The sequence below is a fragment of the uncultured Kushneria sp. genome (assembly GCF_947497025.1).
In the GTDB taxonomy this organism is placed as follows: domain Bacteria; phylum Pseudomonadota; class Gammaproteobacteria; order Pseudomonadales; family Halomonadaceae; genus Kushneria.
Genome location: NZ_CANMFC010000006.1, coordinates 56,825 through 112,863, shown reverse-complemented (window position 1 = coordinate 112,863; position 56,039 = coordinate 56,825). Strand labels below are relative to the sequence as shown.

General features: G+C 61.5%; 52 protein-coding genes (2 of these 52 running past the window's edge). 27 read left to right on the top strand and 25 right to left on the bottom strand.

The genetic code is table 11. From position 1 onward, the window contains the following. Both Q0931_RS12255 and Q0931_RS12250 read right to left on the bottom strand, forming a co-directional pair. Nucleotides 1-2,553: the 5' portion of a TRAP transporter permease gene (locus tag Q0931_RS12255; RefSeq protein WP_299260678.1), read on the bottom strand. It extends 54 nt beyond the left edge of the window; 2,553 of the gene's 2,607 nt are visible here — the first part of the coding sequence; it begins with the start codon at nucleotides 2,551-2,553; its stop codon lies beyond the left edge, outside the window. Between the two features lie 136 nt (nucleotides 2,554-2,689). Beyond that, nucleotides 2,690-3,676 (bottom strand): TAXI family TRAP transporter solute-binding subunit, encoded by a 987-nt coding sequence (locus Q0931_RS12250; RefSeq protein WP_299260676.1) that lies wholly within the window; start codon nucleotides 3,674-3,676, stop codon nucleotides 2,690-2,692. 253 nt (nucleotides 3,677-3,929) lie between these two features. On the opposite strand from Q0931_RS12250, the gene Q0931_RS12245 reads away from it, so the two are divergent. From Q0931_RS12245 to Q0931_RS12225, 5 genes are all read left to right on the top strand, one after another. Beyond that, on the top strand, nucleotides 3,930-5,219 hold the full coding sequence (locus Q0931_RS12245) for an alanine--glyoxylate aminotransferase family protein (RefSeq protein ID WP_299260674.1): 1,290 nt from the start codon (nucleotides 3,930-3,932) through the stop codon (nucleotides 5,217-5,219). Beyond that, on the top strand, nucleotides 5,212-6,441 hold the full coding sequence (locus tag Q0931_RS12240) for an allantoate amidohydrolase (protein ID WP_299260672.1): 1,230 nt from the start codon (nucleotides 5,212-5,214) through the stop codon (nucleotides 6,439-6,441). Before Q0931_RS12245 ends, Q0931_RS12240 begins: the two co-directional genes overlap by 8 nt. Nucleotides 6,442-6,550: 109 nt before the next feature. Next, the gene (locus Q0931_RS12235; RefSeq protein WP_299260670.1) at nucleotides 6,551-7,390 is read left to right on the top strand and encodes a MurR/RpiR family transcriptional regulator; all 840 of its coding nucleotides are present in this window, start codon (nucleotides 6,551-6,553) and stop codon (nucleotides 7,388-7,390) included. 230 nt (nucleotides 7,391-7,620) lie between these two features. After that, nucleotides 7,621-8,805, top strand: a complete 1,185-nt coding sequence (locus tag Q0931_RS12230) for an amidase (RefSeq protein ID WP_299260668.1) — start codon at nucleotides 7,621-7,623, stop codon at nucleotides 8,803-8,805. Nucleotides 8,806-8,895: 90 nt separating this feature from the next. Beyond that, nucleotides 8,896-9,798 carry an AEC family transporter gene (locus tag Q0931_RS12225; RefSeq protein WP_299260666.1) on the top strand — a complete coding sequence of 301 codons (903 nt, stop codon included), beginning with the start codon at nucleotides 8,896-8,898 and terminating at the stop codon, nucleotides 9,796-9,798. A 34-nt stretch (nucleotides 9,799-9,832) separates the two neighbouring features. Here the strand turns inward: Q0931_RS12225 and puuE are convergent, their stop codons facing one another. The 3 genes from puuE to Q0931_RS12210 are packed head-to-tail and all read right to left on the bottom strand — an operon-like array spanning nucleotide 9,833 to nucleotide 12,245. Next, nucleotides 9,833-10,774: an allantoinase PuuE gene (gene puuE / locus Q0931_RS12220; RefSeq protein ID WP_299260664.1), complete on the bottom strand. Its 942-nt coding sequence runs from the start codon at nucleotides 10,772-10,774 to the stop codon at nucleotides 9,833-9,835. Then, a complete protein-coding gene (locus Q0931_RS12215; protein ID WP_299260662.1) occupies nucleotides 10,771-11,526 on the bottom strand; it encodes an aspartate/glutamate racemase family protein in 756 nt (251 codons plus the stop codon). Before Q0931_RS12215 ends, puuE begins: the two co-directional genes overlap by 4 nt. Further along, nucleotides 11,523-12,245, bottom strand: a complete 723-nt coding sequence (locus tag Q0931_RS12210; protein ID WP_299260660.1) for a GntR family transcriptional regulator — start codon at nucleotides 12,243-12,245, stop codon at nucleotides 11,523-11,525. Before Q0931_RS12210 ends, Q0931_RS12215 begins: the two co-directional genes overlap by 4 nt. A gap of 444 nt (nucleotides 12,246-12,689) precedes the next feature. Between Q0931_RS12210 and Q0931_RS12205 the strand changes: the two genes are divergently transcribed. Further along, nucleotides 12,690-14,150, top strand: a complete 1,461-nt coding sequence (locus Q0931_RS12205; protein ID WP_299260658.1) for an NCS1 family nucleobase:cation symporter-1 — start codon at nucleotides 12,690-12,692, stop codon at nucleotides 14,148-14,150. Between the two features lie 136 nt (nucleotides 14,151-14,286). Here Q0931_RS12205 and Q0931_RS12200 read toward each other — a convergent pair whose 3' ends face one another. The 6 genes from Q0931_RS12200 to Q0931_RS12175 all read right to left on the bottom strand — a co-directional run bounded on the left by Q0931_RS12200 (nucleotide 14,287) and on the right by Q0931_RS12175 (nucleotide 20,480). Further along, a complete protein-coding gene (locus Q0931_RS12200; protein WP_299260656.1) occupies nucleotides 14,287-15,594 on the bottom strand; it encodes a TRAP transporter large permease in 1,308 nt (435 codons plus the stop codon). Then, complete coding sequence (locus tag Q0931_RS12195; protein ID WP_299260654.1) at nucleotides 15,591-16,184, bottom strand: TRAP transporter small permease; 594 nt, start codon at nucleotides 16,182-16,184, stop codon at nucleotides 15,591-15,593. The genes Q0931_RS12200 and Q0931_RS12195 overlap by 4 nt, the downstream gene beginning before the upstream one ends. 27 nt (nucleotides 16,185-16,211) lie before the next feature. Continuing rightward, nucleotides 16,212-17,213: a TRAP transporter substrate-binding protein gene (locus Q0931_RS12190; protein WP_299260652.1), complete on the bottom strand. Its 1,002-nt coding sequence runs from the start codon at nucleotides 17,211-17,213 to the stop codon at nucleotides 16,212-16,214. After that, on the bottom strand, nucleotides 17,210-18,253 hold the full coding sequence (locus Q0931_RS12185; RefSeq protein ID WP_299260650.1) for a LacI family DNA-binding transcriptional regulator: 1,044 nt from the start codon (nucleotides 18,251-18,253) through the stop codon (nucleotides 17,210-17,212). The genes Q0931_RS12190 and Q0931_RS12185 overlap by 4 nt, the downstream gene beginning before the upstream one ends. A 98-nt stretch (nucleotides 18,254-18,351) precedes the next feature. Next, nucleotides 18,352-19,791 (bottom strand): sensor histidine kinase, encoded by a 1,440-nt coding sequence (locus tag Q0931_RS12180; protein WP_299260648.1) that lies wholly within the window; start codon nucleotides 19,789-19,791, stop codon nucleotides 18,352-18,354. Further along, a complete protein-coding gene (locus Q0931_RS12175; protein ID WP_299260646.1) occupies nucleotides 19,788-20,480 on the bottom strand; it encodes a response regulator in 693 nt (230 codons plus the stop codon). Before Q0931_RS12175 ends, Q0931_RS12180 begins: the two co-directional genes overlap by 4 nt. Nucleotides 20,481-20,711: 231 nt before the next feature. Between Q0931_RS12175 and Q0931_RS12170 the strand changes: the two genes are divergently transcribed. The 3 genes from Q0931_RS12170 (at nucleotide 20,712) to Q0931_RS12160 (ending at nucleotide 23,765) form a co-directional block, all read left to right on the top strand. Then, nucleotides 20,712-21,722 (top strand): tripartite tricarboxylate transporter substrate binding protein, encoded by a 1,011-nt coding sequence (locus Q0931_RS12170; RefSeq protein WP_299260644.1) that lies wholly within the window; start codon nucleotides 20,712-20,714, stop codon nucleotides 21,720-21,722. Nucleotides 21,723-21,794: 72 nt separating this feature from the next. Further along, nucleotides 21,795-22,253 carry a tripartite tricarboxylate transporter TctB family protein gene (locus tag Q0931_RS12165; protein ID WP_299260642.1) on the top strand — a complete coding sequence of 153 codons (459 nt, stop codon included), beginning with the start codon at nucleotides 21,795-21,797 and terminating at the stop codon, nucleotides 22,251-22,253. 3 nt (nucleotides 22,254-22,256) lie between these two features. Then, nucleotides 22,257-23,765, top strand: a complete 1,509-nt coding sequence (locus Q0931_RS12160; RefSeq protein WP_299260640.1) for a tripartite tricarboxylate transporter permease — start codon at nucleotides 22,257-22,259, stop codon at nucleotides 23,763-23,765. Nucleotides 23,766-23,870: 105 nt separating this feature from the next. On the opposite strand, the gene Q0931_RS12155 is transcribed toward Q0931_RS12160, so the two are convergent. Then, on the bottom strand, nucleotides 23,871-25,157 hold the full coding sequence (locus Q0931_RS12155; protein WP_299260638.1) for an exopolysaccharide biosynthesis polyprenyl glycosylphosphotransferase: 1,287 nt from the start codon (nucleotides 25,155-25,157) through the stop codon (nucleotides 23,871-23,873). Nucleotides 25,158-25,803: 646 nt separating this feature from the next. Here Q0931_RS12155 and Q0931_RS12150 point away from each other — a divergent pair. After that, the gene (locus Q0931_RS12150) at nucleotides 25,804-25,944 is read left to right on the top strand and encodes a hypothetical protein (protein ID WP_299260636.1); all 141 of its coding nucleotides are present in this window, start codon (nucleotides 25,804-25,806) and stop codon (nucleotides 25,942-25,944) included. A gap of 67 nt (nucleotides 25,945-26,011) precedes the next feature. Here Q0931_RS12150 and Q0931_RS12145 read toward each other — a convergent pair whose 3' ends face one another. Further along, nucleotides 26,012-26,773 carry an alpha/beta hydrolase family protein gene (locus Q0931_RS12145; RefSeq protein ID WP_299260634.1) on the bottom strand — a complete coding sequence of 254 codons (762 nt, stop codon included), beginning with the start codon at nucleotides 26,771-26,773 and terminating at the stop codon, nucleotides 26,012-26,014. A 163-nt stretch (nucleotides 26,774-26,936) separates the two neighbouring features. Between Q0931_RS12145 and Q0931_RS12140 the strand changes: the two genes are divergently transcribed. Together Q0931_RS12140 and lldD are read left to right on the top strand one after the other, a co-directional pair. Then, the gene (locus tag Q0931_RS12140; protein ID WP_299260632.1) at nucleotides 26,937-27,959 is read left to right on the top strand and encodes a LacI family DNA-binding transcriptional regulator; all 1,023 of its coding nucleotides are present in this window, start codon (nucleotides 26,937-26,939) and stop codon (nucleotides 27,957-27,959) included. A 122-nt stretch (nucleotides 27,960-28,081) separates the two neighbouring features. Further along, a complete protein-coding gene (gene lldD, locus Q0931_RS12135) occupies nucleotides 28,082-29,233 on the top strand; it encodes an FMN-dependent L-lactate dehydrogenase LldD (protein WP_299260630.1) in 1,152 nt (383 codons plus the stop codon). Between the two features lie 18 nt (nucleotides 29,234-29,251). Here the strand turns inward: lldD and Q0931_RS12130 are convergent, their stop codons facing one another. Next, complete coding sequence (locus Q0931_RS12130; RefSeq protein WP_299260628.1) at nucleotides 29,252-30,562, bottom strand: hypothetical protein; 1,311 nt, start codon at nucleotides 30,560-30,562, stop codon at nucleotides 29,252-29,254. Between the two features lie 430 nt (nucleotides 30,563-30,992). Between Q0931_RS12130 and hemB the strand changes: the two genes are divergently transcribed. The 8 genes from hemB to Q0931_RS12095 all read left to right on the top strand — a co-directional run bounded on the left by hemB (nucleotide 30,993) and on the right by Q0931_RS12095 (nucleotide 38,170). Continuing rightward, entirely contained in the window at nucleotides 30,993-31,967 is a 975-nt protein-coding gene (gene hemB / locus Q0931_RS12125; protein ID WP_299260626.1) for a porphobilinogen synthase, read from the top strand. A 320-nt stretch (nucleotides 31,968-32,287) separates the two neighbouring features. Further along, a complete protein-coding gene (locus Q0931_RS12120) occupies nucleotides 32,288-32,731 on the top strand; it encodes an antitoxin Xre/MbcA/ParS toxin-binding domain-containing protein (RefSeq protein ID WP_299260624.1) in 444 nt (147 codons plus the stop codon). Then, entirely contained in the window at nucleotides 32,728-33,189 is a 462-nt protein-coding gene (locus Q0931_RS12115; RefSeq protein WP_299260623.1) for an RES family NAD+ phosphorylase, read from the top strand. The genes Q0931_RS12120 and Q0931_RS12115 overlap by 4 nt, the downstream gene beginning before the upstream one ends. 49 nt (nucleotides 33,190-33,238) lie before the next feature. Continuing rightward, on the top strand, nucleotides 33,239-33,550 hold the full coding sequence (locus Q0931_RS16765) for a DUF2835 family protein (protein ID WP_366941613.1): 312 nt from the start codon (nucleotides 33,239-33,241) through the stop codon (nucleotides 33,548-33,550). Next, nucleotides 33,550-33,825 (top strand): hypothetical protein, encoded by a 276-nt coding sequence (locus Q0931_RS12110; RefSeq protein ID WP_299260622.1) that lies wholly within the window; start codon nucleotides 33,550-33,552, stop codon nucleotides 33,823-33,825. Before Q0931_RS16765 ends, Q0931_RS12110 begins: the two co-directional genes overlap by 1 nt. A gap of 131 nt (nucleotides 33,826-33,956) precedes the next feature. Continuing rightward, nucleotides 33,957-36,155 (top strand): OsmC domain/YcaO domain-containing protein, encoded by a 2,199-nt coding sequence (locus Q0931_RS12105; protein ID WP_299260621.1) that lies wholly within the window; start codon nucleotides 33,957-33,959, stop codon nucleotides 36,153-36,155. A 252-nt stretch (nucleotides 36,156-36,407) separates the two neighbouring features. Next, nucleotides 36,408-36,569 carry a hypothetical protein gene (locus Q0931_RS12100; protein ID WP_299260620.1) on the top strand — a complete coding sequence of 54 codons (162 nt, stop codon included), beginning with the start codon at nucleotides 36,408-36,410 and terminating at the stop codon, nucleotides 36,567-36,569. 14 nt (nucleotides 36,570-36,583) lie between these two features. Further along, nucleotides 36,584-38,170: a hypothetical protein gene (locus tag Q0931_RS12095; protein ID WP_299260619.1), complete on the top strand. Its 1,587-nt coding sequence runs from the start codon at nucleotides 36,584-36,586 to the stop codon at nucleotides 38,168-38,170. 374 nt (nucleotides 38,171-38,544) lie between these two features. Here the strand turns inward: Q0931_RS12095 and Q0931_RS12090 are convergent, their stop codons facing one another. Further along, complete coding sequence (locus tag Q0931_RS12090; RefSeq protein WP_299260618.1) at nucleotides 38,545-38,652, bottom strand: hypothetical protein; 108 nt, start codon at nucleotides 38,650-38,652, stop codon at nucleotides 38,545-38,547. 100 nt (nucleotides 38,653-38,752) lie between these two features. On the opposite strand from Q0931_RS12090, the gene Q0931_RS12085 reads away from it, so the two are divergent. Further along, nucleotides 38,753-38,995 (top strand): type II toxin-antitoxin system Phd/YefM family antitoxin, encoded by a 243-nt coding sequence (locus Q0931_RS12085; RefSeq protein WP_299260617.1) that lies wholly within the window; start codon nucleotides 38,753-38,755, stop codon nucleotides 38,993-38,995. A gap of 104 nt (nucleotides 38,996-39,099) precedes the next feature. On the opposite strand, the gene Q0931_RS12080 is transcribed toward Q0931_RS12085, so the two are convergent. From Q0931_RS12080 to Q0931_RS12060, 5 genes are all read right to left on the bottom strand, one after another. After that, on the bottom strand, nucleotides 39,100-39,840 hold the full coding sequence (locus Q0931_RS12080) for an SDR family oxidoreductase (protein WP_299260616.1): 741 nt from the start codon (nucleotides 39,838-39,840) through the stop codon (nucleotides 39,100-39,102). 23 nt (nucleotides 39,841-39,863) lie between these two features. Further along, nucleotides 39,864-40,955, bottom strand: a complete 1,092-nt coding sequence (locus tag Q0931_RS12075) for an alcohol dehydrogenase catalytic domain-containing protein (RefSeq protein ID WP_299260615.1) — start codon at nucleotides 40,953-40,955, stop codon at nucleotides 39,864-39,866. A gap of 45 nt (nucleotides 40,956-41,000) precedes the next feature. Continuing rightward, on the bottom strand, nucleotides 41,001-41,990 hold the full coding sequence (locus Q0931_RS12070; protein ID WP_299260614.1) for a ribose ABC transporter permease: 990 nt from the start codon (nucleotides 41,988-41,990) through the stop codon (nucleotides 41,001-41,003). After that, on the bottom strand, nucleotides 41,987-43,537 hold the full coding sequence (locus tag Q0931_RS12065) for a sugar ABC transporter ATP-binding protein (RefSeq protein ID WP_299260613.1): 1,551 nt from the start codon (nucleotides 43,535-43,537) through the stop codon (nucleotides 41,987-41,989). Before Q0931_RS12065 ends, Q0931_RS12070 begins: the two co-directional genes overlap by 4 nt. A gap of 135 nt (nucleotides 43,538-43,672) precedes the next feature. After that, entirely contained in the window at nucleotides 43,673-44,632 is a 960-nt protein-coding gene (locus tag Q0931_RS12060) for an ABC transporter substrate-binding protein (RefSeq protein WP_299260612.1), read from the bottom strand. 240 nt (nucleotides 44,633-44,872) lie between these two features. Between Q0931_RS12060 and Q0931_RS12055 the strand changes: the two genes are divergently transcribed. Then, nucleotides 44,873-46,498: an FGGY-family carbohydrate kinase gene (locus Q0931_RS12055; RefSeq protein WP_299260611.1), complete on the top strand. Its 1,626-nt coding sequence runs from the start codon at nucleotides 44,873-44,875 to the stop codon at nucleotides 46,496-46,498. Between the two features lie 31 nt (nucleotides 46,499-46,529). On the opposite strand, the gene Q0931_RS12050 is transcribed toward Q0931_RS12055, so the two are convergent. The 5 genes from Q0931_RS12050 to Q0931_RS12030 all read right to left on the bottom strand — a co-directional run bounded on the left by Q0931_RS12050 (nucleotide 46,530) and on the right by Q0931_RS12030 (nucleotide 50,776). Next, nucleotides 46,530-47,285, bottom strand: a complete 756-nt coding sequence (locus tag Q0931_RS12050; RefSeq protein WP_086621567.1) for an amino acid ABC transporter ATP-binding protein — start codon at nucleotides 47,283-47,285, stop codon at nucleotides 46,530-46,532. Then, complete coding sequence (locus tag Q0931_RS12045) at nucleotides 47,282-47,956, bottom strand: amino acid ABC transporter permease (protein WP_299260610.1); 675 nt, start codon at nucleotides 47,954-47,956, stop codon at nucleotides 47,282-47,284. Before Q0931_RS12045 ends, Q0931_RS12050 begins: the two co-directional genes overlap by 4 nt. 110 nt (nucleotides 47,957-48,066) lie before the next feature. Next, nucleotides 48,067-48,879 carry an amino acid ABC transporter substrate-binding protein gene (locus Q0931_RS12040; protein ID WP_299260609.1) on the bottom strand — a complete coding sequence of 271 codons (813 nt, stop codon included), beginning with the start codon at nucleotides 48,877-48,879 and terminating at the stop codon, nucleotides 48,067-48,069. Nucleotides 48,880-49,122: 243 nt separating this feature from the next. Further along, a complete protein-coding gene (locus Q0931_RS12035; RefSeq protein WP_299260608.1) occupies nucleotides 49,123-49,650 on the bottom strand; it encodes a hypothetical protein in 528 nt (175 codons plus the stop codon). Between the two features lie 340 nt (nucleotides 49,651-49,990). Next, nucleotides 49,991-50,776 carry a FadR/GntR family transcriptional regulator gene (locus Q0931_RS12030; protein ID WP_299260607.1) on the bottom strand — a complete coding sequence of 262 codons (786 nt, stop codon included), beginning with the start codon at nucleotides 50,774-50,776 and terminating at the stop codon, nucleotides 49,991-49,993. A 161-nt stretch (nucleotides 50,777-50,937) separates the two neighbouring features. On the opposite strand from Q0931_RS12030, the gene Q0931_RS12025 reads away from it, so the two are divergent. From Q0931_RS12025 to Q0931_RS12005, 5 genes are all read left to right on the top strand, one after another. Further along, on the top strand, nucleotides 50,938-51,705 hold the full coding sequence (locus tag Q0931_RS12025) for an SDR family oxidoreductase (protein WP_299260606.1): 768 nt from the start codon (nucleotides 50,938-50,940) through the stop codon (nucleotides 51,703-51,705). A 40-nt stretch (nucleotides 51,706-51,745) separates the two neighbouring features. After that, the gene (locus Q0931_RS12020) at nucleotides 51,746-52,588 is read left to right on the top strand and encodes a fumarylacetoacetate hydrolase family protein (protein WP_299260605.1); all 843 of its coding nucleotides are present in this window, start codon (nucleotides 51,746-51,748) and stop codon (nucleotides 52,586-52,588) included. Between the two features lie 252 nt (nucleotides 52,589-52,840). Beyond that, entirely contained in the window at nucleotides 52,841-53,902 is a 1,062-nt protein-coding gene (locus tag Q0931_RS12015; protein WP_299260604.1) for a zinc-binding alcohol dehydrogenase family protein, read from the top strand. After that, nucleotides 53,895-55,553, top strand: coding sequence for a UxaA family hydrolase (locus Q0931_RS12010; protein WP_299260602.1), 1,659 nt, complete (start codon nucleotides 53,895-53,897; stop codon nucleotides 55,551-55,553). The genes Q0931_RS12015 and Q0931_RS12010 overlap by 8 nt, the downstream gene beginning before the upstream one ends. After that, a protein-coding gene (locus tag Q0931_RS12005; protein WP_299260600.1) for a mannitol dehydrogenase crosses the window boundary here: on the top strand, nucleotides 55,550-56,039 show its start. Its footprint extends 647 nt past the window's final position; only the first 490 of its 1,137 coding nucleotides appear in the window; it begins with the start codon at nucleotides 55,550-55,552; the stop codon falls past the right edge of the window. Before Q0931_RS12010 ends, Q0931_RS12005 begins: the two co-directional genes overlap by 4 nt.

Below are 56,039 nucleotides of genomic sequence, written 5' to 3'. Positions count from 1 at the left end.
CTGAAAGTAGACAATCAATGCCAGTATTAAAAGGGCCGGAATCCACAGCCACTCCTTGGCAAAACGCTCGCGAGGCAGCTCGACGCTGACAATGGTCTGATCCATGTCCAGCCCCAGCTCACTGGCCTGACTGCCCCAGCCGACCATGTCCACCAGCGTGGTATCACCGTCCTGACGAAGCGACAAGCCCAGATTGTCCAGCCGCGCCTGGCCGCTGTCGCCCTCGACAACCGGCACCTCGATCACAAGACGCATGGGGGCACCGTAGTCGTCGAGCCCCTCGACCGCCACTCGCAGCGTCTGACCGGTTTCCAGTTCGCCGTAAGCCTTTGCAAACTGCGCCGGCGGCATCTCCTCAAAGGGCGGCACGATCATGTCCTGCCAGAAGCCGGGACGGAAAAGGGTAAAGGCGACCAGCAGTAGCAAAATGGTCTCATGCCAGCGGTTGCGCACGATAAACCAGCCCTGGGTGGCGGCGGCAAAGACCAGCATCGCCACGGTCGCCACCACGAAGATCACGATGCCGTGCCAGAGATCAACATTGATGAGCAAAAGATCGGTATTGAAGATAAACAGAAACGGCAGGGCGGCCGTGCGCAGACTGTACCAGAAGGCCTGAAATCCGGTGCGTATCGGATCGGCGCCCGAAATGGCCGCTGCCGCAAAGGAGGCCAGCCCCACCGGCGGGGTGACATCGGCCATGATGCCGAAATAGAACACGAACAGGTGCACCGCGATCAGCGGCACGATCAGCCCCTGTTGCTGACCGAGCTGCACGATGACGGGTGCCAGCAGCGCCGAGACCACGATGTAGTTGGCCGTGGTCGGCAGCCCCATGCCCAGAATCAGACTCAATACGGCGGTGAGCAGGAGCATCAAGAAGAGGCTGCCCATGGAGAGATGCTCGACCAGATCGGCCAGCACCAGGCCCACGCCGGTCTGTGAGACGGCGCCGACAATGATGCCGGCCGTGGCGGTGGCAATACCGATGCCGACCATGTTGCGCGCGCCGTCGATCAGACCGTTCCAGAGATCATGAACGCCCTCGCGCAGGTTCTCGCCCAGGATAAGTCGGCCGCGAAAGAGCGCGCTCAGCGGGCGCTGCGTCACCATGATGACCATCATCAACACGGTCGCCCAGAAGGCCGAAAGTCCCGGTGAAAGCCGCTCGACCATCAGGCACCAGACCAGCACCACTACCGGCAGCAGATAGTGCAGCCCGACCATGACGGTGGGGCGGGTCTGAGGCAGGGTCGTAATGTCGGTATCAGGGGTATCATGCTCAAGCTCCGGATAGCGCGCGCCCAGCTTCAAAAGCCCGACGTAGATCACCACCAGTGCGATCGAGACCACCCAGGGGGTGGACTCGCCCAGCACCGGCTTGAGCCAGCCCAGCCCGTAATAGACCGCGGCACTGAGCGCCATCAGACCGACCAGGCCGGTCGCAAAGCCCAGCAGCTTGAACAGCCACGGCTTGGGTGGATTGGCACTCTTGAGCCCCTGCATGCCGGCCTTCATGGCTTCGAGATGCACGATATAGAACAGCGCGATATAGGAAATCATCGCCGGCAGGAAGGCGTGCTTGATGACCTCGACATAGGGAATGCCGACATATTCGACCATCAAAAAGGCGGCTGCCCCCATGACCGGCGGCATGATCTGACCGTTGACCGAGGAGGCGACTTCCACGGCGCCGGCCTTGGTCGGGGAAAACCCGACCCGCTTCATCATCGGGATGGTGAAGGTGCCGGTGGTGACCGTATTGGCAATCGAGGAGCCCGAGATCAGGCCGGTCAGCCCCGAGGCCACGACGGCCGCCTTGGCCGGCCCGCCCCGATAGTGGCCCAGCATCGAGAAGGCTACCTTGATGAAATAATTACCGGCACCGGCCTTGTCGAGCAGGGCGCCAAAGAGCACGAACAAAAAGACGAAGCTGGTGGAGACGCCCAGTGCGATACCGAATACGCCCTGGGTGGTCAGCCACTGATGGTTGATCAGCGCCTCAAAGCTGACGCCGCGATGGGCCAGCATGCCCGGCATGTACGGCCCGGCCAGCGAATAACCCAGAAAGACCAGCGCCACGATCATCAGCGGCGGCCCCAGCGCCCGGCGGGTACCTTCCAGCAGCAGGATCAGCCCCATGACCCCCACAATGACATCCTGGGTAATCGGATTGCCGGGGCGGTTGGAAAGCTGGGCATAGAACAGATAGATATAGAGCGCGCAGAAGGCGGCTACCGCCGCCATGATCCAGTCCGTGGCCGGTACGCGATCTTTCGGCGAGCGCTTGAGCGCCGGCCAGGAAAGGAAGGCGATAAAGAGGGCAAAGCCCAGGTGAATCGAGCGTGCCTCGGTGGCACTGAAAACACCAAAGCCCAGCGAATAGGGCAACGGTGAGGTAATCCAGAGCTGAAACAGTGACCAGGCAAAGGCCACAATCAGCAGCAGGCGTCCGGTGGCACCCTGCAACTTGCGCCCACCGGTGTCTGCCACGGCGGCCAGTTCCCTGGCATCCACTTCCGGGCGCTCGGTTGAAGAGGGGGTCGTGTTCATGTCCGCATCCTTTGGCGGCAGGACCTTTCCGGGACGGATGCCCGGATCGGAAATGACACAACGCCCCCGGCTGGAGGCGTTGCGTCGTCAAAGATGACGTCCGGGCCGTGATCATGCTGGCCCGGATCAGGCAGGCTTACTCGCTGAGCCAGCCCTTTTCCTGATAGTAGCGTTTGGCGCCTTCATGCAGCGGCGCTGACAGGCCCTGATTGACCATGGTTTTCGGGTCAAGCGTGGCAAAGGCGGGGTGAAGTTTCTTGAAGCGATCGAAGTTGTCGAACACGGACTTGACCGCGGCATAGACCAGATCGTCGTCGACCTTCTCAGAGCTGACAATCGTGGCACCAACACCGAAGGTCTTCACGTTATCCGGGTTGCCCTTGTACATGCCGCCGGGAATTTCATAGAAGCTGTAGTAGGGGTGCTCTTCCACCAGCTTCTGGATCACTTCGCCGTCGAGCGGAATAATGCGAGCGTCCACGGTCGTGGTCGCTTCCTGGATGGAACCGTTGGGATGGCCGGCGACAAAGACCATGGCATCGATGTTGTTGTCGGCCAGTGCCGAGGCCTGTTCGGCGCTATCCAGTTCCGAGACCAGCGAGAAATCCTTTGTGGTCCAGCCCTTGGCCGCCATGACGACTTCCATGGTGGCGCGGTTGCCCGAGCCGGGGTTGCCGATATTGACCCGCTTGCCCTTGAGATCATCCAGCGTTTTGATGCCGGAGTCGGCACGTGCCACCAGGGTGAGCGGCTCACCATGCATGGCAAAGACCGAACGCAGGTCCTCATGGGCCTTGCCTTCGAACTGGCCTTCACCGTGATAGGCGTTGTACTGCACATCGGACTGGGCCACACCCATGTCCAGATCGCCGTTCTCGATGCCGTTGACGTTGGCCACCGAGGCACCGGTCGAGGGGGCGTTGCAGCGATAGCCGCTGTCACCCTGATTGACGAAGCGACAGACGGACTGGCCGACCACGTAGTAGACACCGGTCTGACCGCCGGTGCCGATGGTCATGAACTTCTGTTCACCGGCCTGAACGCTGGTTGCGGACAGTGCAAGTGCCCCCAGGGTCATGACGGTCGCCGACAGCATCGCAGTAAGGGTCTGGCGTTTGATCATTTAAGGTTTCCTTTTTATGACTTGTTATGCCTCGTGACCGGTGTTGCCGGTCAGGTGACGCTACGTTACTGCTGCATCGGCTGGACTGCAAAACGACCATCTTACTAGCTTAAGTTTCGTTAAAGGATGGATGGCGGCTTTTCGGGAGTTCGGTTCTTGCTGTCATGATAAAAATCAACGCTCCAGAGGGTCGCTTTGCAATCATGGTTTCCTATAGCATGAAAGTGAAACGATTGTAACGAGGTTGCCCGCCATGTCCTTCGAGTCCTTCAATCCTCCGACGCGCCTTTTGATGGGGCCGGGGCCGATCAATGCCGACCCGCGCGTGCTACGCGCCATGTCCGCGCCGCTGATCGGCCAGTATGACCCGGCCATGACCGCCTGCATGAATGACACCCAGGCGCTCTATCGCGAGGTCTTTCGCACTAAAAATGACGCCACATTGCTGGTGGATGGCACCTCGCGTGCCGGTATCGAGGCCGTACTGGTGTCGCTGATCGAGCCGGGTGACCGGGTACTGGTGCCGGTGTTCGGCCGCTTTGGCCATCTGCTGCGCGAAATCGCCGAGCGTGCCGGTGGCGAGGTGCACATCATCGAGGTCGAGTGGGGCGAGGTCTTCACGCCCGAGCAGGTCGAGGCGGCCCTTCGCGACGTACGCCCGAAGGTGCTCGCCATGGTGCAGGGCGATACCTCCACCACCATGTGCCAGCCGCTCGAAGAGATCGGCAGCCTCTGCCGCGCCCACGACGTGCTCTTTTATACCGACGCCACTGCCTCACTGGCCGGCAACGTGCTGGAGACCGACGCCTGGCAGCTCGATGCCGTCACCGCCGGGCTGCAGAAGTGCCTGGCCGGCCCCTCCGGCAGCGCGCCGACCACGCTGTCGCCGCGCGCCGTCGAGTGCATCCGCGGTCGCGCCCACATTGAGGCCGGTCTGGTCGGCGACGGTCATGACGCCGGGCGCGGCGTGCGTATTCGCTCGAACTATTTTGACCTGTCGATGATTCTCGATTACTGGGGGGAATCGCGCCTCAACCACCACACCGAAGCCACCAGCATGCTCTACGGCGCGCGTGAATGTGCCCGTCTGCTGGTCAATGAGGGCATGGACCAGGCCGTGGCCCGTCACGCCCTGCACGGCGGTGCGTTAACCAGCGGACTGTCGGCAATGGGACTTGAGCTCTTTGGCGATCAGCGCCACCGCATGAACAACGTGGTCGGTATCTACATCCCCGACGGCGTCGAGGGTGAAGTCCTGCGTCGCACGCTGCTGGAAGACTACGCCATCGAGATCGGCACCTCCTTCGGGCCGCTGCACGGGCGTATCTGGCGTATCGGCACCATGGGCTACAACGCCCGCCGCGATACCGTCATGACCACTCTGGCGGCGCTCGAGGAGGTGCTGCGTCAGGCCGGGGTCAGCATCACGGCCGGCAGCGGTGCCGGCGCGGCGCGCGAGTACTATCAGGAACATCCACAACAAAACCCACCACAAGGCCCGCAGCAGCACTCACGGTTCGGCCCGGGGAGTGCCCATGTATAACGGTGAATCAATCGTTGCGGCCTGCGACCGGCTGGCGGCCATTTCGGCCGATGACGGGCAGCTCACGCGCTGCTACCTGACGCCGGAACATGCTCGCGCCCACGCGCAGCTGGCGCAGTGGATGCAGGACGCCGGCATGCAGACCTGGCAGGACGCCGCCGGCAATCAGTGGGGTCGTCTGGAAGGCAGTGATCCGTCGCTGCCGGCGCTGGTGCTGGGCTCTCACTCCGACAGCGTGATCAACGCCGGACGCTTTGACGGCCCGATGGGGGTGCTGCTGGCGATTGGCGTGGTGGCGCGTTTGAATGCCGCCGCCCAGCGTCCGACCCGGTCGGTCGAGGTCGTGGCCTTTGCCGATGAAGAGGGCATCCGTTTTGGTACGGCGCTGTTGGGCAGCCGCGCCGTGGCGGGCAGCTGGGACCCGGCCTGGTGGGACATCACCGGGCGTGATGGCGTGACGCTTCGTCAGGCGTTTGTCGATTTCGGCCTCGACCCGGCGCGGGTCGGTGAGGCCGCAAGAGCACCCGAGTCCGTGGCCGGCTATCTGGAAGCGCATATCGAGCAGGGGCCGGTGCTGGAGGCCGAGCGCCGCTCGCTGGGCGTGGTCACGGCCATTGCCGGCGCCCGACGCTTTGCCATCACGATCAGGGGCGAGGCCGGCCACGCCGGCACCACGCCGCTGGTGCTGCGTCGCGATGCGCTGAGCGGTGCCGCCGAGGCGATCGTGGCCATCGAGACCCTGGCACGCGCGGCAGGTATCGTCGCCACGGTCGGCTCGCTGGAGACCTATCCCGGAGCGGTCAATGTGATCCCCGGTGAGGTGCGCATGACGCTCGACATTCGCGCCGAGCGCGATGAGGATCGTGACCGCACGCTGGAGGCCATTCGCGAGACCTGCGAACGCGTGGGCGAGGCGCGCGGGCTTGCCTGGTACTGGCAGGAGACCCATTCGGCGCCGGCCGTGGCCTGCTCGCCGCGACTCATCGAGGCGCTGACGGAGGCCATCGGCACCACCATTGGCACCGACAACGGCCCGGTCCTGCGGCTGGCCAGCGGTGCCGGGCACGACGGCATGGCGATGGCCGACATCTGCGACATCGGCATGCTGTTCGTGCGCTGTGACCGCGGCATCAGCCACCACCCGGACGAGTCGGTGCAATCGCGCGATGTGGATGACGCCCTCAACGCCATGAATGCCGCTGTATCAGCGCTGGTGGCCTGACAATTTTTTCATCACTGACAGGTTCCTCATCGACAGCGACCCGGGCGGTGTGCTGCCCGGGTCGTGACTTCGAAATACTCCCTTCGGGAATACCCTTTTCGAGAACGCCATGGATCAGCATCTGGGGCAGCGACTGCGACAGCAGTTTGATCAGCTCACGCCCAACGAGCAGAAGGTGGCGGGGTTTATCCTCGATCACTTCGAGGATATCGCCGTCTACAGCGGTGCCGAGCTGGCCAGACTCTCCGGGGTCTCCAAGGCCACGGTCAGCCGGCTCTTTCGACGTCTCGGGTTTGCAAGCTTCAGCGAAGTGCGCCAGCACGCCCGCGAGCTGCGCTATCACGGCGTGCCGCTGGTCACCGATTCGAAAGCGCTGGGCAGCGGGCTGGAGCGCTTTCAGCGCCATTTCGAGCGCGAGCGTGACAATCTCCATCAGATGCTGGCTGCCATCGACGCCGAGACCTTCGATACGCTGATCGAGGCGCTCGACAGTGCGCCGGAAGTGCTGGTAATCGGCTATCGCAACGGCTATCCGCCGGCCCTGCACCTGCGCCAGCAGCTGATGCAGGTGCGCCCTGGCGTTCGGCTGGCGCCGCTGCCCGGCCAGTCGCTGGGCGAGGAGCTGGTCGGCGTGCAGCCGGGCACGCTGGCGATTGTCATGGGCTTTCGGCGCCGGGCGCACGGCTTCTCAAGCCTGCTCGAGCAGCTCAAGGGCAGCGGTCTGGACACGCTTTTGATCGGTGACCCGACCCTGGCGGCGACCGGGGTCTCGCCCACCTGGCAGCTGGAGTGCCCGCTGGACAGCGTCTCCGCCTTTGACAGCTACACCTCGGTGATGAGCCTGATCAACCTGCTGGCCAACGCGCTGCTGCACAAGCGGCTGGGTGAGGGGCGCTCACGCATCGATGCCATCAGTGACGCCTATGCCGGGCTGGATGAACTGGCCTGATTGGATGTTTGAGCTCGACCAGAGGCGGCCCACGGGCCACCTTTTTGCGTTCAACGAGTGCGCCCAGCTCGCCAGGCGCACCCGAGGAGTGCAGTTTGCCAGCGTGCAGAGCGAGCCGAGGGCCGCCATGAGGCGCTGACGGGCGTGGCAGGCGGGTCCGTGCCGATCTGGCACGAAGGTTGCAACGTCGTCCTCATGAATAACTCAACCGGCCGGGCGAAGGAGTGCACATGAGTGACGTCATCGAGCGTGTGGATCGCAGTGTCTGGGTCAGGGGCCGCCCCGAGCAAGGCACCACCGGCATGACACATGGCCCGTTGGCCGGCCAGCGTCTGGCAGTGAAGGACCTTTTTGATATCCAGGGCGAGATCACCGGGGCGGGCAATCCCGACTGGGCTGCCGCTCAGCGTCCGGCTCGCCATACCGCGCCGAGCGTTCAGGCACTGCTGGACGCTGGCGCCCCGCTTGCCGGCAAGACCCAGACCGACGAATTTGCCTACAGTCTCAACGGCGCCAACGTGCACTACGGCACGCCGGTTAATCCAAGGGCACCCGATCGGCTGCCGGGCGGCTCAAGCTCCGGCTCGGCGATCGCCGTGGCGCGCGGCGAGGCCGAGATCGGACTGGGCACCGACACCGGCGGATCGATTCGCATTCCGGCCAGCTATAACGGCCTGTGGGGACTGCGTCCCACGCACGGGATGATCAGCAGCGACGGACTCGTCCCGCTGGCCCCCTGCTTTGATACGGTGGGCTGGCTGTGTCGCGACCATGACACGCTGTCCAGTGTGGCCGAGGTGCTGCTGCCAACGGCCCGGGTTGATGCTCCCGGCAGCGTGATGACGCTGCTGGTGCCCGAGGCGCTGGCCGGCGAGGCGTCACGCTTTCGCCAGGCGCTCGGCGCGCGGCAGGACCTGCTGATCCAGTCGCTGTCCGATCAGTGGCTGGCGCATCTGGGCCGTACCTTTCGCGTGCTGCAGGGGCGCGATATCTGGCGAGTCCATGGAGAATGGATCACACGTGAACAGCCCCGTTTGGCCCCGGATATCGAGGCTCGCTTTCAGTGGTGCGCCACCCTGACCGAGCTGGATGAGCAGACTGCCCGCCGGGCGCGGGAAGAGATCATCAATGCGCTGCGCACCTTCAGCGATGACGGCGCGCAGCTGCTGGCAATGCCCACGGCGCCGGGGGCCTCGCCGCTTTTGAGCCTGACCGGCCGTCGTCTTGAAACCTACCGCGAACACCTGATGGGCATGACGGCACTGGCCGGGCTCTGGGGCGCCCCGCAGCTCTCCATGCCGCTGCTGCATGATGACCGCGACGGCGGTGGCCATGCGCCCTGGGGGCTGTCACTGCTGGGCGCGCCCGGTCAGGACCGGCACCTGGTGACGCGGGCCCGAGCGTATCGCGCATAGGCACGATGCCGCCCGGCCGTTATGATGCGCTTCTGCCCGGGCGCATGGAGCCACCACGACGCCATGGGAACATGATCACCAGGAGCACCCATGGCTGCCATACTCGCGATTCTGCCCATCTTCACGCTGATTGTGGTCGGCTATGTGCTGGGCTGGCGGCAGTGGCTGACGCCGTCCAGCGCCGGTGGGCTCTCCTGGGTCACCTTCAAGCTCTTTCTGCCCTGTCTCCTGTTGACCGGCATCGCCCGTGCCCCGCTGGGAGACGCCCTCTCACCGCTGCTGCTGGTGGTCTATTTCATCCCGGCGCTGCTGCTGTTTACCGTCTTCAATCTCTATATTCGCCGACGCACGGGGCAGGCCTCTGCCATCGGGCTGGCCGCCAGCTACTCCAATAATGTCCTGATCGGCATTCCGCTGGTGACGGCGCTGTTCGGTCACGAGGGGCTGGTCTATCTCCTTGCGCTACTGGCGGTGCACAGCCTGATTCTCTTTTCGACCCAGTCGCTGTATGCCGCTCTCGGGCAGGGGCGCGAACAGCGACCCAACGTGCTGAGCCTTCTGAAAACGCTGGCCAATCCGCTGGTGGTGGGGCTGTTATTGGGGGTAGTGATCAATGTCTCCGGTATTCCGCTGGCAACGCCGCTGTGGCAGATGCTGGACTGGCTGGCGCGTGCAGGCCTGCCGTGTGCGCTGATCGTGGTGGGTGTCGGCCTGACCCGCTACCGGCTTCGCACCTCGCCGACCATCTGGGCAATCTGTGTCGGCAAGCTGGCGCTCTTTCCGCTGATGGTGCTGGCCCTGGGCAGTGCCATGCCGGGGCTCTCGCCGCTGGCGCTGCATGTGCTGGTGCTGGCGGCCGCCGGCCCGATCGGGGTGAACGTACTGGCCTTTGCCAAACCGGGTGAGGAACAGCACACCGTCGGCGCGAGCATCTTCCTCTCGACGCTTTTGGCCGCGGGCACGCTGCCGCTGTGGATGCTGGCGATGGGCTAGCCCGCCGCAGGTACGGCGGGCCGAAGGGCAGGGTTCAGCGCCCGGTCGGCGCGTGATGCTCGTGCCAGTGGCGGGCGATGTCCACCCGGCGGGTGACCCACACCCGGTCATGGGCCTCGAGGTGATCGAGAAAGCGCTGCAGGGCGCGAAAGCGACCCGGCCGGCCGATCAGGCGGCAGTGCAGGCCGATCGAGAGCATCTTCGGCGCCTCGGCGCCCTCCTCATAGAGCACGTCAAAGGCGTCGCGCAGGTAGTTGAAAAACGGATCACCGTAGTTGAACCCGCCCGGTGAGGCGAAGCGCATGTCGTTGGTGTCCAGCGTGTAGGGCACGATGAGATGGTCACGCGGCTCGCCCTCGGTATTATCGATCTGCGTCCAGAAGGGCAGGTCATCCCCATAGTAATCCGAGTCGTACAGGAAGTGCTCGTGTTCGCCGACCAGCGTGCGGGTATTGGGGCTGTCACGCCCGGTATACCAGCCCAGCGGCAGCTCGCCGGTCAGTTCGCGATGCAGGTCAATCGCCTGCGCCATCATGGTGCGCTCCTGCTCAAGACTCATGTCCTGATAGTGAATCCAGCGCAGACCGTGGCAGGCGATCTCGTGGCCGGCCTCCCTGAAGGCGCTGACCACCTCCGGGTGGCGCGCCATCGCCATGGTGACGCCAAAGACGGTCAGCGGCAGGCCGCGACGTTCGAATTCGCGCAGCACGCGCCAGACGCCGGCCCGTGAGCCGTACTCATAGAGCGACTCCAGACTCATGTGGCGGTCGGGGTAGGGCGCCGCGCCGATGATGTCGGAGAGAAACGTCTCGCTGTGGGCATCGCCGTGCAGCACGCTGTTCTCGCCACCCTCTTCGTAGTTGAGCACGAACTGCACCGCCACGCGGGCGCGCCCCGGCCATTGCGGGTCCGGGGGCGTGGCGCCGTAGCCGCGCAGGTCGCGTGGGTAGTGGTTCAGGTAAAGGTCGTGACTCATGACGTGCTCCGGCTCAGGTGTTCAAAGGCGCCTCGAATGGGCCTGGCGATCGGGAAGGCGCGGTCGTTGTGCTTCGAGACCGGGTAGCCGGTGGCGCTGACCGCCTCCAGCAGCGCCACGCCTGCGGTCACCCCGTCAATGACCGGTACACCCAGCGTTTTGCCCAGTCGCTCGGCCAGTTCGCTCATGCCGGCGCAGCCCAGCAGGATGGCGTCGCTGTCATCATTCTCAAGCGCTTCACGGCAGGCGGCGAGCAGGGCCTCATAGACGCTGTCATCCTCGGACTCGAACGCCGCGACCGGCAGCTCGCAGGCGTGCAGGCCGGCGCACTGCTCGCGCTTGCCGTACTCGTGCAGCAGCCGCTCGGCAATCGGCAGGGTGCGTGCCAGCGTGGTGACCACCGAGAAGCGGCGCGCCACCATGGCGGCCATCTGCATGCCGGCCTCGGCCACGCCCATCACCGGCACCGAGGCCACTTCGCGGGCTGCCGCCAGCCCCGGGTCACCGAAGCAGGCGATCAGATAGCCATCGACGCGGATGTCACCGTTTTCAGTCTCGATGAGGCGCTCCAGAAGGCCGGGCACGGCCATGGCCTCGTCAAAGTGGCCCTCGAGACTGGTCGGGCCGTGGCGCGAAGTGTGCATGAGAATCTCACCACGCGAGACGCGGCGCGCGCTGGTGGCGATGCCCTCGCTCATGGCGGTACTGGTGTTGGGATTGATGACGCAGATGGTCGGGGGGTGAGAAGTCATGACGCGTTTTGCTCGCGGTGGTGGCCAAAAAGGTGTTCGAAATCGGGCAGGGCATCGCCGCTGGCGGTGAAATCAAGGCTCGCCTCGATCCCCGTCAGGTGCTGGTGCATCCATGTCTGGAGGGCGTCGAGATCCCGGCGCTCCAGCAGGGGGATCAGGGCCGGATGCTCACAGGGGCAGCCGGCCCGGCCGCGCCCATAAACGGCAATGATCAGCGATGTGCGCGAGATCAGCTGCGAGAGGGCCTCCGACAGCGAGGCGTTGCCGGCCATCGCCATCAGGTGCGTGTGAAAGCGCGCCGACAGACGAATGGCCTGATCGCGCGGTGCGTGGCGCTCCTGATCGGCAATCCGTGTCAGTGCCTGCAGATCTTCCGGTGTGACGTGCGCCACGACCTCGGTCAGCAGGGCACCTTCGAGAAGCCGCCGTGCCCGGAAGACATCGCGCGCCTCGGCAGGCGTCGGGCTGGTGATCTGGGCGCCACGATGGGTGCGAAGCGTGACCAGCTGTTCCAGTGCCAGGCGCTGCAGCACGCGGCGGATCATGGTGCGACTCACCCCGAAGGCGCCGGCCAGCGCATCTTCCGGCAGTCGGGCACCCGGGGAAAGTCGATGCTCCACGATGGCTTCCCACAGCGCCTGATAGATCGCGTCATCGCTGCGCGCGTCGTGACCGGTGGCAAGGCCGGCCAGCAGATGAAACTGACGAGTATCGTTCATGAAGCTCCTGTCATGCGGTTCCGGTCGGATAGCGGCCCTGAGATTGTATACAAGCATTTTTCATGCCACGGCACATAAAGGTCTTTGACAAGGCGGTTTTCGTACGTTGAGACATGAACAGCGATCGGCATAAAACGCCCTGCGTATACAAAAATTCCCTGTTTGGGTGCGAAAGGAACATGTCGCAGCACGTCTGTGGTGCATACGAGTGGCCGTTCGTGGTGAGTGTCCACTGTCGTAACACCCCTGCTGATCGACAGGCAAAACGGTCGCGGTTAAAAACCGACGCCATAACAGCGGCTTGTGACCCCAAGGCGATTTTTTATTGTCGCTGGTCTCAATCTGGCACAGAGATTGTATACAAATGAAGTGACAGACGATGTCGGCCATTCGCCCATCGCAGGGCTGCCAGCGGCAGCGCAATGATCCTTCATGGAGTCGCTCATGAACAGCACCAGGACCCGGGGGCCGCAGCCCGCCACGCCCGATTCGCACCTTTATAATGAAGACCTGGCGCCGGCCCGGCAGAACTGGCGTGCCTACAACATTTTCGCCTTCTGGATGGCCGACATTCACAGCGTGGGGGGCTACGTGCTGGCCGCCAGTCTGTTCGGTCTCGGGCTGATGGGGTGGCAGGTACTGATTTCGCTGCTGGTGGGCATTCTCATCGTGCAGTGTTTTGCCAATGCCATGGCGCGACCCAGCCAGCGTACGGGCGTGCCCTTTCCGGTCATCTGTCGCATGGCGTTTGGCACAAGGGGTGCCAACGTGCCGGCGGTTATTCGGGGGCTGATCGCGGTGGTGTGGTACGGCATCCAGACCTGGCTTGCCTCCAACGCGCTGCTGCTGGTGCTGTTGCGCTGGTTCCCGGGTGTTGAGTCCTGGACGCAGGTGAGCTTCGTGGGCCTTTCAGCGCTGGGCTGGCTGTGCTTTGCGCTGATGTGGGTGCTCCAGGCGCTGGTCTTCTGGCGCGGCATGGATACCATTCGGCGCTTCAACGACTGGGCCGGGCCGCTGGTCTATGCCGTCATGTTTGCCCTGGCCGGCTGGATTGTCTGGCAGGCCGGCCCCGACAACATCAGCCTGTCACTGTCGAGCCAGACCCTGACCGGCGGTGAAGCGCTGTGGCAGATGGTGGTCGCTGCCGTACTGGTCGCCGGGTATTTTGCCGGCCCCACGCTCAATTTTGGTGACTTCTCGCGCTACTGCTCCACCGAGAAGGCCGTGCGTCGCGGCAACTTCTGGGGGCTGCCGGTCAACTTCCTGGTGTTTTCCATCATCACCGTGGTGGTGGTCTCCGGCACGCCGCAGATCTTTGGTGAAATGCTGACCGACCCGATCGAGACCGTGGCCCGCATCGACAGCGCCACGGCGGCCGTGCTGGGCGTGTTTGCGTTTGTGGCCGCCACCATCGGCATCAACATCGTGGCCAACTTCGTGGCGCCGGCCTTTGACTTCTCCCACGTGGCGCCCGAGAAGATCAGCTGGCGTATGGGCGGCATGATCGCCGCGGTGGGGTCGATCTTTCTCACGCCGTGGAATCTGTTCAACAACCCCGAGCTGATTCATTACACGGTGGGCGTGCTGGCAGGCCTGATCGGGCCGCTCTATGGCATTATCCTGATGGATTTCTACAGGGTGCGCCGCCAGAAGATCGATCTCGACGCGCTGTTCTCTTCCGCGCCGGGCAGCACCTACCACTATCATCGCGGCGTCAATCCGGTGGCCCTGCGCTCGTTGATCATGGGCGGGCTGGTCAGCGTGCCGATCAGTCTAGCGCCGCTGGGTGATATCAGCAGCTTTGCCGTGTTCTTCGGCGGGGGCGTGGCCGCACTCGCCCACGGCTGGCAGTCCGGACTGTGGCGTCGCAGCGTGGCCGGCAGGGCGGTCACGTCACGCTCCTGAGCCTGGTCTGATCGATCGGGGGCATCGGGTGTCGCCAGACACTCGATGCCCCTTTTTTTATGGGCCGCGTTCAGGCGCGGACGGCGTGATGGTGCCGTTCGCCGCCCGGTTGCAATGGCCTTGTCCGGTAATGACCTCAGCCGCTGTCCGGCCCGAAGGTCTGCGGCAGATAGAGGATCAGGTCGGGGAAGAAGATCAGCAGCACAATCACGCCCAGCATGACCAGCAGATAGAGCATGGTGGTGCCGAGGGCCTGCAGCAGCGGAATGCCGCCGATGCGTGCCGAGATCATCAGGCACAGGCCGTAGGGCGGCGTGATCAGGCCAAGGCCCAGCGCCATGACGCTGATCACCCCGAACTGCAGCGGATCGATTCCGGCCTGGGCAGCCAGCGGCTGAAAGATGGGTGCCAGAATGGCCATCGCCGGCAGCGAGTCCATGAAGGTGCCGACCAGCAGCATCACCAGCGTGATCACGATCAAAAGCACCGTCGGGTCGGTGATCTCTACACCCGCCATCAGCTGCGGGGGAATGCGGTAGAAGCTGATCAGATAACCAAAGATGGCGGCCCCCACCAGACTGAACAGCGACAGCGAGCAGAGCCTGACGGTATCGGTCGAGGCATCCAGCACGCTTTTGAAGGTCAGCTCGCGATAGACCAGAAAGCCCAGTACCAGCGCATAAAGCACCGCCATGACCGCCGCCTCGGTGGGCGTGACGATCCCGAGCGTGATGCCGCCGATGATCAGCACCGGAATGCCGGCGGCCAGCAGGCCATCCTTGCCGGAATGCAGGATCTCCTTGAGCGTGGCGCGCTGGCGGGTGGGGACGTCATAGCGGCGCACGTAGCCCATGTTCATCAGAAGCTGCGTGATGGCGATCATGATTCCCGGGATAATGCCGCCCAGAAAGAGCCCGGCAATCGAGGTGCTGGTCAGCGCGCCCCAGACGATCATGTTGATCGACGGCGGAATGATGATGCCCATCACCGAAGAGGCCGCGGTGACCGCGACGCTGAAGTGCGCCGGGTAGCCTTCCTTTTTCATCGCCGGGATCAGCACGGTGCCGATGCCGGCGCTGTCGGCAGTCGATGAACCCGACACGCCGGCAAACAGCATGCTCACCAGCACGTTGACGTGCGCCAGCGCCCCTTTCACATGACCGACCAGGTTGAGGCACAGCGTGATCAGGCGGTCGGTAATGCGTGCGGCGTTCATCAGATTGCCGGCCAGCAGAAACAGCGGTACGGCCAGCAGCACAAACGAGTCCATGCCGTAGTACATGCGCTGAAACATGACCCAGGGCGCCAGGCGCGGGTCGAGCGCGATGATGCCAAACGAGGTCAGCACCAGTGCCATCGCGATGGGTACGCCCAGGATGATCAGCACGCCCAGCAGGGCAAACAGGAGCCACGGCAGCAGAAAAAGCCAGTCGGCCGTCATCATGAGCGGGTCTCCTGTTGGGGCGGGGTCGTGGCGAGGGTGTCGATTTCGGTGGTGGGCGGCGCCGTCTCCTCGATCCCGGAGGGGGTGTCGAGCTTACGTTCCATGGCATCAAACCCCTGGGTGGCGCCCAGCAGCAGGCGCTGCAGGCTGAACAGCACGATCAACACACCACAGACCAGAAACGCCGAGTAGGTCACCACCATTGGGAGCTGCGAGGCGCTGGCGATGCGGTTGAAGCCGGACAGGGCAAAGGCCTGGCCGAAAACAATGAACACGATGCCAACGATCAGACAGGCCAGATCCCGCAGTACCCGGGTGATCCGCCCCATGGCGCTCCTGCGGGCAAAGGCCTCGAGCACGAAGTGATCGGCGTGCAGCACGCCCAGCGCCGTGCCCAGCATGATCATCCACTGAAAGGCAAAGCGGCTGAGTTCCTCGGTGGCGTAGGCCGCCGGCAGCATGGGCAGGTTACGGCTGGCGATCTGATAGATGATCAGCAGAATAAAGGCGGCCAGCAGCATCAGCAGCACGGCATTGAGCACTCGTTCCAGAGCGCGGTTGAATCGGCCCAGGGCCGTAATGATTCCCATGGCGCGGCTCCTCAGTCGGTATTAATGTCAGTCGGTGTTGACGATCAGGTCATAAAGATCGCGCAGGCCCATCTCGTCGATCACCCGGCCCAGCGGTTCGGCGACCATGGCCTGCATGCGCTCGCGATCCATCGGGTAGAAGGTCGCGCCTTCTTCCTTGAGCTTTTCCCGTGACTCCCGGTCCAGACGAATCTGCAGATCGCGGGCGAACTGCTCGCTTTCATCGGCAGCGGCCTGCACTTCGTGCTGCTCCTCTGGTGACAGCGAGTGCCAGGTCCGGGACGAGACGGTCAAAAGCCGCACGGTGATGTCATGCTCGGAAAGGCCGATATGGGGCGCCACCTCGTGAAAGCGCATGCGGTAAATCCACTCCGCCTCGTTGAGCAGCCCGTCAATGGCGCCAAGCTGCAGCCCGGTATAGATCTCCCGGTAGGCCATGACCGTGGGCCGGGTACCCAGCGCCGACCACGCCGTGATCACCGGTTTGGTCGGATTGGTGCGAAGCTTCATGCCCTTTAAATCCTCCAGGCTTTCCAGCGGCCGGGTGCTGACGATCTGGCGGGTACTGCCGCCGTAATAGGCCAGCACCTTGACCCCGGTTTCGTCTTCGATGCGGCTTGCGATCTCGCGGCCGGCCCTGCCGTCGAGCACGTGTTTCCAGTGGTCGATATCGCGATAGAGAAACGGGATCGAGAAGATGCTGGCAGTATGGGAAAACTCCGAAATCAGCCCCGGGTTGACGATCGAAAAGTCCAGCGCGCCGGCGGTCTGCTGTTCGAACATCTCGGTTTCATGGCCCAGCACCGAGTTGCTGTAGAGGCTGACGGTGAGCGCGCCGTGGCTCTTTTCCTTCAACAGTTCGCCAAATCGCTCGGCACTGGCGTGATAGGCCGTCTCCTCGGTAGCGCCGTGACCAAAGATCAGCTCACGGGCGCTGACCCTGGAGGGGGAGAGCACCGACAGGCCCAGAAGCGCGAGCGCCAGCAGCAAGGGGAGGCTGCGGCGCAGGACAGGTAGACAAGACGTCATGACGACTCCCGTGAACGGTGAAGGGTGTGGTCGGCGCTGGCGCGAATTCTGAGCGACGTTTCCAGCACGATGCGCCGTGGATCGTTGTCGGGGGCAGCCAGACACGCCAGTGCCAGCCCGGCTGCGGCACGGCCGATGGCGTGAGGATGCGTGGCGATACTGCACAGCGCCGGCTCGCTCAGCGCCGCTTCATCGCTGTCATCGATGCCGATGACCGCGCATTCAGCGCCCGGCGTGATGTTCAGCCGGGCCAGCGCCAGCAGGGCACCCAGGGCCATCAGGTCGTTGTGACAGATCAGGGCCGTGGGTGGTGTGGGTTCATTCATGATCTCGAGCGTGCGCTCAAGCCCGGCGCGGCGGGTCAGTTCATTGCGCCCGGTCCGGATGTCGGGAGCAAGACCGGCCTCGTGCATGGCCTGTTGGTAGCCCATCATGCGCTCGCGGTCGGCCGAGCTGTAGCCGGTTCCGGTCAGCAGCGCAATGCGGCGATGGCCGTGATGGATCAAATGCGCCACGGCGCGGGCAAGACCGGTGCGAATGTCGGCGCCGACGTAGTGGCCACGGGGTGTCTCGCCAATGTGGCGCATCACTTCGATGCAGGGCAGGCCCCAGTCAGCCATGGTGTCAGTCAGCGTGTCCGGCGTGTTTTCGGCCGGGCAGAGCAGCAGGGCATCGATGCGCTGCTCGCGCAGACGGGTCACCAGGCGCTCCTGACGCGCCGGGCTGTCCCCGGTGCTGGCCAGCAGGGAGACGTAGTCGGCGTTTTGGAGGGTTTCATCAATCCCCGCCACCATGGCGCCGAAAAAGGGGTTGGCAATATCGTGTACCACCACGCCGATGGTCGCGGTGCGAGCGCTGCGCAGGGTGGCCGCGCCGCGGTTGTAGACGTAGCCCAGTGCCCTGGCAGCGGCCATGACGCGCTCGCGGGTGTGCCTGGCGACCAGTGGGCTCTCCTGAAGCACCAGCGAGACGGTCGAGCGCGAGACGCCGGCATGGGCGGCCAGATCCTTGAGGGTGACGTGTTTTCCTGACTGAGGCATGCCGATGACCTGTCATTTGAGCGTTTTGGATCGATCCAAATACGTTCGACAGGCTAGCGCTGCATCAGCATCGCGCCTATTGCGCTTTAGTGCTACGGCTAACGTCCAGGACCTGGCGGCACGGCGCCGGCTGTAAACGCTACGCGCGCCAGCGTGCCACCGCCTGAGGCTTCATGCAGTGAGATGTCGGCGCCCAGTGCCGTACAGATCTGGCGGGCGATCGCCAGACCCAGACCGGTGCCGCTGATGGCGCGCCCGGCATCCTCGGTCTGGTGTGACGCCTGCTGTGCCCGGTAGAAGCGCTCAAAAACCCGCTCGCGCTCGCTTTCGGCAATACCCGGACCGTCGTCCTCGACTTCGATGACAGCATCTGGCAGAACGCGCACCGTGATGTGGCCGCCGGGCGGGGTATAGGCCTGGGCGTTGCCAATCAGGATCGCCAGCAGTTCGTTGATCAGCGCGCTATCAGCATGCACCCGGACCGGATGGTCTGCCTCGAGTGCCAGCGTCAGCCCGCGCTGCCAGGCCAGCGATACCATGCTCATGCAGAAATCCCGCGCCGTTGCGGTCAGGTCCAGCAGACTGAAGTCGCGTCGACGAATATCGTTTTCCACCCGGGCCAGCGACAGCAGCCGATTGGCCAGCAGCGTCAACGCTTCAAGGTCGCGCTGGGCGCTTTCCAGCGTTGTTCTCAGCGCCCCGGTCTCCTGGGCCTGCATGCCCAGCTCCAGACGGGCGCGCAGGGCAAACAGTGGGGTGCGAAGCTCGTGGGCGGCGTCGGCCACGAAGGCACGCTGGGCGCGCAGGGTGTCGTCAAGGCGTGCGGTCAGGTGGTTGATGGCCTCGATCAGGCCACGCACCTCACGCTGCACGTTTTCGGTCGGCAGCGGCTCGAGATTGTCCGGTGAGCGGCTGGCGACCATGTCGGTGATGCGTCTGAGCGGTCGCAGCGCCGCATCGATGGCCAGCAGAAAGAGAATAAAGGCGCCGATGGCAAACAGCGTCAGACGCAGCAGTGAATCTCCCAGCAGGTCATGCATCAGCTGGGCGTGAATGTCGCGATGTTCGGCGACCCGAATCTCGACCATGCCCTGATAGCCCGGCTGGCTGACCGGCACCAGAAGCGACACCACGCGCACGTCGCGTCCGCCGTAGGTGGCATCATAAAAACGTGCCAGAGACGGGTAGCGAGTGGTCATGGCAATTGACGGCGGCGGGCCGGGCAGGTCCTCAAAGCCTGAGATCGAGCCCTGCTCGGCGGTGATGACCTGATAAAAGGCGCTGCCGCCGCTGTCGAGTGAAAATGGATCAAGCACGGCGCGCGAGATCTGCACCTGTACCCGGCCCTCCTGAACGGTGAGCGAATCGCCCAGTACGCGGGCGGCGATCAACAGCGGGCGATCGTAGGCACTACTGGCGACTCGCCACGCATCCAGCCAGGCACCCAGCACGCCGACGCCGATCAGCAAAAGCAGCGCGGCGCCGATGCGCCGTGTCAGTCGCCCGCGCAGGCTGCGCGGCGAAAGGCTGGCCTTCATGACAGGTGGGCGGGGGCGTCCCCCGGAGCGGACTCAAGCTGATAGCCCAGCCCGCGAAAGGTCACGATGCGCACGTCACTGCCTTCCAGCTTGCGGCGCAGCCGCGAAATATAGACCTCGATGGCTTCAAACGAGCTGTCCTCTTCCATGGAGAACATCTGGGCGGCCAGATGCTCCTTGCTGACCGTACGCCCGACGCGGGCCATCAGTGCTTCCAGCAGGGCCAGCTCGCGCGGCGGCAGCGTGAGCGGCTGTTCCAGCAACGTGAAGCTGCGCGCGCTGATATCGAAGGCCAGCGCGCCGCAGCGATGAATCTGCTGACCGTCGTGGCGAGTGCGGCGGATCAGGGCGTTGATGCGCGCCTGCAGCTCAAACAGCGAGAAGGGCTTGATCAGGTAGTCATCCGCGCCCAGGTTGAGCCCCCGGACGCGGTCATTGATGCTGCCGCGGGCGGTGAGAAGCATCACCGGCAGGCGCGTGTCGCGCTTTCGAAGCCAGCTCAGAAGGGTAAAACCGTCCATCTCCGGCAGGCCGATATCCAAAAGCAGCAGGGCGTAGCTTTCGGTTTCAAGGGCTGTACGCGCCGAGACGCCATCATGCATGACGTCCACGCGCCAGCCGGCCTCTTCCAGCGAGCAGCGGATACTGTCGGCCAGCGAAGGGTGGTCTTCGACCAATAGCGTACGCATTGCCGCTCCCGTGAAAGGTTGTTGAAAGCCTGCCGGGCTATCGTGCCTGCAAGCGAAGCCCGAGCCCATTGACACCCTCAAGGGACGTCATGTCTGTCAGTGATGACAGTATGCACGCCCACCGGTCGGCGACCAATGCGCCGGTGGTCCCACGCCCTGGTCTGGCAGCTTCGCATACGACATAACAACAGCTCCGGGCAGGTTTCCGGACAGATGTGAGGAACAGGCAGCATGACAATGACGCGACGTACTTTCGGCAAGGGACGCATGGCGGCGCTGGCCCTGATGGGCGCCCTGAGCCTGGGCACCAGCCTTCAGGCCATGGCCGCAGAAGAGCCCAATCGACCCGAGTGTATCGCCCCGGCGGCGCCGGGCGGCGGCTTCGACCTGACCTGCAAGCTGGCCCAGAGTGCGCTGGTACAGGAAAAGATTCTCTCCACGCCAATGCGTGTGACCTATATGCCCGGCGGTGTCGGGGCCGTGGCCTACAACACGGTGGTGGCTCAGCGTCCCGATGATCCCAATGCCATTGTGGCCTGGTCGAGCGGTTCGCTTCTGAACCTGGCCCAGGGCAAGTTCGGCCGCTTTGATGAAAGCGCCGTGCGCTGGCTGGCCGGCGTGGGCACCAGCTATGGCGCGGTTGCCGTGCGGGACGACTCTCCCTACAAGACGCTGGATGATCTGGTCAAGGCGCTGAAAAAGGATCCCAGCAAGGTGGTGATCGGGGCGGGTGGTTCGGTCGGCGGTCAGGACTGGATGCAGACGGCGATGCTTGCCAAGGCCGCCGGCGTGGATCCGCAGAAGATGCGCTACGTGGCAATGGAAGGCGGCGGTGAGCTGGCAACAGCCCTGCTGGGTGGCCATATTCAGGTCGCCAGTACCGACATCGCCGACTCCGTACCGCACGTTGAAAGTGGCGACATGCGCATTCTGGCCGTGTTCTCGGAAGAGCGTCTGCCGGGGGAGGTCACCGGTGACATTCCGACCGCCATCGAGCAGGGCTATGACGTGGAGTGGCCGGTCGTGCGTGGCTTCTATGTCGGGCCCGAGGTCAGCGATGAAGCCTACAACTGGTGGAAGGATGCCTTTGACAGGATGCTGGCGTCCGATGATTTCGCCAAGCTGCGTGAAAACCGCGAACTCTATCCCTTCTCGATGACCGGCGATGAGCTCAACGACTACGTGCACAAGCGTGTGGCTGATTATCGTGAACTGGCCAATCAGTACGGTCTGATCAAGTAACAATCCATCAAGTCCTGCGCAGGCCTCCGTTCAGGAGGCCTCGCTTCGTGACGGTTGGTCTGGAGCATGTCCATGCTGTATCAACGCCTCTTTCTGGTGGTTCTGCTTGTCGTTTACGCGGTACTGGCCGTGGCCACGATGGGTTATGAAGCGGCCTTTTCCTATGAGCCGGTCGGGCCGCGCGCCTTTCCGCTGCTGCTGCTGATCCTGCTGGCGGCCGGCACGGTCTATCTGATCATCCGGCCCGGCCACATGGCCGAGGAAAATGCCGATACACCGCTGACCAAACATGTTCTGGGCAAGCTGGTGCTGTGTGTGCTGTCGCTGTCGCTGTTTGCCTTCTTTTTCGAAAAGCTGGGCTTTGTCGTCTCGTCGTTTTTGTTCGCCATTGCCATGTGCCGTCTCTACAACGGCGGCTGGGTCACCAGCGTTATCACTGGCGCCGTGATGTCAGTGGCCTTTTATGTACTGTTTGATCGTCTGCTGGACGTGCCGCTGCCGCTGGGCGTGCTATCAGGACTGGGGAGCTGAACCATGGAAACACTGGGCTATCTGGGCCAGGGATTTGGTGTGGCCACCACACCGCTGAATCTGTTTACGGCCCTGTGTGGCACGCTGATTGGTACCGTGGTCGGGCTTTTGCCGGGACTTGGGCCGATCAACGGGGTCGCGCTTTTGATTCCCATCGCCTTTGCGCTGGGGCTGCCGCCTGAAACCTCGCTGATTCTGCTGGCGGCGGTGTATCTGGGCTGCGAATACGGCGGACGTATTTCGTCGATTCTTTTGAACATCCCGGGTGAAGCATCTGCGGTCATGACCGCCCTTGATGGTCATCCGCTGGCCCGTCAGGGCAAGGCAGGCATTGCCCTGTCGATTTCGGCGGCCGGCTCCTTTACCGGTGGCCTGATTGCCACCATCGGGGTCACCATCTTTGCGCCGCTGCTGGCCACCTGGGCAGTAGCGTTCGGGCCGGCGGAATATTTTGTGATGATGGTGTTCGCCATTACCTGTCTGGCGGGCATGGCCGGCAACAAGCCGATGAAAACGGCCGTGGCGTCGCTGATCGGCCTGATGCTGGCCTGCGTGGGCATCGACTCCAACAGCGGTGTGTATCGCTTTACCTTTGGCAGTCTGGGGCTTTCCGATGGCATTCAGTTCGTGGTGCTGGTGCTGGGTCTTTTCAGTATCAGCGAGATTCTGGTGCTGCTGGAGCGTACCTACTACGGTCAGGCGGCGCTGAAAACCAGCGGGCGCATGATGTTCAACATGAAAGAAGCCATGTTCATCAAGTGGACAATCCTGCGTAGCGGCGTGGTGGGCTTTTTCATGGGTATTCTGCCGGGCGCCGGAGCGACCATGGCCAGCGCCGTGGCGTACATGAGCGAAAAGCGCATGGCCACAAGGGACAACCGCTTTGGCGACGGGGATCTGCGCGGTCTGGCAGCACCGGAAACCGCCAACAGTGCGGCGGCCTGCGGCTCGATGGTCCCGATGCTCACACTCGGCGTGCCGGGCTCGGGCACCACAGCGGTCATGCTGGGCGCGCTGACGCTTTATAACATCACGCCCGGGCCGATGCTGTTTCAGAACCAGCCGGAGATTGTCTGGGGCCTGATTGCATCGCTGTTTATCGCCAACGTCATGCTGGTGGTCATGAACATTCCGCTGATTCGGGTGTTCACCAAGATTCTGGCCGTACCCTACTGGGCGCTGGTACCGGGGATTGCGATCGTGACCGCCATCGGGGTCTATGGCGTGCACGCGACCACTTTCGATCTCTTTTTGATGATCGTGATTGGTGTGGTGGGCTACATCCTACGCAAATTCGATTTCCCGCTCTCGGCGGTGCTGCTGGGCTTCATCCTGGGCGGCATCATGGAACAGAACCTGCGTCGGGCGCTGTCGATCTCCAACGGCGATCTGTCCATTCTGTGGTCGAGCCCGATCACCTGGGGTGGCTGGGCGCTGGTGGCCCTGATGGTGCTGCTGCCGATGTATCGCGGCTGGCGTCAGCGCCGGACCCGAATGCCGGCCAGTCCCTGATTCCGGTCACTGCCAACGTACTAAAAGGCCCGCCATTGGCGGGCCTTTTTCGTGGGTAAGCTGTCCATCGTCGTGCAAAATTCAATGTGACTCAACGGCGCCGGGCTAGCGAGCGCCGGAGCCGGTAAAGATGGTACGAATGGTGCGAATCACGACCAGCAGGTCCATCCAGAACGAGAAGTTGCGGATGTAGTAGAAGTCGTACTCGAGCTTGAGACGCGAGCCCTCGACTTCCGAGGCGTAGCCCTGTTCGACCTGGGCCCAGCCCGAGATGCCCGGCCGGACCACGTGGCGGTAGCGAAAAAACGGGATATCGCGCTCATAGGCCTCGGTCAGCGCTGGCGTTTCGGGACGCGGACCGATCAGGCTCATTTCGCCCTTGAGAACATTGAACAGCTGCGGCAGTTCATCGATACGGTACTTGCGCAGATACCTGCCGACCTTCGTGATGCGTGGGTCGTCACCTTCCTGAGTGGGGCGAGCATCGTCAGGGTTCACATACATGCTTCGCATCTTGTAGACGTCGAACTCCTCACCCTGAAAGCCCGAGCGGCGCTGTCGAAACAGAATCGGGCCCGGGTCGTCACGCCTGATCATGATCGCCGCGGCGCCCATGAGCGGCAGCGCTACCGGCAGCAACAGCAGCGCTGCGATAATGTCGGCGAGCCGCTTGAACAGCTCGTAGCTGGTTCTGGGCATCAGCGAGCCGTAGCGATTGGCGTGAATCTGATCGAGCCCGATGCGGCCGGTGCGGGCCTCGCCGAAGCGGCGGGCGTCATGGACCGGGATACGCTGGATGGTGCAGTCGGCCAGAAAGCGCTGCCACTCATCGCTCAGGTCGCAGGAAAGATCCACGATGACGCCATCCACGCGCAGATGGGCAAGATCCGGCCCCGACAGCCAGCGCTGATCGATGTCCTGACGATCAAACCACTCGCTGATATTGCCCAGCGGCACGATGGCCATCTTGAGGCGGCGGTAGCGTCGGGTCGCCCGGTAGCCCACATAGCCAAGGATCAGCGCCAGCAGTCCGGAGGCCAGCAGCTGCCAGGGTGAGAAGGGGATGGACAGCAGCGTCAGCAGGGCCAGCATCGTCAGGTACACCGCAGTGACCACGGGAATGACATAGGTATCGGGCGCGGTGCCCGGGTGACGGGAGAGCTGCTGTATGGTCCGAAACGCTGCCATCCAGGCGATGGCACTGGCCAGCAGGGTCGTGCCGGCATCATCGTTGTGCACGGTCCAGGCAGACCACCCCCACTCCCACAGGGCCGGCAGGGAAACGGTCAGGATCAGGCCAAGAAAATAGTGAATCCGAAAGCTTAGAAGAATGCGTTCATACCACAGCGAGTGCCGGTGATTGGTGCGCACCGGTCGTGTTGTCATTTCCATGACCTGTTCCTGAATGAATATTTTTTATTCATTGGTAAGAGGTTTTTTTAATACATCAGACTTTAGTAGGCCGGCAGTGGCGTCATTGCAGATGGCAATAAATCGTTCTGATGTAATCAGTAACATCGTTCTATTTGGCAGGATTATCTATGCAATATTGTGCATCGATAAAAAGGGCGAGGATTACGGTCCTTTTGACGGATTAAAAAACGATCGAGCATTAGATATATCGAAAATAAAGTGTGAGTTTTATTGTCTTTGAGAAACAGATTGTTTGAAAGGCCCCTTGTCGAGCTGTCAGGAAAATGCTCATAAAAGCCTTCATGCGTCGCCATGAGTCGGTATTTAAGGTGTGGTGCCAGCGTTACCTGATGTTACTTGAAATAGACCTTTTGATAGTCTCGCTGCCTATGGATGTCAGGCATGATGAATGTGTCGATTGTATGACGAGCGCTGAATTTCGGATGATTTTATTGCTCTTGATAAATATCAGTTTGCTGATTTCAGTATTTGTCCTTGTTGCCTTTGAAAATAAAAATAACAGGATTGTTGTACGGCCCATAAATAATATTGTACGGCCCATAAATAACAACAGCGGCCAGACCATCATCAAATGTTTTGCTTAATGCGACCAGGGAGTACCGTCATGGGAATTTTGATTGTTTATCTTGTAGTCACGACACTGGCTGTCATTGCCGTCTTTTCTGCCATGGGGGTCGCTGCCAATAGTGGTCACTTTATGGAAAGCGCTCAACTGACTGATGAAGAGCCCCGGTCACTGTCATAGGCCATTGCGGCCATGAGGCGTCTTGATGGGCACTCTGATACCCGGCTATACGCCGGGTATTGCGCTATCAAGCGCTTGCTCGGTCGCTGGAAGGTGACTGGATCGGCAGCCATTTGAGCACACGTTGAATCTGGCGATCCCAGTAGCGCCACTGATGATCGCCCGGCCCCTCGTGCCAGTCCAGCTCAAGCGCGGTCTCGCTAGCGGCCTTCTGGAATCGCACATTGGCGTCATATAGAAAATCCTCCCTGCCACACCACTGAAACAGCGCCGGCTGACAGGCCTGCGGCGTGCGATAGCGCTCGAGCAGGGCAAAAAGATCATCATTGCTGCCGGCCGGTGACTGGTCAAAGATCAGCGGATACTCCGGGGGTGGCGTGTTACGCAGGCCCACCGCGACAATATCCAGTGATCCCGAAAGGCTGGCCGCCGCCGCAAAGCGCTCGGGTTCACGCAGCGCCCATTTGAAGGCGCCATAATCCCCCATGGAAAGCCCCGCCACGAACGTATCCTCCCGGCGTGTCGAAATGGGGAAAAGCCGTGCGCTGATGACCGGCAGCTCCTCACTCAAGAAACGATACCAGTCCGGGCCAAACGCCATGTCGGTGTAATAGCTTCGCCCCACCTGTGGCATGACCACGGCAATACCGTAATTTTCCGCGTAGCGCTCGATGGCACTAAAGCGCTGCCAGGCGCTATCATCGTCGGACAGCCCATGCAGTAGATAGAGCACCGGCGACGGGGCACTGGCGTGTTCGGGAACGATCGCGCTGAGCGAGAGGGTCACCTCGAGAATCTGCGAGGCAAAGCGGCAGGTCAGCTGTGCCATGATGGGCTCCGACAGTCAGGTGAAAAGGGCGGCAGCGCCCGTGCCTGTGACGCTGTATGGTCATCAGCGTGCGACATTCGCCAAACACTGTCACGCCCGGGCATCCCCTGAAACAGGGATACGGCCTCCCGGTGAAATGCCTTCCAGTGAGATCACACGCCCCATGCCCGCCAGCAGGAAAGTCACCATTGCCGATATCGCCCGCCATGTCGGCATGACCAACATCACGGTCTCGCGCGCGCTCAACAGGCCCGAGATGGTCAGACCGGCCACGCGCGAGCGTATCGAGCAGGCGGCACTCGAGCTCGGGTATGTGCCCAACGCCTTTGCCCGTGGCCTCAAGCGCAGCGACAGCCGCCTGATCGGTGTGGTGACGGCCAGTCTTGATAACCCCTTCTACGCCGAGATGATCAAGGCCATCTCGCGCCACGCCAAGCAGCATGACTACGCCATCATGCTCTTTGACACCGATGGTGATCCGCATCTTGAAGCCATGGCCATCGAGACGCTTTTAAGCTATCAGGCCGCCGGGCTGATCCTCTCTCCGGTGTCCGATGAGCCCGACTACCGGCCGGACTATCTGGCCCGATTGCGGGCCAGCGATATTGCCGTGGTGCAGCTGGATCGCACCCTGCATGACAGTGGCTTCAGCGCCGTGGTGCTGGACAATCCCTGGGCCGGAGAACGCGTGGCACGTTACCTGCTGACCCATGCCTTCCCGTTTGAGCGACGTACCCGCGAAGATCGTCTGCTGGTGGTGGCCGGACCCGAGCACTCGCGGATCTCGCGGGAGCGGCTGGAGGGTGTGCAGACGGTGCTCGGTGAGCAGGGCAGTGACATCAGCATTGATGTGCTGTGGGGCGACTACACCCTGGCGCCGGCAGTCGAGCAGGTTCTGGGCTATCTGAATGACCACGGCGTCCCGCGGGCCATCTTCGGTCTCAACCAGCTGATTACCCTCGGCGCGCTCAAGGCGCTGCGCGAGGCCGGCATCGATCGCGGTCAGCTAAGCGTGGTCGGCATTGATCGGCTGCCCTATCTGGATATTTTCGACATCACCGTGCCGTGCGTGGTGCATGACGGCTACCGCGCCGGGGCTCAGGCGCTCGAACAGCTGCTGGTACAGATGCGTGACCCGCAGGCCGGGCCGTGCACGCTCACCGTGCGCGGGGAACTGGTGACGTGAAAGGCAGCCAGTCGCCGGGCAGGGCAGGTGCCCGTGAGTGGCAGGATGCCCGGTAGCCGGCCATCCTGACGTTGTGGCTTTCTTCTACGTGTTTATCCATTCCGAAATCAACGGGCACTGCCATGATCATTTCCGCGTCTACCGACTATCGCCACGCCGCCAAACGCCGGCTGCCGCCGTTTCTCTTTCACTACGCCGACGGCGGCTCCTACGCCGAGCATACCCTGGAGCGCAACGTCAGCGATCTGGCCGATATCGCCCTGCGCCAGCGAGTGCTGACTGACATGTCGGAGCTCTCCCTTTCCACCGAGCTTTTCGGCCAGCAGCTTCCCATGCCGGTGGCGCTCGGTCCGGTGGGGCTGGCGGGAATGTATGCCCGACGAGGAGAGGTGCAGGCCGCGCGCGCGGCAGCCTCAAAAGGCATTCCCTTCACGCTCTCGACGGTCTCGGTGTGCCCGGTTGAGGAGGTGGCGGCCGCCGCCAGTCAGCCGATCTGGTTTCAGCTCTACGTGTTGAAGGACCGCGGCTTCATGCAGCACGTGCTGGAAAAGGCGTGGGCGGCCGGGGTGCGCACGCTGGTGTTCACGGTGGACATGCCCACCCCCGGGGCGCGCTATCGCGATGCCCACTCCGGCATGAGCGGGCCCTTTGCGGCGCAGCGGCGCATGCTGCAGGCGGTGACGCATCCGCAGTGGAGCTGGGATGTCGGCATTCACGGTCGCCCGCATGATCTGGGCAACATCTCTGAATACCGTGGCCAGGTGAGCGGGCTGGAGGACTACGTCGGCTGGCTGGGCAAGAATTTCGACCCGGCGATCTCGTGGAAGGATCTGGAATGGATCCGCGAGTTCTGGAAGGGGAGCATGATCATCAAGGGCATTCTCGACCCGGAGGATGCCCGTGATGCGGTGCGTTTTGGCGCTGATGGTATCGTGGTGTCCAACCACGGCGGACGACAGCTCGATGGCGTACTTTCGAGTGCCCGCGCGCTGCCACCGATTGCCGATGCCGTCAGCGGTGAGCTCAAGGTGCTGGCCGACTCCGGCGTGCGCAACGGCCTAGATGTGGTGCGCATGATTGCCCTGGGGGCCGATGCCGTCATGCTCGGGCGTGCGTGGATCTTTGCGCTCGCCGCCGCGGGAGAGGCGGGTGTGGCCAATCTGCTCGATCTGTTTGAAAAGGAGATGCGGGTGGCGATGACGCTGACCAGCAAACGCTCGATTGCCGAGATCGATCAAAACGCCCTGGTCAGCAGCGCGCTGGAAACGCGTTAGCAGCAGGGCAACGGGTTGCTAATCCCTGCTGGTACTCGAGCGTTTCGGCTGATGCGGTGGCTCCTGATCGTCGTGCGCCTCACGCCCATCATCGCCCTCTTCACCGTCGCTCTTTTCAGGGTCCTCGGGGTCCTCGTTGCCGTTATTGCTGTCGCGCTGTTCCTGCAGTCGTTTCTGGCGAAGCTGCTGTCGATAGCCGTAGGTGGCATTTCGCACGGTGTCGTCACTTTCCAGCCCGGACCCCAGTGCGCCGCCGACGGTGGCCAGCGAGGCGGCAAGCCACCCGAGCGCGGCAAACTCGAGCGCGCCCACCTCATGGCCCAGCGTTTGCCCCATGACCGCCGCGGGCACAAAGAGAAAGGCAGTGGCGAAGAACAGCAACGTCAGCAGGAGGTAGTAAAACAGCACCCCGATACCCAGCGTGCTGATCGTGGCAATGTTGTAAAGATTGGCGTTGGAAAACGCGTTTTTGTGACGCACCGGCTCCCACAGGCCGTGATCGATCATGATCCATATCACCATCGCCAGCATGGACAGCATCATCAGGGTCAAAAAGCGCCACGGTTCGTAGCTGTCGGCCAGCCGCCACATCGAGTTGAAAATCATCCCGTAGGCGCCGGTCGCGAACGCGGCCGCACCAATGCGACGAAAGGCCGGAAAGATTGACCATGGACGATTGGCCCGCACCATGCCCCCGATCAGCTTGAAATAGCCGGGAAGCTTGAAGCGGGCCGTGAAGAGCACGTCGAGATCGCTGTCCTGCTGGCCGATGTCATGTCGAGCAAAGGGCGCCACCCATTCGGACAGCCGCCGCTTGACCAGCCGTTCGGCCTCCCTGCGCTGGCCACGCCGCGTTCGATTGTGATACTGGCAGTACGCGTTTCGCCCTTCCCGAGAGCTGCCGAAGTGCAGTTCGCTGACCAGCTGAATAATGGCTTCTTCCACGCGTCTGGCGATCGGTGATGCCCCCAGCACCGGTTGAGACAGGATCGCTACGCCCCGGTTGCCGCTGGCGCTGGCCGCCAGTGGCTTGCCCTCATGAAACAGGGGGAGATCCGTCAGGCACACCACGTAGGTCCAGCCGTGCTCACGCTTGAAGCGCTCGGCTTCATCCATGATGTCATCGGCATCCTCATCGGTGCCGACCATGGGGTCGGTGATGGTCTCGACACGCCAGTCGTTATCGCTGGCAACTTCGCGGGAGAGCCGCTCGGTCAGGCGTTCCCGAATTTTTTCGACGATGCGCGTGGGCAGTTCCGGTGCGGGTAAAATGCCCAGCGCCCAGCAGGAACGATTCTGTTCGTGGGCGCGCTCAGGCCTGGAGGTCATGTGTAAAGTGGTATTCCCTGATGATGGCGTGGTTACGATAATGATTAACTGAGTGAGTGTCGCCGCTCGCGCATCAACGTGTTGACGCGCGTGTCATGGTCGTACGCGCCCGACGCTTGATGAGTTCTTGCGACGCGCTGGCCATTATCGACAAAAACGCCGCACAAGAGTGCAGCGTTGAGACAGAAAGGTCGGATTCGTCGTAGGCAGGCGAACTTTTACGGTCGGTGCCCATCGTAGACAGCCGTGGTGCCCGGCAACATAACCTGGGTAAACACTCACGCCTGGATCGACGTTTTTCACCTGAACCGGGCAGGTGTGTCGCTGACCGTCGATAGCACCGCTCTATGCCCCCGTTACCCTGACCTCATCCGCGCCCGGCGCTATACTCAAGGCCTGAATCGTCTTTCCATCACCGTCAGGAGATACCATGCCGGCCCAGTTTCCGCAAGCCCGCCTTCGTCGTTTGCGCTCGAGCGGCGCCCTTCGCGATATCGTGCGGGAAACCTCACTCAGGGCAGAACATCTGGTCTATCCGATCTTTGTCGAGGAAGATACCGACGAGTATACGCCCATTGAAGGCATGCCCGGGCAGTCGCGTATCCCGGAAAGCAGGCTGGGGGAGGAAGCCAGGCGCCTGAGCGCGCTAGGGCTGAGAAGCATCATGCCGTTCGGCATTTCCCATCACAAGGACGAGACCGGCAGCGACGCCCTTCAAGAGAACGGCATGGTGGCGCGCATGGTACGCATCATCAAGGAAGCCGCCCCGGAGCTGGTGGTCATTCCGGACATCTGTTTCTGTGAGTACACCAGCCACGGTCACTGCGGCATTTTGAAGGGCAACACCGTCGACAACGACCTGACCATCAAGAACCTCGGCATTCAGGCCGTGCAGGCGGCGAAGGCCGGCGCCGACATCATCGCGCCCTCATCGGCCCAGGATGGCCAGGTCGCCGCGATCCGCGAAGCGCTCGATGAGGCGGGCTTTGAAGACATTCCCATCATGGCGTATTCCACCAAGCTTGCCTCCGCGCTCTACGGCCCGTTCCGCGAAGCGGCCGGCACCGAGCTGAAAGGCGATCGCAAGACCTACCAGATGGACCCGATGAACCGCCGTGAGGCCCTGCGGGAGTCCCTCGCCGATGAAGCCGAAGGCGCGGATTTTTTGATGGTCAAACCGGCGCTGGCCTATCTCGACATCATGGCCGACATTCGCCGCAACAGCCTGCTGCCGCTGGCGGCCTATCAGGTCAGCGGCGAGTACGCGATGATCAAGTTTGCCGCGGCGCAGGGCGTGATTGACGAATCCGCCGTGGTGCGCGAAACGCTCGGTTCCATGCGTCGTGCCGGCGCCGATCTCATCATGACCTACTTCGCCCCCCAGCTGCTGGAGGAGGGGCTGTAAGTACTTACATGCTCTGTCCGCTCATGAAAAACGCCGCTCACCTGCTCGGCGTTTTTTTAGGTCCGGCTTTTTTAAGCACAGTGATAAGTTGAGCCGGTCTCGAACGTGCTTACGTAGTGGCCCGGGCGTGCAGGTGCGAAAGCGCGGGCCGCGGCGGACTATAGCAAAAAGGCCAGGTTCCGCGTCAGCCGCTTGCTGCCGTCTTGGTTGTATTTAGACCGCGCAGGGATGAGTGTCATTCATTGCAGTTACTAGGATACTTGGAAAGAGCTTCATCAAATGATATAAAATTAGACATCAAATGATTGGGAGGGTGGGTCATGCTATTTACAGAATACCGTCCAACGCCCACTAAAGGGGTCGGCTTCTGGGGGCAGATCGGTATACCTTCGCGTGGGAGAAAGCTACATGAAGCGCTGCACGACGGTATAGCGTACGGTGTCTATCCAAAGCTTGCCAAGGCCTCCGGCATCGAGCCGAAGGCACTGGCCCGTTATGTAAATATCGCTTCGGCTACCCTTGGGCGTCGGGCACAATCAAAGCGCTTTACGTGTGATGAAAGCGACCGGCTCTACCGGTTCGCGGAGCTGTTTAAGACCGCGCTAGACCTGTTCGAGGGTGACCACGCCCGCGCTCGAGAATGGGTGCTTAAATCCAACCCCGGTTTGGGTGGGCGGGCGCCTGTCGAAATGATCAAGACCTCGGCCGAGCATCGTACGGTGCTGAATCTGATCGGGCGGCTGGAGCATGGGGTCATGGCGTGAAGGTGGTAGCGTACCGACTGGTCAAGCAAAAGTATCGCGATACCGCGTTCGACGGCGAAGGGGCCAGACTGTATGGCGGGCGCTGGAACAGCCCCGGCCGGGCATGTGTCTATCTGACCAGCTCGGAATCGCTTGCGATGCTCGAGGTCATGGCCCACCTGCAGGACTATCAACTGCTTTCGCAGTACGCGCTCTATTTGCTTGCATTGCCGAGTGCGCTCGTTAGCCAGATTTCAAGCGATTGCCTGCCCGACAACTGGCGAGATATGCCCGCGCCCCCCGAAACCGCTGAGATGGGGGATGAGTGGCTGGCCTCGAACGTAAGCCTCGCCTTGGCGCTGCCAAGTGTCGTGGTTCCCCGCGAAATCAACTACCTGCTCAACCCCAATCACCCAGAGTTCGACACCATAGTTCACGCGGCAATTGAGCTGCCCTTCACGCCTGATCCAAGGCTATAACATCCCGCTCAGTCGGGCACGTTTTCCATTCGAATTGCCCTTATGTCGTATGGCCTGTAAATGCGTGTTCTCTAAAATAATGTGCATCCGAGCCGATAGAACCCAGATAATCATGTCACCGGACGCCGCCATCCCCCATGTCAATATTTCCCTCTCGCTTACGCTCGACCAGTGCCGCCACTACTACGCCGGCTACGCTGATTGGATCGACGCACAAAGCCTTGATGGCTGCCGTGTGTGCTTTTTCGCGCAGGCACTGCATCGAATCGTTGGGCCGAACGGTGTTCATGGAATGTATCGGTTGATATTTGATGAAATTGGGCTGTTTGAGAAGCTATATGGCTTGGGGAGATCTAAATAATGTCTGCCTGGGAGCACCTTGGTGAAACAAGTAAGAACGTTTATCGCCAACTGGGCACTCGAGACCCAAAAGCTATAAGGCGTTTGAAAACTAAAGACCTAGAAAGCACTATCAGAGAATCACAATTTGTAGGCTACAGCGATGGAGCACCTTTTGATTGGTTGATATTTGAATACAATCGGCGTAACCAACAGAAAAATAAAAGGCTAATTATTGCTGGAATCTGTGTCTCGATTTTAAGTATTTTTGCGACTTTTCTAGTCTCATTTATTTAAATCTTTTGAGTTTTACTCGATAGAAAGACACCTATTGACGGGTTTTCCCCCCAAGACACACCCTCCTCAAATCCGGATAATGGCGGGCAATTCGCCTTGTGCGACACCCGCCACCAATCCGGTTCTGCCTCATGGAAATCAAGGTCAACTATCTCGACAACCTCCGTCAGGAGGCGAAGTTCGATGACTTCACCGTCATCACCGACCAGCCGATTCGCTACAAGGGCGATGGCTCCGCGCCCGGTCCGTTCGATTACTTTCTGGCCTCCACGGTGCTGTGCGCGGCCTATTTCGTGCGCGTGTACTGCAACGCCCGCGAGATCCCGACCGAGAACATCCGGCTCTCCCAGAACAACATCGTCGACCCGGACAATCGCTATAACCAGATTTTCCGTATTCAGGTCGAGCTGCCGGATGATATCTCCGAGAAGGACCGCACCGGCATTCTGCGCTCGATCGAGCGCTGCTCGGTCAAGCGGGTGATCCAGAACAACCCCGAGTTCCAGATCGAGGTGGTCGATAACATCGACGAGGACGCTCAGGCGCTGCTGATGGGCAACGCGCCCGGAAAGGACGGCGAAGGGCAGAGCACCTGGATCGAGGGCAAGGACCTGCCGCTGGAGCAGACCATTGCCAACATGACCGGCATTCTCGAACGGCTGGGGATGAAGATCGAGATCGCCTCGTGGCGCAACATCGTGCCCAACGTCTGGTCGCTGCACATCCGCGATGCGGCGTCCCCCATGTGCTTTACCAACGGCAAGGGCTCGACCAAGGAAGCCGCGCTGTGCTCGGCGCTGGGCGAGTTCATCGAGCGCCTCTCCTGCAACTTCTTCTACAACGATCAGTTCTTCGGCAACGAGATCGCCAACAGTGATTTCGTGCATTACCCCAGCGAGCGCTGGTTCCAGCCGGGGCCGGAAAACGCTCTGCCGGAAGGGTTGCTGGATGATCACTGCCTCGAGATATTCAATCCCGACGGCGAGCTGCGTGCCTCGCACCTGATCGACACCAACTCCGGCCGCGCCGATCGCGGCATCGTTGCCCTGCCGTTCACGCGTCACTCGGATGGCGAGACGGTCTGGTTCCCGTCGAACCTGATCGAGAACCTCTTTCTCAGCAACGGCATGAGCGCGGGCAACACGCTGGCGGAAGCCCAGGTGCAGTGCCTGTCGGAAATCTTTGAGCGGGCGGTGAAGCGCCAGATCATCGAGCAGGAGATCGCCCTGCCGGACGTGCCCGAGGAGGTACTGGCGCGTTACCCCGGCATCAAGGCAGGCATCGACGCGCTGGAAGCCCAGGGCTTTCCGGTACTGGTGAAGGATGCCTCATTGGGCGGTCGCTACCCGGTCGCGTGCGTGACGCTGATGAACCCGCGCACCGGCGGCGTGTTCGCTTCCTTCGGCGCCCACCCGAGCCTGCAGGTGGCGATCGAGCGCAGCCTCACCGAGCTTTTGCAGGGTCGCAGCTTTGAAGGCATGGACGATCTGCCCCAGCCGACCTTCAACTCTCAGGCGGTGACGGAGCCGAACAACTTCGTCGAGCACTTTATTGACTCCTCCGGCGTGGTCTCCTGGCGCTTCTTCAGCGCCCGCGCGGACGTAGAATTCTGCGACTGGGACTTCTCCGGCGCGACGAGCGAGGAAGCCGAGCAACTGTTCGCGATTCTGACGGAAGACGGCCATGAAGCCTACGTGACCCACCATGAGGATCTGGGCGCGCCGGTGTGCCGCATTCTGGTGCCGGGCTATTCCGAGGTGTACCCGGTGGATGATCTGGTGTGGGACAACACCAACATGGCGCTGAACTACCGCGAGGACATCCTCAATCTGCACGCGCTGGAAGATGAGCAACTGGCGGCGCTGCTCGAGCGGCTGGAGGAGAGCGAGCTCGACGAGCAGATGAAGATCGTCACGCTGATCGGCGTCGAGTTCGACGACAACACCGTCTGGTCCGAGCTGACGATTGCCGAGCTGAAGTTACTGATCAGCCTTGCGCTGGGGCAGTATGAGGAAGCGCTGGACCGCACGCAGATGTTCTTGCAGTTCAACGACAACACCCGCGACCGCGGCCTGTTCTATCAGGCGCTTACCGCGGTGCTTGAGATCGCCATCGATGACGAGCTCGAATTCGAGGACTACTACAGGAACCTCTCGCGCATGTTCGGCGAGGAGAAGATTCTCGCCGCGGTGGGCTCGGTCAACGGCGACGTGCGCTTTTACGGTCTCTTTGATACCAGCATGAACCTGGAAGGCATCGATCGGCACCAGCGCCTGATCACCAGCTATCAAAAGCTGCATGCCTGGCGGGCGGCGAAGGCCGGAGGCTAATTGCCGCGTTATTACGTATTGCACAGCGCCCGCTTTTGAGCGGGCGCTCCTCCAAAATTTTCTGTATTTTATAAATTAATATAATATCCAGAAAACGCGCTTGGTTATTCAGTTCTTACATTTAAAATCAAGAGATTATGCGCGGAATGGCGGGCTAAATAAGGTTATTGAACACGCATGCGCGTTCAATTTTGACAGCGAGCGAGCTGTCTAATACCCGTCAGGCATATAGAAAAATAAGGAAGTTCAAGTATGGGTAACATCTCATTTCTTACCGGCGGCAATAGTACCTCGACTCAGTCAGTGATCGAATCTATTTGTCAACTGGAAAATAGCTCGGTGGTATTTGTCGCCGCATTGCAACGGACGCCGCCAGAGCCGCGCGTGCTGGCGGTATTAGGCGCAAAAAAATGAACGAGTTATCAGACATGATCGTCGAAGTATTGACAATAATTACGAGCTTTCTCTCTGACAACTCAACTACTATCGCAGTTGTGCTATTGCTGTACATATTTAGAGAATCTGTAGCTGGTCTGATTTCCAGACTTAAGTCGCTTTTCTACGAAAACGGAGGTTCAAAAGTTAGTATAGAAACAGCGCCATTAGATCGCGATGATAAGAAAACCGCGCCACTAGAAGAAGCGGTAGAGAAGCCAGATTCTGCAGATGCAGCAGAAAAAATACAAGAGAGAGAAAAAGATCAAAATTGGTTTTCTGAAATGCACAAAGCCTTCTTGGATGGTCGCATCGAAGATGCTGATGCGGCGTTTAAAGCATATGCAATTGATGAAAAAGATCAGTCTAAGTTAGAAGAAAATAAAGCCCTCTATTTTTATTTTAAGTTCGAGAATGGTAAAGATGATGCTGCTATCAAAGAACTTGAAAAGCTAGCCAGTTTTGCAAGTACAGAAGAGTCTAAGTTTAGCGTGCTTACTTGGCTTTCATTTTGTTTGAGCGATAGTAAACAACATAAGAAGGAAATTGGAGTATGGCGATCCGCAAAAAGTGAAGCCAAATCCAATTTATTGATAACCAAGGCTACAATCAGCCTAGCTTACGCCCTAAATAAAGACGGTCAAGCTAACGAAGCAAAAGCAGAACTTTTGAAGCGGCTTAAGGAAGCCGAAGAAGATGAGCAGTTGTCATCTCTTTACGAGGCGCTCTCAGACATAGAATTGTCGCTGGGGAACAAAACGATCTCTGTATATTGCAAGGATAAGTCGTTGGAGTACTATCCTGGTAATAGAAACGAGCTTTTTAACTCTGCGTATGCCGCTAGCAATGAAGATATTGATGAGATATCGATAAGCAATTATGTAACGCTCGTTGGTATCGATAGAGATAATTCAACTGCATTAAATAACCTTGGCGCTCAAGCTCAAGAGGCCGACCTAAAGATTATAGCCATAGAAAATTATAAAAGGTCAGCAAGTTTTAAAAACACTTTGGCCATGGCAAATCAGGGTTATCTTCTGCTTGATGCGGGGTTCGTCAGTGAAGCGGAAGAAATTGCGCAGCAAGCACTTGCAGAGAATGACACTCACCAGAATATCTATAGCTTGCTTACCGCGATACACGAACGGAAGGAAAAAGAAAAGAAGAAATGGGATGAGCTAAGCAGCAAAGCGCTAGATCGCCAAAAATCGGTCCGTACTTACCTTGAGCAATATTACCTTGGACAAAGTGAGCTACTTGAAGGGGTATGGGTTCTCAATGGCAAACACCAAGTAAGCATCAAAATAGATGATGGCTCGTTTAAGGCAAGCTGGTCAGAGGAGTTGGCCGGTTTTAGCGTTAGTAATTACGCAGTGGAGTTGGCTGGAAAAGTCACCGGTTCGACATTTGCAGGCACATACAAACGAAAAAGAACAGATGGGGCACAGACAGGACTGCTTGGCTTGTCAAGCGATATGCACGTCTCATGCATCGGTTTTTTGAACCAAGATGAAAAGACATTAAATATAGTAGCTTCCAGTCTGAGAGAAGATCTTTGTCTCTTTCTTTCAAGGGCATAAGTTTAAAAAGGCTGTGAACGCGGACGCATTTTTCTTTCGTTGTGGTCACTATAAATACGCAGGGTTATTGCTGATGTTAGGTGTATGGTCATGTGAAGTAATACTGTGTGCCATGTGCATTCATGGTAACTTTGCCGAATTGCCCTAGAGCGTTATGCATTGGCTCCAAGATCCTATACCCCTCAGCCAGCCTCAGAGCAACAGCCCAACTCCTACCTCGCTGTATACCTCCCATCGATCGGCAGGCACACCCCACTGATCATGCTCGCTCCGTTACCGAGTAAAAAGAGGATCGGTTCGACCACGTATGCAAGCTCCGCAAAGCGATGCAGCGGGATGGCGGCCAACATCGGGTCGCGCTTTTCCGGTGCCTATCACACCTTCTGCGCCATGGATGTGAGCGTCACGGCTGAATTAACGCTGTTGACCCGAATCTCGTGTACCCCCCATTCCAGACACAGTGACCGGGTGATGGCGCCCATTGCCGCCTTGGAGGTGGCGCGGGCGCTGTAAAGCGTTCATCTTGATGTAAGTACTTGTAGGCGTACACTTCATCGAAGTTGAGTGCATTGGAGGTACATCGTGACGAAAATTACGGCTACCGAGGCCCGCAGCAATCTTTACCGGTTGATCGATGAAACCGCCGAATCCCACCAGCCGATTGTCATCATGGGCAAGCGCAATAAAGCGGTACTGGTATCGGAAGAAGACTGGTTCGCCATTCAGGAGACGCTTTATCTGCTTTCCGTACCCGGTATGCGCGAATCCATTCGTGAGGAGATGGATACCTCCATCGAAGAGTGCGATGGAGAGCTGAACTGGTGACACGGACGTTGATGTACCAGGTGCTTGAGGAGGAGCGCGTGGTGAAGGTTCTCCGACTCTGGAGCCATTACGAATAACACCCGCCCTTGGCACCCGCCCAACCCCTACCTCGCCGTATACCCCCCATCGATCGGCAGACATACCCCGCTGATCATTCCCGCGCCGTCGCTGAGCAGAAAGAGGATTGGTTCGACCACATCTTTTAGCTCCGCAAAGCGGTGCAGCGGAATGGCCGCCAGCATCGGGTCGCGCTTTTCCGGCGCGGACCATACCTTCTGTGCCATGGGCGTGAGCGTGACGGTCGGGTTGACGCTGTTGACCCGAATGTTGTGTGCGCCCCATTCCAGACACAACGACCGGGTGATGGCGTCCATCGCTGCCTTGGAGGCGCTGTAGGCCAGATGATCATCCAGCCCCACCAGAGAGGCCTGACTCGAGACGTTGACGATGCTGCCGCCCCGGCCGCGCTCGATCATGCCGCGGGCCACGCAGCGGGCGGCCATGGCGGCGGCGCGGGCGTTAGTGTGAAAGACGCTGTCGATCGCCTCGGCCGGCAGGGTCAGGGCCGGCTCCACGTGAGTGATGCCGGCGCTGTTGACCAGTCCGTCAAACGGGCCGTGCTCGGTGATGGCGCGCTCAAGGGCTTCGGTGTCGGTCAGCTCGAGGGCGCAGGTGGTGCAGCCGGCGGCTTCAAGTGCCGCGAGCGCCTCCGGGTTGCGCCCCAGCGCGACGACCTCGGCGTGCTGTTCGCGCAGGGCCAGCGCCACGGCCTGGCCGATGCCGCTGGTCGCACCGGTGACCAGATAGCGCCGGCCCCGGAGGCCGGCGTATTGGGTGGTGGTCATGGTGTCACTCATTTTGTCCTCGCTTACGGTACCAGCAGTACCTTGATGGATTCAGCGGCGGTCGCCATGCGGAACCCTTCCTCGAACTCGGCCAGCGGCAGTTCGTGGGTGACGATGCCATCGGTGGTCACCAGTCCGCGCGCCATCAGGTCGATGGCCACCGGAAAGGTATGCGGGGAGAGGTGGGCGCCGCGCACGTCGAGCTCCTTGCGATCGCCGATGATCGACCAGTCCACCGTGGTCTCCTTGCCGAACACGCTGAACTCCACAAAGCGCCCCAGCTTGCGGATGATCTCGAGCCCCTGACGCACGCCGCTGGGCGCACCGGTCGCCTCGATGTAGACATCGCAGCCGTAGCCGCCGGTCAGTTCCTTGACGCGCGCATTGACGTCATCGCGTGACGGATTAAGTACCACGTCGGCGCCATAGCGTTTGGCCAGTGCCAGGCGCTCGTCGATCATGTCGATGACGATCAGCTGTTTCGGCGTCTTGAGCCGTGCGACCTGCACCATGGCCAGGCCGATCGGGCCGGCACCGGCAATCACCACGGTGTCATCGAGCTGAATGTCGCCACGGTTGACGGCGTGAATGCCGCAGGCGAGCGGCTCGATAAAGGCGGAATGGGCCAGGTTCAGGCTTTCCGGAATGCGGTGCAGGCGCGCCTTCGCCGGGATGCGCATGTACTCGGCCATGCCGCCTTCGGCGACCTCGTGCTGAAAGCCGAGGATGTTGTGGACTTCACACATCCAGTAGTGGCCGCTGTCGCAGTAGCGGCACTTGCCACAGGGCACGATCTGCTCGGCAATCGCCTGATCGCCCACGCGCACGTCAAAGTGTTCCTCCGCGCCCGGGCCCATCTCGACCACTTCGCCGAAAAACTCGTGGCCGGCCACCACCGGCGCCTTCACCCAGGCGGGCTGGCCGTTGCCGCCCCAGAACATCTCGGCGCCGCCGCGGCACTTCACGTCGCTGGCGCAGATGCCGCAGGCACCGATTTTCAGGATCACTTCACCCGGCCCGGCGGTAGGGCGGGCGACCGATTCCAGCCGGTAGTCGTTGGGGGCGTGGCAGACCACGGCCTGCATGGTGTTGGGGGTAGCCGTTGTATCGCTCATGGTCAGACTCCGGTGGCAGAGAGGTTCAGGAAAAGGTGACGGGGCTCAGGCGTTGCGGCCGCGCCCGATATAGATCGCCAGCAAAATGATGGCGCCCTTGACCACATCCTGAAGGTAGGGCGATACCCCCATCAGGTTGAGGCCGTTGTTCAGGATCGCCAGCAGCATGGCACCCACCAGGGTGCCGAGAATCGCGCCGCGCCCGCCGGCAATGGCCGCACCGCCCAGCACCACGGCGGCGATGGCATCCAGCTCGAAGCCGGTACCGGCGTTGGGCTGGCCGCTCATCAGTCGCGAGGTGATGACCAGCCCCGCGATCGCCGCGGTCAGGCCGCTGATGGTGTAGACCAGCAGCTTGTAGCGCGGCACGCGAATGCCGGTCAGGCGTGTGGCCTCCTCGTTGCCGCCGATGGCGTAGACGTAGCGGCCAAAGGAGGTGTGGTGCAGCACCACATAGGCCACCAGATAGACCAGCAGCATGATCACGATCGGCGCCTGAATGCCCAGTACCTCGCCGCGGCCGAAGAAGGCAAAGCCGGCCGGCAGTCCGGAGATCGGGTAGCCGCCGGTGTAGATCAGCCCCAGCCCGCGGGCGATGCCCATGGTGGCCAGCGTCACGATGATCGGCGGCATGCGGGCAAAGGCCACGCAGGCGCCGTTGAAGGCGCCAAACACCATACCCAGCGCAAGCCCGGCAATGACCGCCACGGTGGGCGGCCAGCCGGCCGCCATCAACCCCGCCATGATGGTGCCGGAGAGCGCCATCACCGGCCCGACCGACAGATCGATGCCGCCGGTGAAGATCGCAAAGCTCATGCCCACGGCGATGATGCCGATGATCGCGCCCTGGCGGGCGACGTTGGTGAGGTTGTTGGGCAGCAGGAAGTTGTCATTGACCAGCGCCATGACAATGAACACGGCGATAAACCCGATCAGCGGGAAAAAGACCGGCGAGTGCACCAGCCGTGACCAGCGCGAGCGCCGCTGGCGCCGGGGTTTGGGGTTAACTGCTGAGGTAGAGGCTGGGGTGGTCATGAGGCGCGCTCCATGGTGGCCGCGGTCTTGTCAGGGGCACCCGTGGGGTGATTCAGGGAAATCTGGCGGGTGGCGTGGGTCATGATGGTGCTGGCCTCGATCCCGTCACCGGCCAGTTCGGCCACCACATGGCCATGGTTGAACACCAGCACGCGGTCGCACAGGCCGGTAATCTCGGGCAGCTCCGAGGAGATCATGATGATCGAGATGCCCTGGGCGGTGAGCGTTTTCATCAGGGCGTAGATCTCGGACTTGGCGCCGACATCGATGCCGCGGGTCGGTTCGTCAAAGATCAGCACCCGGCAGCCGCGCTCCAGCCAGCGGGCGATGACCACCTTTTGCTGGTTGCCGCCCGACAGCGTGCCGACCACGGTGTCACTGCCGGGCGCCTTGACCCGCACTCGATCCATCAGCGTCTCGACCGCTGCCTGCTCGCGGCGGCGGCTGATAAAGGGCTTTGGTGACTGAAAGCGCTCGAGATGGTTGATCGAAATGTTGTCGGCGCAGGTAAAGGGCAGGATCAGCCCCTGCTGCTTGCGGTTTTCCGGCAACAGGCCGATGCCGCGCCCCAGCGCATCGGCGGGAGATTTGAGCGTGACCGTCCGGCCCTCAAGCTGCATGTGCCGTTCAGCCACCGGGTGGGCGCCGATCATGGCCAGCGCCATTTCGCTGCGCCCGGAGCCGACCAGCCCGGCAAAGCCCAGAATCTCGCCGCGGGCCAGCCGGATGTGGTCGGTATGTTTCCGGCCGGCCATGCGAATGCGGGCATCGAGCACGATGTCGTCGGTGGGCGGCGGCGTCTGGCGCTCGGGGAAGATGTTGTCGACCCGTCGGCCCACCATCTGCTCGACCAGCGCGCCGGCATCGGTTTCGCTCACGTTGAGCGTGGTGACATATTCGCCGTCGCGCAGCACGGTGACCCGGTCGCAGATCTCGAAGATCTCTTCCATGTGGTGAGAGATGAACACCATGGCCACGCCCTGTTCACGCAGCTGGCGCATGATGGCAAACAGCCGCTCGACCTCGGTGGGTGTGAGCGGGGCGGTGGGTTCATCCAGCACCAGCACGCGGGCGTTGAGCGACAGCGCCTTGGCGATCTCGACGAACTGCTGGTCGGCCACGCTCAGGTGATGAACGCGAATCAGCGGATCGATATCGATGCCCAGCCGCTCGAACAGGGCGTGGGCCTGATCCACCATCTCTCCATGACGGATCAGCCCCAGCGCATTGCGGGGTTCGCGCCCCAGAAAGATGTTGTCCACCACGCTGAGCCCGGGGATCAGGCTGAACTCCTGAAAGACGATTCCCACGCCGGCGGCGCAGGCGCGGCGATAGCTCGAAAAGTGCTGGGCGCGGCCGTCGATCAGGATCTCGCCGCTGTCGGGCTGATGAATGCCACACAGGATCTTCATCAGCGTTGACTTGCCGGCGCCGTTTTCTCCCAGCAGGGCGTGGATCTCGCCGGCCTCGACCCTGAGGCTGACGTCATGAAGTGCACGCACGCCGGGAAACGCTTTGCTGACCTTTTCCAGGGCAAGCAGGGCCATGTGAACCTCCAGGTCGCGCTGAAGCGCGACCGGTGTGCCTGGTAGAGTGATTACCCGTACTAAATGATCAGTACCAAATGACCAGAGCCGAATGATCAGTGACGCCTTGCCAGTGACCGAATGACCAATGACGCATTACCAGTGAAAGTCGGCCGCGTTGTCGGCCGTCACCAGGGTGACGTCGATCGGCACGTCGCTGGGAGACTCTTCACCGCGGTATTTCTTCACGGCCAGTTCCAGTGCCTGGGTCACCATGTCGGCCGGGTGCTGGGCGGCGATCGCGATCAGCGGCGAGTTGGGCTGTTGCATCGCCTTGACCGCTTCCGGATTGCCATCGACGCTGGCGAGCTTCACGTCGTTGCCGGAGGACTGAATGGCGACCAGCGCGCCGAGCGAGCCCACGTCGTTGACGCTGAAAATGCCGGCCAGATCCGGATGGGCCTGCAGCATGTTCTCGGTGACGTTCATGGCCGTCGAGCGCTCCTGATGGCCGTTCTGCTTGTCGACCACCTCGATGCCGTCAAACTCGCCGAGGGCCTTTTCACACCCTTCAACGCGCTGGAGAATCGGCACCACCGGAATGCCGTCAAGAATGGCGACCTTGCCCTTGCCGCCCAGCTGTTCGCCCATGTAGTGGCAGGCCTTGTAGCCGGCATCGAAGTTCTTCGAACCGACGAAGCCGTCGATCGGGCCTTCGGCCTGGGCATCCACCGCCACGACCGGCACGCCGGCGTCATGGGCCGAGAGCACCGCGGACTGGATGCCGACCGAGTCGGTGGGGTTGAGCAGCAGGATATCGATCCCGCGCTGGAGCATGTCCTCGACATCGTTGATCTGTTTGGAGATGTCGTGGCGGGCGTCGGTGAAGACGAGCTTCGCGCCCATGTCGTTGGCGGCTTCCTGCAGCGCGCGCTGCATGGTCACGAAGTAGACGTTGTTGAGTTCCTGAAAGGACATGCCGATGACGAGCTCGTCGTCCGGCTTGTCATGGGCCTTGTCGGCGGCACTGGCCAGCGCAATCGTGGGCGAGGCCAGCAGCGTCGTGACGAGGGCGGCGCCCAGAAGGCCCCTGGCGCTTGGAATCGTGATGGACATGGTGTTTTCCCGGCTGATCATGAAGGCATGGCACACGCCATGGGCGGTCAACAACGCTGGCAGCGTCCCTTCATGTCACCGGTCCACCGGCTGGACGCATTAATGTTAACGTTGTCATTTGGTATTTAGCGCCGTTTTACGCGCACTGGCAATTCACCTTTGGGTGATTGGACCAAGGTCGGCAGGGCAGGCGCTGTGGCAATGTGTCAGGGTAGCGCCACGCCATTATCAGGAGCCGTCATGAGCGCCTATTACCTGGGAATCGATGTGGGGTCGGCAAGCGTCAGGGCCGGCGTGTTTGATGCGCGCGGGCGCTGTCTGGCGCAGTCCGCCCAGGCCATCGAGCAGTACCGGCCGCGGGCCGGGTTTGTCGAGCAGTCCAGCGACAACATCTGGTCGCAGTGCGTAACGGCCGTGCGCGAGGCTGTCAAAAAGGCCGGCATTACCGGAGAGGCGGTGCGGGCCATCGGCTTCGATGCCACCTGCTCGCTGGTGGCACTGGGCGAGCAGGGCGCGCCGGTATCGGTCTCACCCGACGATGATGATGACCACAACATCATCATGTGGATGGACCATCGCGCCATTGAAGAGGCCGAAGAGATTGCCGCCACTGGTCATCCGGCGCTGGAATACATCGGCGGGCAGGTCAGTCCGGAGCTGGAGCTGCCCAAGCTCTTGTGGCTCAACCGCCATCGGCCGGATCAGTTCGAACGCGCCGCGCTCTTTCTTGATCTGGCCGATTTCATGGTGGCGCGCGCGGTGGGTGATCTGGATAGCCGTGATCTGGACGGTGCCCACGAGCCGGAGCGCAGCGTGTGCACCCAGGTCTGCAAGTGGCTTTATCTGGCCCATGAGGGCCGCTGGCCCGAGGATCTGCTCGAACGGCTCGGGCTCGATGAGCTGATGTCGCGCCCGGCCATGCAGGGCGAGATTCGCGCCCCCGGTTCCAGAGCCGGCACGCTCTCACCGGAGGCGGCCGAGGCGATGGGGCTATCGCCCGAGACGGTGGTCGCCACCGGGCTGATCGATGCTCATGCCGGGGCGCTGGGCATGCTGGGCGATGACCCGGAGGGCAGTCTGGCCGTCATCGCCGGCACGTCGGCCTGTCATATCGCCTTCTCCCATGAGCCCTGCTTCGTGCCCGGCGTGTGGGGGCCGTACTGGGGGGCGGTACTGCCGGATGGCTGGATCAACGAGGGCGGGCAGAGTGCGGTGGGGGCGCTGATCGATCACGTGATTGCCGACAGTGGAGCAGTCGAGCCCCTGATGGCCGCGGCAGAGGTCGCCGAGATCAGCCATTTCGAACTGCTCAATCGCCGGCTGGCCGCGCTGGAGGAGGAGCGCCGTGACGAGCTGACCCGGCATCTGCATGTGCTGGATTATCACCACGGCAATCGCTCGCCGCTGGCGGATGCGTCACTCAAGGGCATGGTCAGTGGGCTGACGCTTGATCGTGACCTCGACGGCCTGGCGGTGCGCTATCTGGCCACGCTTCAGGCGGTCAGCCTGGGCACGCGCCATATCGTTGAGACGCTCAACGAGCACGGCCATGCCATCAGGCGGCTGCGCCTGTGCGGCGGAGCGCTCAAAAACGCACGCTGGCTGAAGGAGTTGAGCGATGCCACCGGGCTTGTCATCGAGCTGCCCGAGGAACGCGAGACGGTGCTGTTGGGCAGTGCGATGCTGGCAGCCACCGCCTGTGGTGATCACCCGGGACTTCGTCAGGCGGCCGCGGCGATGAGCGCGACGGCGCAGACGATCACACCGGACGTGACCCGGCGCGGCTTTTTTGACGCCAAGTACCGGGTCTATCGCCAGATGCATCAGGACCAGCTGCGCTATCGTGAGCTCATGGAAACGCGCTGACTGGATGGCTGACAAGGGCAGCGGCGCGCCGTCAGGCGTCTGATGGCGCGTTGCCGGCGAGCACCTTGCGCAGAAAGCTGCGGGTGCGTTCATCACGCGGATGGGTGAAAAGCTCGGAAGGCGGCGCCTGCTCGACGATGCGCCCGCCGTCCATGAACACGACCTGATCGGCCACTTCGCGGGCAAACTGCATCTCATGGGTCACCACGATCATGGTCTGCTGCTCGGCGGCGAGCTGCTTCATCAGGGCCAGCACTTCCTCGACCCACTCCGGGTCCAGCGCCGAGGTCGGCTCGTCAAACAGGATGACCTCGGCCTTCGCCGCCATGGCGCGGCCGATGCCGATGCGCTGCTGCTGCCCGCCGGACAGTGCGGCAGGATAAGCATCCGCCTTGTCGGCAAGGCCGATGCGCTCGAGGATCTCGCGTGCGCGCGCGTGCGCCTCGGCCTTTGACAGTCCCTCGACCACGATCATGCGCTCGGCAATGTTCTCCAGCGCCGTCTTGTGGGCAAAGAGGGCATAGTTCTGGAACACAAAAGCCGTGCGCCGGCGCAGACCGAGAATGTCGTCGCTGGTGGCGCGGGCAGCGTCCACGCTCAGATCGCCGACCGTCAGCTGCCCGGCATCGGGGCGCTCTAGGAAGTTGACGCAGCGCAGCAGGGTCGACTTGCCGGTGCCGGACGGGCCGATCACCACGATGATTTCGCCGCGCTCAAGCGACAGGTCAATCCCATCGAGCACGGTATGTTCGCCAAAGCGTTTGGTGATGCCCTTGAGTGCAATCATCGCTGGTAGGCCCGGTTGAGACGTTTTTCCAGCCGCTTCTGACACCAGGAGAGCGCCTCGACAATGATCCAGTAGATCACCGCCACGACCAGAAAGGCTTCGAAGTAGAGAAAGCTGCTGGCGGCTTCCTTCTGGGTGGCGCCCATCAGTTCGGTGACCCCCAGCGTAAAGGCCAGCGACGTCGACTTGATCATGTCGATGAAGTAGTTCATCAGCGTGGGCGTGGCCACCCGCGTGGCCTGGGGCAGGATGATGCGGCGCATGGTCTGGGCGTTGGTCATGCCGATCGACTGGGCCGCTTCGGTCTGGCTGCGGTCGATGCCCGTGATGGCGGCGCGAATGGATTCTGCCATGTAGGCCGAAAAGTGCAGGGTCAGCCCCATGATGGTCGCCGTGACGCCGTTGATGGAGACCAGAAAGGAGAGAAACTGCGGCAGCCCGTAATAGAACAAAAAGAGCTGTACCAAAAGCGGGGTGCCGCGGAAAAACGAGATAAACAGCTGCGCGGCCTGATCGAGCACCGGCAGGCGCGAGACGCGCACCACGGCGAGAAGGCAGGACAGCATCAGGGCACAGACCATGCCCGCGGCGGCCATGCCCAGCGTCAGCGGGAGATAGCCCAGCAGGACGGGGACCAGCCCGACCATGTAATCAAGGTTGAGTGCTTGCATGGCGATGCGCTTTAAAACGAGCGGCCCGCGTCAAGAGTCTGCGAGGCGGCAGAGGGTGAAAACAAAACGCCCCGGACATGCCGGGGCCATTGGGCAGAGCATAGCGCTGATCAGGCGTCGCTGCCGGTCTTTTCCGACTCCGGGGCTTCCGGGGCGCTGGTAATATCATCACCGAACCACTTCTCGGAAATCGCCTTGAGCTCGCCGTTTTGACGCAGGGTGTCCAGTGCCTGATTCACACGGTCACGCTGGGCGCGGCCCTGGTCATCGTTGCGAAACGGCAGGGCGTTTTCGATCTTCGAGAACGGCTGGCCGGCGAGCTGCAGCGGCAGCGGCTTGTCCTTGATGACCTGGGCGGCGCTGGTGCGGTCCATCACGAAGGCATCGGCGCGGCCCAGCGCGACATCCTGCTCGATGTTGGATTCATAGGTCTTGAGATTGATCTCATCGGCATAGGGCAGCGCCTTGAGCAGGGTTTCATAGTTCGAGCCCAGGTTCATGATCACCGTCTTGCCCTTGAGATCCTCGACGCCGTGAATGTCGTCGTTGCCCTTGCGGACCACCACCTGCGCGCCGTCGTAGACGTAGGGCTCGGAGAAGGCGTACTTGGCCTGACGCTCCGGCGTGATGGTGATCTGGTTAGCGATGGTGTCGATACGACCCGAGTCCAGCATGCCGGCCAGCCCCGAGAAACTGGCGGTGACGAACCTGATGTCGTCGCCGGTCTGCTCGCCGATGGCGTTCATGACATCGATTTCAAAGCCCTGAAGCTTGTCTTGACTCACGAAGGTAAAGGGGTAATAGCTCCCGGACATGCCTACCCGCAGGGTGTCAGCCTGAGCGACCGTTGCCGCGCCCAGAAGGGTCGTCAGTCCCAGCGACGTGATGGCAAGCGTCCGGGCCAGTGTTCTGAAAGCCGTCATGAGGTTCTCCTGAAAAGACATGCGCCTTGCGAGCGCCGAATACGACTAGCGTACCGCAACCTTCACTAAAGGAATAAGAAAAAGTTTTTATATGCAAAGCGGTTTTCAGCTATCGGCACAAAAGGGTGTCATGGCCGGGGCAGCCTGTTTCCGGAGGTGGCCATTTTTAAACAAGACAGCGCCCTGGTAAGGAGAACGACGCCCTCGAAACCCGTGGCGACGCACAAGGAGCAAAAGGGAGGGTCAGAATGAGGCCAGGCTGGGGTCGGCTTCGTTGTCGAGCTGGTTGGCCAGGACCATTTCAATGAAGTCCGCGATGATGTCCTGCACCCGGTCCTGGGTGAGATCGCCACACGAGATCCAGGATTCGCCCTGCTCTTCGTGGCGGTGATGTTTCATGAAGCTTCGATCGATGCGCAGACCATCATGATCGGGATCGTGACTGATGCGCAGATGGTTGAGGTTGGTAAAGCCCCTTTTCATGGTGACGTGCTGCACCGGCAGCAGATGAAACTCGACGGCATCGATCTCGCGAACGTTCGACTCATCCTCACAGTGCACATGAATCTCGCTGGCATAGTGATTGCCCGCAGCGATATCACGCGCCCACTCCATGGCAGGCACCAGAATACGCTGGGCAATCTCGTCAAAGCTTGCCGGCTCTTCGGGATCGGCCTCACCATACTGTTCCTGAACAGAGTGAGGGTGCAGGGGATTCTTGCCGCTGACCTGCTGCTGATAGTGTTTGAATACACGGTTCAGGTCTTTCATGTACCTCTGCCTTCAGTGCGCCGCACGAGCGGTTCGAGTGTCTGATAAAGAAGTGAGGGGAGATGCCGGGGTTGAACGGTTCAAGGCGTACGGGAAAGGGAGCTGAAAACCCCTTTCGTGGCGCAGGGCGCCATGGCGCAAGGAGACGTTCAGGCATTGATATCACGCTTTAAAGCGTGAGGCTACCTTCAATATTTGCGCCGTTCCTTAACACAGGTTATCAATCTGTACGGCCCTTTAAAGCAATAAAGCGTTGCGAACCAGAGAGATGGCGAATTCAGCTCCTTTTGCCCTTCAGGTATCTTGATGCCATAAAAAAGGGCGAAATACCTTCCCTTTTTCAGCTGTCGAAAAAGATGGTAATGACATCGTCAAGATGTACTGCCATGGCGCGTCGGGCGCGTTCTGCGTCATGCTGGCGCAGGGCGTTGAGGATGCGAAGATGCTGCTCGCGTGAGCGGGTTTTCATGTCAGTGGTCAGGTAAAGATCCTGCAGGCGACGAAACATGACGCCGTACTGATGGCCGAGAATATGGCGAATGAGCAGGGCGTAGGCCGGGTTGCCGCTGGCCTGGGCGATGCGGACATGAAAAAGACGGTCGCCGGTGTGATTGGCCGTATAGGGAATGCCCTGATGGCGCTCGTCGACCTCCTCGTTATTGTCAGCGACATGACGCTCATAGGCTTCCTCGATCCCTGCGAGTATCGCCGGTGTCATGTTGGCGGCCGCAAGCGCCGCCGCTTCAGGCTCGACCAGACGCCGCGCCTCCAATAACGAATAGGGCGGGATCTCTTCATCACTCTGAGCGGCAAACTCCTGCTCAAGCTCCGGGTCCAGTGACCAGGGATGCTGCTGCGCTGCCGCATGCAAAATGGACCGCTCGCCGCGCGGTACCAGCGGACCGACCAGCACGCCATGGCCGACCCGGACTTCGACCTGACCGATGACCTCCAGTGCAATCAGGGCTTCACGAACGGAAGCGCGACTGACGCCCAGCGTCTGGGCAAGCTCCCGCTCCGGTGGCAGCAGACTGCCCGGGGGGAATTCGCCGGCCTCGATAAGATCGTGCAGCTGGTCGGCAATCTGGCGGTAAAGGCGCGCATTGCGAATGGTCTTGAGTGGCATCGAAAAAGCGTTATCCGGTAGCAGGGATCAGTCAGGCACGATTAAAAAAGAACACGGTGCTGCGACCAATGATTAAAGGTCAGTCCATTGGGCATTTTGCTTTAATCGATGTGTCATGTCATCCGCACCGAGGATGACATATGGCTCAAGGGTAATGTGCCATGAAAACGAACAGAACTTTTTCTCCCGGGCGCCTGCAGGGCAAAACAGCGCTGGTCACGGCGGCCGGACAGGGCATTGGCCGCGCCGCGGCGCGTCGTCTGGCCGATGAGGGTGCCCGGGTCATCGCCACCGATCTTGATCTGTCGCATCTATCCGATCCTGACAGGATGACGCAGCGTCAGCTGGATGTGCTCGATGTTGAAGCCATCCATGCGCTGGCTCTGGAGGTGGGCCCGGTCGACGTGCTGTTCAACTGCGCTGGTATTGTGCATCACGGCAGTGTGCTGGAGTGCGATGACCGGGACTGGCAGATGGCCATGGCGCTCAATGTCACGGCCATGTTCCATACCATTCAGGCCTTTTTGCCGGCCATGCTGGCCAATGGGGGTGGCAGTATCATCAACATGGCCTCACTGGCCTCCAGCATCAAGGGGGTCGCCAGCCGCTGCGCCTATGGTACGACCAAGGCCGCGGTCATCGGACTGACCAAATCGGTGGCTGCGGACTACATGACCCGGGGGATTCGCTGCAACGCCATATGTCCGGGCACCGTGGACTCTCCTTCACTGCACGAACGTATCAAGGCGCAGGCGAGCGCACGAGGGCTTGCCGCCTCGGAAGTGATGGCCGAGTTCGTGGCGCGTCAGCCCATGGCTCGGCTCGGACGCGTCGAGGAAGTGGCGGCGCTGGTGGCCTGGCTGGCCTGCGATGAGTCAGCCTTTATTACCGGCACCACCCAGATGATCGATGGCGGCTGGTCCAACTGATCAGGTCTGCGAGCGGTATCACTTCACCATGGAGAACTGCATGAAACTATTGCGTTTCGGGCCGAAGGGCCTTGAAAAGCCGGGTCTGGTGGCGGCCGACGGCAGCCTGCGGGACCTGTCCGGCCACGTGGATGATATTGCCGGCGAGGCACTCATGCCCGATCAGCTCGCCAGGCTCTCACGGCTGGACGCGGATGCCCTGCCGATCGTGGCATCAGGCACGCGCATCGGTCCCTGCGTAGGTCGTGTCGGCAAGTTCATCTGTATCGGTCTGAACTACGCCGATCACGCCGCCGAAACCGGTGCCGAGCTGCCGGTCGAACCCGTGGTGTTCAACAAGTGGACCAGCGCGATCTGCGGCCCCAACGATGATATCGAGATCCCCCGGGACTCTCGCAGTACCGACTGGGAAGTCGAACTGGGCGTCGTGATTGGCACGCCCGGGCGTTACATCGATCAGGCCGATGCCATGAGCCACGTGGCCGGCTATTGCGTCATCAACGATATCTCCGAGCGCGAGTTTCAGCTCGAACGCAGCGGCACCTGGGACAAGGGCAAGGGCTGCGATACCTTCGGCCCGCTCGGTCCCTGGCTGGTGACGGCCGATGAGATCAGTGATCCGGGCAACCTTGGCATGTGGCTGGAAGTGGACGGGCACCGCTATCAGAATGGCTCGACCAGCACCATGGTCTTTGGTGTGGCGCATCTGGTGGCGTATCTCAGCCGCTTCATGAGCCTGCAGGCAGGCGATGTGATCTCGACCGGCACGCCGCCGGGCGTGGGCATGGGGCAGAGCCCGAAGGTGTATCTGCGCCCCGGGCAGACCATGCGGCTGGGCATTGAGGGGCTGGGCGAGCAGTCCCGGCGCACCGTGCAGGCCTGATGCCCCCCTGACGTCTCTGACGGGCATGACGGATCGACAGCAGCGCTTCCTGTGCCGGGAGCGCTTTTTTAATACCTGCCGCAATGTTGCGTCCCGCCTTCCCTTTCAAGGGACATCTCCACGCCTTCATGCCTTCGTCTCATAGCCTATCGATCAATTGAGTTCCGAGGCCACCGGCTTATGATCGGTTTAAAGGTCAGACCATTGGTTATGTGATGTCTGACGACGATCAGGAATTGCCGGGAGACGGGTATGCACGTGCTGGTATGTGAAGCGCCAGGAAAAATGACGCTTGAAGAGACCGATGCGTCTCGGTGCGGACCGGGTCAGGCGCTTTTGCGTATCCACTGCGTCGGGATCTGCGGCACCGATATTCACGCCTATGGCGGCCGACAGCCCTATTTCAGCTATCCGCGCGTGCTGGGCCATGAACTCTCCGGCGAGGTCGTGGCGACCGGCGACGATGTGGACCGCTCGCTTGTCGGGCAGCGGGCCTACGTCATCCCCTATCTGCACTGTGGTCAATGCAGTGCCTGCCTGCGTGGGCGCACCAACTGCTGCCAGAACCTTGAAGTCATCGGTGTGCATCGCGATGGCGGCATGGCGGAGTATCTGGTGGTGCCGGCCACGCATCTGGTGACCTCCCAAACGCTCTCCTTTGAACAGCTTGCACTGGTCGAGTGCCTCGCCATCGGCGCCCACGCCGTGCGTCGCAGCCAGCTTGGCGACGGTGAGCTGGTGGTGGTGGCGGGCGCCGGGCCAATTGGTATGGGGGTGGCGCAGCTGGCACAGGCTCAGGGTGCCAGGGTGATGATGCTGGATAACCACGAGGGGCGACTGGCATTTTGTCGCGACACGCTGGGTGTCGAGACCTTTGATGTGGCCGAAGGCGACAGCCTTGATGCCATCGCGTCATTCTCCGATGGAGTCATGGCGGATGTCGTGTTTGATGCCACCGGCAATCCGCAGGCCATGAACCGCGGCTTCGATTTCGCCGGCCACGGTGGGCGCTATGTGCTGGTCAGCGTGGTGCGCGCCGATATCACCTTTAACGACCCGGATTTTCACAAGCGCGAGCTGACCCTGCTGGGCAGCCGCAATGCCACGCGGGAGGATTTCGACAGGGTGACCCGCCTGATGGAGGCCGGAAAACTCTTTGAGCGCGCCATGATCACTCACCGGGCGCCATTGGAAGACATGCCGGGGATCATGGCGCAGTGGTGTGATCCGACCACCGGCGTGATCAAGGGCATGGTGCATGTTGCCGGTGGTTCAGAGACCGATCACCAAACGCCGGAGGCCGCTCATGAGTAATGTCATTGCCACCCAGCATCTTCGCCGCACGCTCAGAATTCATCGGCTGGACAACGTCAGCGTGGCGCTGGTGGATCTGCCTGCGGGGGCCGAGGTGGACGTAGGCGAGACGGTCGTGACCCTGGCCGAACCCATTGCCAGAAAGCACAAGTTTACCCATCAGGCACTGGCCACTGGCGATGTCGTGACCATGTATGGCGTGACGGTCGGGCGCGCCACTCAGATGATCGCCGCTGGCGGGCGACTGACGACCGGGAACGTGGAGCACGTGACCGATAGCGCCCGTAGCGAGGCGCGTCGCACCGACTGGCAGGCGCCTGATGTCAGTGCCTTTGAAGGACGCACCTTTGAGGGCTTTCATCGCGGTGATGGCAGCGTGGGCACGGCCAACTACTGGCTGGTGGTGCCGCTGGTGTTCTGTGAAAACCGCAATATCGAAGTGCTGCGCACCTGTATCAACGATGCGCTGGGCAATGATCCGCATCGCCATTACAAGCGCATGGCACGCGCGCTGTTAAGCGGCGAGCCCCTGGCCGGGAAGGGCGCCAACGAGGAAGGCATTGGTGAGGAGGTGATGGATACGCCCTTTCCCAATGTCGACGGGGTGCGCTTTCTGACCCACTCGATGGGCTGTGGTGGCACGCGTGAAGATGCCCGCGCGCTGTGTCAGCTGCTGGCCGGTTATATCTGTCATCCCAATGTGGCCGGTGCCACGGTGCTGAGTCTGGGTTGTCAGAACGCCGAGGCCTCCCTGCTGCAGGCGGCCATTGCGGCGCGCGACCCTGAAGGCACGCGCACCGTTCATTTTTTCGAGCAGCAGGCCCTGGGCGATGAACAGACCCTGATGCGCGAAACGCTGAGCGCCATTTTTGACGGTCTGCGTCAGGCCAACGAGATCACCCGTCAGCCCGCGCCGCTTTCAAAACTGGTGCTGGGCGTTGAATGTGGCGGCTCGGACGGGTTTTCAGGTATCTCGGCCAATCCACTGGTCGGCGGCGTGGTCGATCGGCTGGTGGCGCTGGGCGGGTCGGGCATTCTCAGTGAGTTCCCCGAGCTGTGCGGCGTGGAGCATGAGCTGGCGTCGCGCTGCACCAGCGATGCGCTCGCGGCGCGGTTTCGCGATCTGATGAGCGCCTATCAACGCCATGCCGGCGCGGTCGGTGCGGATTTTTCCATGAACCCGTCGCCGGGCAATATCCGCGATGGTTTGATCACCGATGCGATGAAATCCGCCGGCGCAGCGCGCAAGGGCGGTGATAGCCCCATCGTGGATGTGCTCGATTACACCGAACCGGTCACCCGACCGGGCCTGAGCCTTCTGTGTACGCCCGGCAACGATGTGGAATCCACCACGGCGATGGCCGGCTCCGGGGCCAACCTGATGCTCTTTACCACGGGGCTGGGCACGCCCACCGGCAACCCGGTCACCCCGGTACTCAAGATTGCCAGCAACAGCGAACTGGCCCGGCGCATGTTTGATGCCATCGATTTCGATGCCGGTCCGATTGTGGAGGGCAGCTCTTCCATCGATGCACTGGCCGATGCGCTACTCGAGCGCTGCATTGACACCGCCTCGGGGCGCTATCAGAGCTGTGCCTCACGGCTTGATCAGCAGGACTTCATCCCCTGGAAGCGCGGAGTGTCGCTATGACCCGTGACGTCCTTGAGAATGCGCATGCCGGGATTCTCCAGTTCGGCACCAGCCGCTTTCTGTTGGCGCATGTCGATGCCTTCGTGAGCGCCTCGCTGGCCGCCGGCCAGTCGCACAAGCGGGTTGTGGTGGTGCAGTCTTCCCCGCGTCCGGCCGGGCGTGAAAAGGCGCGTGCCCTGATGCACCAGAGCGTCTATCCGCTGCGTATTCGCGGTCGGCGTGACGGTCAGGACATCGATGAAACCCATCAGATCGATGCGCTGGCCGGCTGTCTGATTGCCGATGAGCAGTGGGAAACGCTGGAGGCACTTTTTGTCGAGCGCATTACGCATGTGGTTTCCAATACTGCCGACCGCGGCTATGAGGTGGCCGAGAACGACAGCCCGTGTGAGGCGCTGCCGCGCAGTTTTCCCTGTCGACTTCTGAAGCTTTTGCGGGCGCGTTTCAAGGCCGGCAGGGCAGGTGTCACGCTGATGCCGTGCGAGC

Excerpts from the sequence above, each read along its gene's own strand:
- Q0931_RS12190 (WP_299260652.1), bottom strand. The coding sequence starts at position 17,213 with ATGACGTCTTGTCTACCTGTCCTGCGCCGCAGCCTCCCCTTGCTGCTG.
- puuE (WP_299260664.1), bottom strand. The coding sequence starts at position 10,774 with ATGAGTCACGACCTTTACCTGAACCACTACCCACGCGACCTGCGCGGC.
- Q0931_RS12235 (WP_299260670.1), top strand. The coding sequence starts at position 6,551 with ATGGATCAGCATCTGGGGCAGCGACTGCGACAGCAGTTTGATCAGCTC.
- Q0931_RS12050 (WP_086621567.1), bottom strand. The coding sequence starts at position 47,285 with ATGATTGCACTCAAGGGCATCACCAAACGCTTTGGCGAACATACCGTG.
- Q0931_RS12205 (WP_299260658.1), top strand. The coding sequence starts at position 12,690 with ATGAACAGCACCAGGACCCGGGGGCCGCAGCCCGCCACGCCCGATTCG.
- lldD (WP_299260630.1), top strand. The coding sequence starts at position 28,082 with ATGATCATTTCCGCGTCTACCGACTATCGCCACGCCGCCAAACGCCGG.
- hemB (WP_299260626.1), top strand. The coding sequence starts at position 30,993 with ATGCCGGCCCAGTTTCCGCAAGCCCGCCTTCGTCGTTTGCGCTCGAGC.
- Q0931_RS12245 (WP_299260674.1), top strand. The coding sequence starts at position 3,930 with ATGTCCTTCGAGTCCTTCAATCCTCCGACGCGCCTTTTGATGGGGCCG.
- Q0931_RS12010 (WP_299260602.1), top strand. The coding sequence starts at position 53,895 with ATGAGTAATGTCATTGCCACCCAGCATCTTCGCCGCACGCTCAGAATT.
- Q0931_RS12055 (WP_299260611.1), top strand. The coding sequence starts at position 44,873 with ATGAGCGCCTATTACCTGGGAATCGATGTGGGGTCGGCAAGCGTCAGG.
- Q0931_RS12195 (WP_299260654.1), bottom strand. The coding sequence starts at position 16,184 with ATGGGAATCATTACGGCCCTGGGCCGATTCAACCGCGCTCTGGAACGA.
- Q0931_RS12210 (WP_299260660.1), bottom strand. The coding sequence starts at position 12,245 with ATGAACGATACTCGTCAGTTTCATCTGCTGGCCGGCCTTGCCACCGGT.
- Q0931_RS12140 (WP_299260632.1), top strand. The coding sequence starts at position 26,937 with ATGCCCGCCAGCAGGAAAGTCACCATTGCCGATATCGCCCGCCATGTC.
- Q0931_RS12030 (WP_299260607.1), bottom strand. The coding sequence starts at position 50,776 with ATGCCACTCAAGACCATTCGCAATGCGCGCCTTTACCGCCAGATTGCC.
- Q0931_RS12175 (WP_299260646.1), bottom strand. The coding sequence starts at position 20,480 with ATGCGTACGCTATTGGTCGAAGACCACCCTTCGCTGGCCGACAGTATC.
- Q0931_RS12080 (WP_299260616.1), bottom strand. The coding sequence starts at position 39,840 with ATGACCACCACCCAATACGCCGGCCTCCGGGGCCGGCGCTATCTGGTC.
- Q0931_RS12145 (WP_299260634.1), bottom strand. The coding sequence starts at position 26,773 with ATGGCACAGCTGACCTGCCGCTTTGCCTCGCAGATTCTCGAGGTGACC.
- Q0931_RS12215 (WP_299260662.1), bottom strand. The coding sequence starts at position 11,526 with ATGACTTCTCACCCCCCGACCATCTGCGTCATCAATCCCAACACCAGT.
- Q0931_RS12250 (WP_299260676.1), bottom strand. The coding sequence starts at position 3,676 with ATGATCAAACGCCAGACCCTTACTGCGATGCTGTCGGCGACCGTCATG.
- Q0931_RS12230 (WP_299260668.1), top strand. The coding sequence starts at position 7,621 with ATGAGTGACGTCATCGAGCGTGTGGATCGCAGTGTCTGGGTCAGGGGC.
- Q0931_RS12110 (WP_299260622.1), top strand. The coding sequence starts at position 33,550 with ATGTCTGCCTGGGAGCACCTTGGTGAAACAAGTAAGAACGTTTATCGC.
- Q0931_RS12015 (WP_299260604.1), top strand. The coding sequence starts at position 52,841 with ATGCACGTGCTGGTATGTGAAGCGCCAGGAAAAATGACGCTTGAAGAG.
- Q0931_RS12170 (WP_299260644.1), top strand. The coding sequence starts at position 20,712 with ATGACAATGACGCGACGTACTTTCGGCAAGGGACGCATGGCGGCGCTG.
- Q0931_RS12075 (WP_299260615.1), bottom strand. The coding sequence starts at position 40,955 with ATGAGCGATACAACGGCTACCCCCAACACCATGCAGGCCGTGGTCTGC.
- Q0931_RS12130 (WP_299260628.1), bottom strand. The coding sequence starts at position 30,562 with ATGACCTCCAGGCCTGAGCGCGCCCACGAACAGAATCGTTCCTGCTGG.
- Q0931_RS16765 (WP_366941613.1), top strand. The coding sequence starts at position 33,239 with ATGGCCTGTAAATGCGTGTTCTCTAAAATAATGTGCATCCGAGCCGAT.
- Q0931_RS12120 (WP_299260624.1), top strand. The coding sequence starts at position 32,288 with ATGCTATTTACAGAATACCGTCCAACGCCCACTAAAGGGGTCGGCTTC.
- Q0931_RS12150 (WP_299260636.1), top strand. The coding sequence starts at position 25,804 with ATGGGAATTTTGATTGTTTATCTTGTAGTCACGACACTGGCTGTCATT.
- Q0931_RS12095 (WP_299260619.1), top strand. The coding sequence starts at position 36,584 with ATGATCGTCGAAGTATTGACAATAATTACGAGCTTTCTCTCTGACAAC.
- Q0931_RS12035 (WP_299260608.1), bottom strand. The coding sequence starts at position 49,650 with ATGAAAGACCTGAACCGTGTATTCAAACACTATCAGCAGCAGGTCAGC.
- Q0931_RS12105 (WP_299260621.1), top strand. The coding sequence starts at position 33,957 with ATGGAAATCAAGGTCAACTATCTCGACAACCTCCGTCAGGAGGCGAAG.
- Q0931_RS12045 (WP_299260610.1), bottom strand. The coding sequence starts at position 47,956 with ATGCAAGCACTCAACCTTGATTACATGGTCGGGCTGGTCCCCGTCCTG.
- Q0931_RS12060 (WP_299260612.1), bottom strand. The coding sequence starts at position 44,632 with ATGTCCATCACGATTCCAAGCGCCAGGGGCCTTCTGGGCGCCGCCCTC.
- Q0931_RS12200 (WP_299260656.1), bottom strand. The coding sequence starts at position 15,594 with ATGATGACGGCCGACTGGCTTTTTCTGCTGCCGTGGCTCCTGTTTGCC.
- Q0931_RS12100 (WP_299260620.1), top strand. The coding sequence starts at position 36,408 with ATGGGTAACATCTCATTTCTTACCGGCGGCAATAGTACCTCGACTCAG.
- Q0931_RS12165 (WP_299260642.1), top strand. The coding sequence starts at position 21,795 with ATGCTGTATCAACGCCTCTTTCTGGTGGTTCTGCTTGTCGTTTACGCG.
- Q0931_RS12240 (WP_299260672.1), top strand. The coding sequence starts at position 5,212 with ATGTATAACGGTGAATCAATCGTTGCGGCCTGCGACCGGCTGGCGGCC.
- Q0931_RS12155 (WP_299260638.1), bottom strand. The coding sequence starts at position 25,157 with ATGGAAATGACAACACGACCGGTGCGCACCAATCACCGGCACTCGCTG.
- Q0931_RS12065 (WP_299260613.1), bottom strand. The coding sequence starts at position 43,537 with ATGGCCCTGCTTGCCCTGGAAAAGGTCAGCAAAGCGTTTCCCGGCGTG.
- Q0931_RS12185 (WP_299260650.1), bottom strand. The coding sequence starts at position 18,253 with ATGCCTCAGTCAGGAAAACACGTCACCCTCAAGGATCTGGCCGCCCAT.
- Q0931_RS12020 (WP_299260605.1), top strand. The coding sequence starts at position 51,746 with ATGAAACTATTGCGTTTCGGGCCGAAGGGCCTTGAAAAGCCGGGTCTG.
- Q0931_RS12160 (WP_299260640.1), top strand. The coding sequence starts at position 22,257 with ATGGAAACACTGGGCTATCTGGGCCAGGGATTTGGTGTGGCCACCACA.
- Q0931_RS12090 (WP_299260618.1), bottom strand. The coding sequence starts at position 38,652 with ATGGGCGCCATCACCCGGTCACTGTGTCTGGAATGGGGGGTACACGAG.
- Q0931_RS12070 (WP_299260614.1), bottom strand. The coding sequence starts at position 41,990 with ATGACCACCCCAGCCTCTACCTCAGCAGTTAACCCCAAACCCCGGCGC.
- Q0931_RS12040 (WP_299260609.1), bottom strand. The coding sequence starts at position 48,879 with ATGACGGCTTTCAGAACACTGGCCCGGACGCTTGCCATCACGTCGCTG.
- Q0931_RS12225 (WP_299260666.1), top strand. The coding sequence starts at position 8,896 with ATGGCTGCCATACTCGCGATTCTGCCCATCTTCACGCTGATTGTGGTC.
- Q0931_RS12180 (WP_299260648.1), bottom strand. The coding sequence starts at position 19,791 with ATGAAGGCCAGCCTTTCGCCGCGCAGCCTGCGCGGGCGACTGACACGG.
- Q0931_RS12025 (WP_299260606.1), top strand. The coding sequence starts at position 50,938 with ATGAAAACGAACAGAACTTTTTCTCCCGGGCGCCTGCAGGGCAAAACA.